The sequence below is a fragment of the Holtiella tumoricola genome (assembly GCF_027857615.1).
In the GTDB taxonomy this organism is placed as follows: Bacteria; Bacillota; Clostridia; order Lachnospirales; family Cellulosilyticaceae; genus Holtiella; species Holtiella tumoricola.
The window spans coordinates 1-56,570 of the sequence record NZ_JAQIFT010000037.1; the positions used below are offsets into that span (position 1 = coordinate 1).

At 34.7% G+C, this 56,570-nt stretch carries 54 protein-coding genes, 1 tRNA gene and 1 other annotated feature; of the genes, 16 read left to right on the top strand and 39 right to left on the bottom strand.

Going from position 1 to position 56,570, the window contains the following annotated elements; translation table 11 throughout:
* Positions 1-1,176, bottom strand: a complete 1,176-nt coding sequence (locus tag PBV87_RS08365; protein WP_271011873.1) for an ABC transporter substrate-binding protein — start codon at positions 1,174-1,176, stop codon at positions 1-3.
* A gap of 168 nt (positions 1,177-1,344) precedes the next feature.
* Between PBV87_RS08365 and PBV87_RS08370 the strand changes: the two genes are divergently transcribed.
* A complete protein-coding gene (locus tag PBV87_RS08370; RefSeq protein WP_271011874.1) occupies positions 1,345-1,923 on the top strand; it encodes an FUSC family protein in 579 nt (192 codons plus the stop codon).
* Here PBV87_RS08370 and PBV87_RS08375 read toward each other — a convergent pair.
* From PBV87_RS08375 to hisS, 3 genes are all read right to left on the bottom strand, one after another.
* Positions 1,909-3,819, bottom strand: a complete 1,911-nt coding sequence (locus PBV87_RS08375; RefSeq protein ID WP_271011875.1) for a glycosyltransferase family 2 protein — start codon at positions 3,817-3,819, stop codon at positions 1,909-1,911. The two genes, PBV87_RS08370 and PBV87_RS08375, sit on opposite strands and share 15 nt — an antisense overlap.
* Before the next feature lie 372 nt (positions 3,820-4,191).
* Positions 4,192-5,997, bottom strand: coding sequence for an aspartate--tRNA ligase (gene aspS / locus PBV87_RS08380; protein ID WP_271011876.1), 1,806 nt, complete (start codon positions 5,995-5,997; stop codon positions 4,192-4,194).
* A 65-nt stretch (positions 5,998-6,062) separates the two neighbouring features.
* A complete protein-coding gene (hisS, locus tag PBV87_RS08385) occupies positions 6,063-7,328 on the bottom strand; it encodes a histidine--tRNA ligase (protein WP_053986101.1) in 1,266 nt (421 codons plus the stop codon).
* 131 nt (positions 7,329-7,459) lie between these two features.
* Positions 7,460-7,669, bottom strand: a binding site (T-box leader).
* Between the two features lie 188 nt (positions 7,670-7,857).
* Between hisS and PBV87_RS08390 the strand changes: the two genes are divergently transcribed.
* Positions 7,858-8,358, top strand: coding sequence for a GNAT family N-acetyltransferase (locus tag PBV87_RS08390; protein WP_271011877.1), 501 nt, complete (start codon positions 7,858-7,860; stop codon positions 8,356-8,358).
* A 57-nt stretch (positions 8,359-8,415) separates the two neighbouring features.
* On the opposite strand, the gene hemZ is transcribed toward PBV87_RS08390, so the two are convergent.
* The 7 genes from hemZ to recJ all read right to left on the bottom strand — a co-directional run bounded on the left by hemZ (position 8,416) and on the right by recJ (position 16,699).
* Complete coding sequence (gene hemZ, locus PBV87_RS08395) at positions 8,416-9,846, bottom strand: coproporphyrinogen dehydrogenase HemZ (protein ID WP_053986103.1); 1,431 nt, start codon at positions 9,844-9,846, stop codon at positions 8,416-8,418.
* Between the two features lie 27 nt (positions 9,847-9,873).
* Positions 9,874-10,512, bottom strand: coding sequence for an MBL fold metallo-hydrolase (locus PBV87_RS08400; protein ID WP_271011878.1), 639 nt, complete (start codon positions 10,510-10,512; stop codon positions 9,874-9,876).
* Between the two features lie 49 nt (positions 10,513-10,561).
* Positions 10,562-10,969: a hypothetical protein gene (locus PBV87_RS08405; protein ID WP_053986105.1), complete on the bottom strand. Its 408-nt coding sequence runs from the start codon at positions 10,967-10,969 to the stop codon at positions 10,562-10,564.
* A gap of 58 nt (positions 10,970-11,027) precedes the next feature.
* On the bottom strand, positions 11,028-11,477 hold the full coding sequence (dtd, locus tag PBV87_RS08410) for a D-aminoacyl-tRNA deacylase (RefSeq protein ID WP_053986106.1): 450 nt from the start codon (positions 11,475-11,477) through the stop codon (positions 11,028-11,030).
* 9 nt (positions 11,478-11,486) lie between these two features.
* Entirely contained in the window at positions 11,487-13,724 is a 2,238-nt protein-coding gene (locus PBV87_RS08415) for a RelA/SpoT family protein (protein ID WP_053986107.1), read from the bottom strand.
* 132 nt (positions 13,725-13,856) lie between these two features.
* The gene (locus tag PBV87_RS08420) at positions 13,857-14,369 is read right to left on the bottom strand and encodes an adenine phosphoribosyltransferase (protein WP_053986108.1); all 513 of its coding nucleotides are present in this window, start codon (positions 14,367-14,369) and stop codon (positions 13,857-13,859) included.
* Between the two features lie 17 nt (positions 14,370-14,386).
* Positions 14,387-16,699, bottom strand: a complete 2,313-nt coding sequence (gene recJ, locus PBV87_RS08425) for a single-stranded-DNA-specific exonuclease RecJ (protein ID WP_271011879.1) — start codon at positions 16,697-16,699, stop codon at positions 14,387-14,389.
* A gap of 134 nt (positions 16,700-16,833) precedes the next feature.
* On the opposite strand from recJ, the gene PBV87_RS08430 reads away from it, so the two are divergent.
* On the top strand, positions 16,834-17,196 hold the full coding sequence (locus PBV87_RS08430) for a S1 RNA-binding domain-containing protein (RefSeq protein WP_053986110.1): 363 nt from the start codon (positions 16,834-16,836) through the stop codon (positions 17,194-17,196).
* Between the two features lie 314 nt (positions 17,197-17,510).
* Here the strand turns inward: PBV87_RS08430 and PBV87_RS22870 are convergent, their stop codons facing one another.
* Both PBV87_RS22870 and PBV87_RS08440 read right to left on the bottom strand, forming a co-directional pair.
* Complete coding sequence (locus tag PBV87_RS22870; RefSeq protein WP_271011880.1) at positions 17,511-19,328, bottom strand: methyl-accepting chemotaxis protein; 1,818 nt, start codon at positions 19,326-19,328, stop codon at positions 17,511-17,513.
* Positions 19,329-19,352: 24 nt separating this feature from the next.
* Positions 19,353-19,487: a hypothetical protein gene (locus tag PBV87_RS08440; protein ID WP_271011881.1), complete on the bottom strand. Its 135-nt coding sequence runs from the start codon at positions 19,485-19,487 to the stop codon at positions 19,353-19,355.
* Between the two features lie 217 nt (positions 19,488-19,704).
* On the opposite strand from PBV87_RS08440, the gene PBV87_RS08445 reads away from it, so the two are divergent.
* The gene (locus PBV87_RS08445) at positions 19,705-21,198 is read left to right on the top strand and encodes a methyl-accepting chemotaxis protein (RefSeq protein WP_271011882.1); all 1,494 of its coding nucleotides are present in this window, start codon (positions 19,705-19,707) and stop codon (positions 21,196-21,198) included.
* Between the two features lie 207 nt (positions 21,199-21,405).
* On the opposite strand, the gene PBV87_RS08450 is transcribed toward PBV87_RS08445, so the two are convergent.
* From PBV87_RS08450 to PBV87_RS08475, 6 genes are all read right to left on the bottom strand, one after another.
* Positions 21,406-21,478 (bottom strand) — tRNA-Lys (locus PBV87_RS08450).
* A 132-nt stretch (positions 21,479-21,610) separates the two neighbouring features.
* A complete protein-coding gene (gene secF / locus PBV87_RS08455) occupies positions 21,611-22,552 on the bottom strand; it encodes a protein translocase subunit SecF (protein ID WP_271011883.1) in 942 nt (313 codons plus the stop codon).
* A gap of 3 nt (positions 22,553-22,555) precedes the next feature.
* A complete protein-coding gene (gene secD, locus PBV87_RS08460) occupies positions 22,556-23,824 on the bottom strand; it encodes a protein translocase subunit SecD (RefSeq protein ID WP_271011884.1) in 1,269 nt (422 codons plus the stop codon).
* A gap of 81 nt (positions 23,825-23,905) precedes the next feature.
* On the bottom strand, positions 23,906-25,261 hold the full coding sequence (scfB, locus tag PBV87_RS08465; protein ID WP_271011885.1) for a thioether cross-link-forming SCIFF peptide maturase: 1,356 nt from the start codon (positions 25,259-25,261) through the stop codon (positions 23,906-23,908).
* A gap of 112 nt (positions 25,262-25,373) precedes the next feature.
* A complete protein-coding gene (scfA, locus tag PBV87_RS08470; RefSeq protein WP_053986115.1) occupies positions 25,374-25,511 on the bottom strand; it encodes a six-cysteine ranthipeptide SCIFF in 138 nt (45 codons plus the stop codon).
* A gap of 72 nt (positions 25,512-25,583) precedes the next feature.
* Positions 25,584-25,994, bottom strand: coding sequence for a TIGR04086 family membrane protein (locus PBV87_RS08475; protein WP_053986116.1), 411 nt, complete (start codon positions 25,992-25,994; stop codon positions 25,584-25,586).
* 97 nt (positions 25,995-26,091) lie between these two features.
* Between PBV87_RS08475 and PBV87_RS08480 the strand changes: the two genes are divergently transcribed.
* Positions 26,092-26,928: a PHP domain-containing protein gene (locus PBV87_RS08480; RefSeq protein WP_271011886.1), complete on the top strand. Its 837-nt coding sequence runs from the start codon at positions 26,092-26,094 to the stop codon at positions 26,926-26,928.
* 56 nt (positions 26,929-26,984) lie between these two features.
* Positions 26,985-27,473, top strand: a complete 489-nt coding sequence (locus tag PBV87_RS08485; RefSeq protein WP_271011887.1) for a hypothetical protein — start codon at positions 26,985-26,987, stop codon at positions 27,471-27,473.
* Positions 27,474-27,539: 66 nt separating this feature from the next.
* Here PBV87_RS08485 and PBV87_RS08490 read toward each other — a convergent pair whose 3' ends face one another.
* The 3 genes from PBV87_RS08490 to PBV87_RS08500 form a co-directional block, all read right to left on the bottom strand.
* Positions 27,540-28,172 carry a hypothetical protein gene (locus PBV87_RS08490; RefSeq protein WP_053986119.1) on the bottom strand — a complete coding sequence of 211 codons (633 nt, stop codon included), beginning with the start codon at positions 28,170-28,172 and terminating at the stop codon, positions 27,540-27,542.
* Between the two features lie 228 nt (positions 28,173-28,400).
* Positions 28,401-28,997 carry a carbohydrate-binding family 9-like protein gene (locus PBV87_RS08495; RefSeq protein WP_271011888.1) on the bottom strand — a complete coding sequence of 199 codons (597 nt, stop codon included), beginning with the start codon at positions 28,995-28,997 and terminating at the stop codon, positions 28,401-28,403.
* Positions 28,998-29,169: 172 nt separating this feature from the next.
* Positions 29,170-29,904, bottom strand: a complete 735-nt coding sequence (locus PBV87_RS08500) for a UTRA domain-containing protein (protein ID WP_271011889.1) — start codon at positions 29,902-29,904, stop codon at positions 29,170-29,172.
* Between the two features lie 177 nt (positions 29,905-30,081).
* On the opposite strand from PBV87_RS08500, the gene treP reads away from it, so the two are divergent.
* Complete coding sequence (treP, locus tag PBV87_RS08505; protein ID WP_271011890.1) at positions 30,082-31,503, top strand: PTS system trehalose-specific EIIBC component; 1,422 nt, start codon at positions 30,082-30,084, stop codon at positions 31,501-31,503.
* Entirely contained in the window at positions 31,496-33,127 is a 1,632-nt protein-coding gene (treC, locus tag PBV87_RS08510) for an alpha,alpha-phosphotrehalase (RefSeq protein ID WP_271011891.1), read from the top strand. Before treP ends, treC begins: the two co-directional genes overlap by 8 nt.
* Before the next feature lie 121 nt (positions 33,128-33,248).
* Here the strand turns inward: treC and PBV87_RS08515 are convergent, their stop codons facing one another.
* The 5 genes from PBV87_RS08515 to asrA form a co-directional block, all read right to left on the bottom strand.
* Positions 33,249-33,764, bottom strand: coding sequence for a GNAT family N-acetyltransferase (locus PBV87_RS08515; RefSeq protein WP_271011892.1), 516 nt, complete (start codon positions 33,762-33,764; stop codon positions 33,249-33,251).
* A gap of 114 nt (positions 33,765-33,878) precedes the next feature.
* Positions 33,879-34,484 (bottom strand): YdcF family protein, encoded by a 606-nt coding sequence (locus PBV87_RS08520; protein WP_271011893.1) that lies wholly within the window; start codon positions 34,482-34,484, stop codon positions 33,879-33,881.
* 189 nt (positions 34,485-34,673) lie between these two features.
* Positions 34,674-35,636, bottom strand: a complete 963-nt coding sequence (gene asrC, locus PBV87_RS08525; protein ID WP_053986126.1) for a sulfite reductase subunit C — start codon at positions 35,634-35,636, stop codon at positions 34,674-34,676.
* Positions 35,637-35,647: 11 nt separating this feature from the next.
* Positions 35,648-36,442, bottom strand: coding sequence for an anaerobic sulfite reductase subunit AsrB (gene asrB / locus PBV87_RS08530; protein ID WP_334305090.1), 795 nt, complete (start codon positions 36,440-36,442; stop codon positions 35,648-35,650).
* A complete protein-coding gene (gene asrA, locus PBV87_RS08535; RefSeq protein ID WP_271011895.1) occupies positions 36,439-37,449 on the bottom strand; it encodes an anaerobic sulfite reductase subunit AsrA in 1,011 nt (336 codons plus the stop codon). Before asrA ends, asrB begins: the two co-directional genes overlap by 4 nt.
* A gap of 203 nt (positions 37,450-37,652) precedes the next feature.
* On the opposite strand from asrA, the gene PBV87_RS08540 reads away from it, so the two are divergent.
* The 6 genes from PBV87_RS08540 (at position 37,653) to mobA (ending at position 44,030) form a co-directional block, all read left to right on the top strand.
* A complete protein-coding gene (locus PBV87_RS08540; RefSeq protein WP_271011896.1) occupies positions 37,653-38,345 on the top strand; it encodes a Crp/Fnr family transcriptional regulator in 693 nt (230 codons plus the stop codon).
* A 71-nt stretch (positions 38,346-38,416) separates the two neighbouring features.
* Positions 38,417-40,489, top strand: coding sequence for a molybdopterin oxidoreductase family protein (locus tag PBV87_RS08545; RefSeq protein ID WP_271011897.1), 2,073 nt, complete (start codon positions 38,417-38,419; stop codon positions 40,487-40,489).
* Positions 40,490-40,501: 12 nt separating this feature from the next.
* Entirely contained in the window at positions 40,502-40,906 is a 405-nt protein-coding gene (locus PBV87_RS08550; RefSeq protein ID WP_053986131.1) for a 4Fe-4S dicluster domain-containing protein, read from the top strand.
* Position 40,907: 1 nt separating this feature from the next.
* On the top strand, positions 40,908-42,146 hold the full coding sequence (locus PBV87_RS08555; protein ID WP_271011898.1) for an NAD(P)/FAD-dependent oxidoreductase: 1,239 nt from the start codon (positions 40,908-40,910) through the stop codon (positions 42,144-42,146).
* A 13-nt stretch (positions 42,147-42,159) separates the two neighbouring features.
* On the top strand, positions 42,160-43,122 hold the full coding sequence (locus PBV87_RS08560; protein WP_271011899.1) for a TDT family transporter: 963 nt from the start codon (positions 42,160-42,162) through the stop codon (positions 43,120-43,122).
* A gap of 317 nt (positions 43,123-43,439) precedes the next feature.
* Complete coding sequence (mobA, locus tag PBV87_RS08565; RefSeq protein ID WP_053986134.1) at positions 43,440-44,030, top strand: molybdenum cofactor guanylyltransferase; 591 nt, start codon at positions 43,440-43,442, stop codon at positions 44,028-44,030.
* Here the strand turns inward: mobA and PBV87_RS08570 are convergent.
* From PBV87_RS08570 to PBV87_RS08620, 11 genes are all read right to left on the bottom strand, one after another.
* Positions 44,013-45,050, bottom strand: a complete 1,038-nt coding sequence (locus PBV87_RS08570; protein ID WP_271011900.1) for a sulfate/molybdate ABC transporter ATP-binding protein — start codon at positions 45,048-45,050, stop codon at positions 44,013-44,015. The genes mobA and PBV87_RS08570 overlap by 18 nt on opposite strands.
* Positions 45,051-45,707 carry a molybdate ABC transporter permease subunit gene (gene modB / locus PBV87_RS08575; protein ID WP_271011901.1) on the bottom strand — a complete coding sequence of 219 codons (657 nt, stop codon included), beginning with the start codon at positions 45,705-45,707 and terminating at the stop codon, positions 45,051-45,053.
* A gap of 4 nt (positions 45,708-45,711) precedes the next feature.
* Positions 45,712-46,506 (bottom strand): molybdate ABC transporter substrate-binding protein, encoded by a 795-nt coding sequence (modA, locus tag PBV87_RS08580; RefSeq protein WP_271011902.1) that lies wholly within the window; start codon positions 46,504-46,506, stop codon positions 45,712-45,714.
* 24 nt (positions 46,507-46,530) lie between these two features.
* Positions 46,531-47,025 carry a MogA/MoaB family molybdenum cofactor biosynthesis protein gene (locus PBV87_RS08585; protein ID WP_271011903.1) on the bottom strand — a complete coding sequence of 165 codons (495 nt, stop codon included), beginning with the start codon at positions 47,023-47,025 and terminating at the stop codon, positions 46,531-46,533.
* On the bottom strand, positions 47,018-47,455 hold the full coding sequence (locus tag PBV87_RS08590) for an MOSC domain-containing protein (protein WP_053986139.1): 438 nt from the start codon (positions 47,453-47,455) through the stop codon (positions 47,018-47,020). The genes PBV87_RS08585 and PBV87_RS08590 overlap by 8 nt, the downstream gene beginning before the upstream one ends.
* Before the next feature lies 1 nt (position 47,456).
* The gene (gene moaA, locus PBV87_RS08595) at positions 47,457-48,440 is read right to left on the bottom strand and encodes a GTP 3',8-cyclase MoaA (RefSeq protein ID WP_053986140.1); all 984 of its coding nucleotides are present in this window, start codon (positions 48,438-48,440) and stop codon (positions 47,457-47,459) included.
* Positions 48,441-48,457: 17 nt separating this feature from the next.
* Entirely contained in the window at positions 48,458-48,955 is a 498-nt protein-coding gene (gene mobB / locus PBV87_RS08600; RefSeq protein ID WP_198524960.1) for a molybdopterin-guanine dinucleotide biosynthesis protein B, read from the bottom strand.
* Positions 48,927-49,412 (bottom strand): cyclic pyranopterin monophosphate synthase MoaC, encoded by a 486-nt coding sequence (gene moaC, locus PBV87_RS08605; protein ID WP_271011904.1) that lies wholly within the window; start codon positions 49,410-49,412, stop codon positions 48,927-48,929. The genes mobB and moaC overlap by 29 nt, the downstream gene beginning before the upstream one ends.
* Positions 49,413-49,416: 4 nt before the next feature.
* Complete coding sequence (locus PBV87_RS08610) at positions 49,417-50,634, bottom strand: molybdopterin molybdotransferase MoeA (protein ID WP_271011905.1); 1,218 nt, start codon at positions 50,632-50,634, stop codon at positions 49,417-49,419.
* A 2-nt stretch (positions 50,635-50,636) separates the two neighbouring features.
* A complete protein-coding gene (locus PBV87_RS08615) occupies positions 50,637-51,662 on the bottom strand; it encodes a molybdopterin-binding protein (protein WP_271011906.1) in 1,026 nt (341 codons plus the stop codon).
* Between the two features lie 272 nt (positions 51,663-51,934).
* Positions 51,935-52,966 carry a M42 family metallopeptidase gene (locus PBV87_RS08620; RefSeq protein WP_271011907.1) on the bottom strand — a complete coding sequence of 344 codons (1,032 nt, stop codon included), beginning with the start codon at positions 52,964-52,966 and terminating at the stop codon, positions 51,935-51,937.
* A gap of 228 nt (positions 52,967-53,194) precedes the next feature.
* On the opposite strand from PBV87_RS08620, the gene PBV87_RS08625 reads away from it, so the two are divergent.
* Positions 53,195-54,385, top strand: a complete 1,191-nt coding sequence (locus tag PBV87_RS08625) for a pyridoxal phosphate-dependent aminotransferase (RefSeq protein WP_271011908.1) — start codon at positions 53,195-53,197, stop codon at positions 54,383-54,385.
* 336 nt (positions 54,386-54,721) lie between these two features.
* The gene (locus PBV87_RS08630) at positions 54,722-55,459 is read left to right on the top strand and encodes a MerR family transcriptional regulator (protein WP_271011909.1); all 738 of its coding nucleotides are present in this window, start codon (positions 54,722-54,724) and stop codon (positions 55,457-55,459) included.
* Positions 55,460-56,194: 735 nt separating this feature from the next.
* On the opposite strand, the gene PBV87_RS08635 is transcribed toward PBV87_RS08630, so the two are convergent.
* Positions 56,195-56,413: a DUF4318 domain-containing protein gene (locus PBV87_RS08635; RefSeq protein WP_053986147.1), complete on the bottom strand. Its 219-nt coding sequence runs from the start codon at positions 56,411-56,413 to the stop codon at positions 56,195-56,197.
* Positions 56,414-56,570 lie beyond the last annotated feature (157 nt).

The following is a 56,570-nucleotide window of genomic DNA, read 5'->3' on the forward strand; positions in this document are numbered from 1 at the left end:
CTATTCCTTAATAACAACTGTGTCAGAGTAGACAAACTTACCATTCTCTACTTTTTTAATAATCGCCATATTCTTATCTGCATCGCCTTCTTCGTTAATGGTAATCATACCGGTTACCCCTTCAAAGTTTGCTGTTTTTGCAAGTTCGTCACGGATTGCTTTCGGGTCACTACTACCCGCACGTTCAATAGCATCTAAAATAAGAATATAAGCATCATAGCCTAATGCACTTACAGCTGGAACACTTTCTCTATCTGGGTACTCAGCTTTGTATGCTTCTACAAACTTTTTAGCTTCATCTGTAGCAGGTGCTGTATCATCGAAGAATGTAGAAAGAACAACCCCTTCAACTTCTTTTCCCCCTACTTCAATAAACTCATTGGTTTCCCAAGTATCTCCTCCTACAAAAGGAATGGTCATACCTAAGTTACGTGCCTGCTTAATAATAAGTGCTGACTCTGTAAAGTTACCTGGTGCAAAAACTACATCTGGATTCGCTTCTTTGATATTAGTTAAAATTCCAGAGAAATCTTGGTCGTTTGTATTGTAGTTACCCGTTGTAATAATACAATTAGGATCACCTGTTAGTTGTGTAAATGCATCTACGAAGAATTTTGCAAGGCCTACTGCATAGTCATTGGATACTTCTTGGATGATGGCAGCTTTTCTATAACCTTGTTGATAGCAATAGTTTGCCATAACTGTTCCTTGGAATGGGTCTAAGAAACATACACGGAAATAGTATGGATTATCCTTCGTTACAAGTGGATTGGTACAAGATGCACCTACTGCTGGCACTTGATTAGATTTGACAATATTTCCTGCTGCAATAGAAAAGCTAGATCCCCAAGAACCAATAATAGCTGATACTTTATCTTTTTCGATCAAACGTGCAGCTGCTGTTGTTGCTTCTGCTTTATCTGACTTATTATCCGCAATGACTAATTCTACTTTCTTCCCTAACACTTCTGGATAAAGTTTATTGGCAATCTTCATCCCTTCAACTTCTAATTCTCCACCTGCTGCATTAGCACCTGTTAATGGCTCAAACACCCCAATTTTAATAACATCCCCACTACTACTTGAGCTTCCCGTACCGCCTCCTGCACTATTGCAACCGGCTAACGATGTCATGAGCATCAGCCCACATACTATAAGACTCATCAATTTTTTCATAATTAAACTCCCCTTACTACACATTATTGTTCTATAAATATTCACATGTCCTGTTGAATATGCAATATCATACATCCTTTATGGCCATAAAAGTCATATAAATACAATTATTCTTGTTTACTTTCTAGAAAACTATATTATAATAATAGGCGAGAATAAGAATGAATTTTGATAGTTAGAGGTTTAGTAGAAATGAAATATCGTTTTAAAATCGGAATGCGTACTATAAAGACATTGCTCGCTGTTGCTATTTGTATTATCTCTTTAGCATTTATGGGCGTTCCAGATCCATTCTTTGCATGTATTGCAACAATCTTTGTTATCCAAGGGGATAAAGATGGATCCGTTCAAAATGCTAAAAATCGTGTTTGGGGAACTCTTTTTGGAAGTATTATTTCTAATATTGTCTTCCTTTGCTTAAGTTTTTTACCTTATAATGCTTATGTTCAAGCCCTTGCAGCTTGTTTAAGTATCTTTTTACTGATTCAAATTGCATTATACTTCAAAAAACCTGCTGCTATTTTCCCTGGATGTATTGTTATTTGTGCAATTCTTTGTACAACAACTAATATCCAAATGCCATTTATTTATGGTATCAAACGTACTGCATATACACTCTATGGAGCCATTGTTGGGCTTGTAGTTAACTTATATGTATACCCTCATCACCTTCACAAGCAAAGTATCATTTGTGATGACGAGGACGAATTAGAAAATGACAAAAGAGTAGATTCAAGTCCAACTTGAATCTACTCTTTTGTCTATATATTTCATCTCTTTTTCGACCTCATAAAAGGCCTTCATATGATCAGTATAAATTTTAATAATAGCACTCATCTGTTGAGGACTTAAATGTGTAAATTCTATACCAATATGCTTTTTATATTGTCTCGCTAGATACCCTTCAATTACAATGGTCTCTTCTTCATTTTTTAAGTAAACTTTTATAGATTGTCCAAGTTCAAATTCTGCTAAAGACATAAGTTCCATGCCTAGACCTTTTTCCGATATATCCTTTAGTTGCCCTTCATATGAATGCTTATCACATTCAATATTTATATTCATAGGCCTTTTAAGTTCTATACGCTCTACATTTCTATAGATTGGCTTTTGATAGGCTACATAAATACTAACTACTGCACCTATAAAATTATAAATACTCCATAACATATTAATACTATAAGCACCCATAGTGATTGTATTTGTTACAAGTGCATATGTTCCTATAATCCATGCTAACACAGATGCGCTTGCAATTATAATATGAGGTAAACTCCCTCTAAATTGAAAATAAGGCTTAGTACTTACCACCTCTTTAGGCGTTACATTAAATCTGATATTAAGACAGAACAATTCCTTTAATACAGACAAAGTAATATGTGGTGCCATAGCTACTTCATATACATGTGACCATCTCAATGTCCTAGTATTGGGAGAAAAGGCCTTAAAAATCAAGTATTGCCCTAGTAAATAAGGAAGGAAATACTTCAAAATCTCTTGAACAGAACTATCAATCATCAACACTCCAAATAGCAAATAGCATAAAGGTGCCATGATGAAAATCATCTTTTGAACACTACTAAACCAATAAAGTACCCCATCAAAATATGCTATTTTTTGCTTCCATTTCAATCCCTTCATCGTTAATGGATTAAAATGCTTAATCACTTGTAGATTCCCTCTACACCATCTATCTCTTTGCTGAATCAAGTCTGTATAAGTTGTTGCACTTAGTCCTAATACAAGTACTTCATTAATAAAAATGGTTTCATATCCTTGTGCTTGTAAGAGCATGCCCACTGCCATATCTTCTGTGATTGAACAAGTAGGATAGCCACCTAGTTCGCATACATATTGTTTTCTAAATACAGCATTTGTTCCTACATGTAGTACGGCACCTATAGCTGCTCTTGCTTCTTGTACATCCCTCATAAAAAAGTCTTGTTCATTTGGAATGCTCTTTCCTAAATTATATTGATACATATCTTGGTTGTAGTAAACTTGTGGTGTCTGAACAAAAGCTACTTCTTCTTTTTCAAAATACCCGATAGTCTTCTCTAAAAAGGCTTGGGTTGGGATCATATCTGCATCTAAAACTACAAAAAGATCTCCCTGTATATAATTTAGTGCATTATTAATATTACCTGCTTTTGCTCCCTCATTATCTATACGTGTTATATAACCTACGCCATACGCTTTACATAATTGCTCCAAAGTACTACGTTTGCCATCATCACACACATACACTTTCATCTTGTCTTTTGGATAACGGATATTTAAGCTAGCTGCAATCGTCTTTTCGACTAATTGAATAGGTTCATTATATGTACAAATTAATATATCTACAGTGGGGAGGGGCTGCTCCCTATAACTTTTTAAGTTTTTCTTTTCTATCTTATAGGTTTTGGAAAACATATACTCAAAAATCAAAAATTGAGAAATACCTATCATTTCTGCTCCAATCAATAAGCATCCTGCAATAAATGAACTTGGTGAATGGGTAGGAATAGCTGTAAATCTCCAAATAATGTAGATTAATAAAATTACTGTATTTACTTGAATAAATAAAGGTCTTAGCCTAGGTTTCCACTTCGTCAAAGCTAACGTTAATAAAAGTAGTATAATTGCAAAATAAAAGTACATGGTGTCATCCTCTCTAGTGCTCCTATTATACAATAACCTTTTTTGTTTAACAACTATTATGTCTACCATTCTAACTTGTATTTCATTCCTTAAAAACATAAACAGATGATTTCCGGGACTATGGAAATCATCTGTTTATGTTTCTAACTATAATACTAGAGGTAATTTAAATAATTATTATGTATGTCTTATCTGTGGTAAATTTATAATAACACAACTGAAAACAATTATCAATATAAAATTGATATTTATTTTCATTTAAATCCACTTTTCTTATTTTCGTATCCATAATTACCTCTTTAGGTAAATATTAAAGCCTCTAAGTAAATGGTTAAACCATCTACTTAGAGGCTATTAGTTATTTAAATGAAATTATGCTTGTGGTTCTTCTTCTTTTACAAGTTCTTGAATCATAAGTGCTAATTCATCTAATTGTTTTTGTTCTACTGCACCTGGTGCTTCTGTCATAAGACAGCTTGCATCTTTTACTTTAGGGAATGCGATTACGTCACGGATGTTATCACGTTTTGCCATAAGCATTACAAGTCTATCAAGACCAAATGCTAAACCGCCGTGTGGTGGTACACCGTATTTGAATGCATTAAGTAAGAAGCCGAAACGTTCGTAAGCTTCTTCTTTTGTAAAACCAAGAAGGTTAAACATTTTCTCTTGAACATCTCCTTGGTAAATACGGATACTACCGCCACCAAGTTCATAACCATTTAAGCAAAGGTCATAAGCTTTAGCGCGTACTTTACCTGGATCTGTTTCCATAAGTGCAATATCTTCATCTTTTGGCATTGTGAATGGGTGGTGCATTGCTACATATCTACCAGCTTCTTCATCATACTCAAGAAGTGGGAAGTCTGTTACCCATACAAATCTATATTCATCTTTGTTAATAAGGTCTAAACGTTTTGCTACTTCTTGACGGAGTGCGCCAAGTGCTGCATAAACTACAGATGGTTTGTCAGCTACAACTAAGATAAGGTCGTTATCTGTTGCGCCCATACGTTCTTTGATTGCTGCCACTGTTTCTGGTGTTAAGAACTTAGTGAATGAAGATTTTTCTTCTCCATCTGGCCTAACTTGAAGCCAAGCTACACCTTTTGCACCAAAGTCTTGACCTACTTTAACTAAGCTATCAATTTGTTTACGTCCAAGGTCACCCATACCTTTTGCATTGATTGCACGTACAGAACCACCATTTGCAAGCGCATTTTCAAATACAGCAAATCCACTGTCTGCTACTACATCTGAAAGGTCAGTAAGTTCTACACCAAAACGTAAGTCTGGTTTATCACTACCAAAGCGATCCATAGCTTCTTGGTATGTTAATCTTTGGATTGGAAGTTGTACTTCATGTCCTAATACTTCTTTGAATACGTGTTGGATAAGTCTTTCGTTAATACCCATTACATCTTCTTCGTCTACGAAGCTTAACTCCATATCGATTTGTGTGAATTCTGGCTGACGGTCAGCACGAAGGTCTTCATCACGGAAACATTTTACGATTTGGAAGTAACGGTCATAACCAGATACCATAAGAAGTTGTTTGAAGATTTGTGGTGATTGTGGTAATGCATAGAAGTTACCTGGATGTACACGAGATGGTACTAAGTAGTCACGTGCACCTTCTGGTGTTGATTTTGTAAGCATTGGTGTTTCTACTTCAAGGAATCCTTGTTCTTCTAAGAAGCGTCTTACAGCACCTGTAGTTTTGCTACGCATCATAATTGTATTTTGCATATCTGGGCGACGTAGGTCTAAGTAACGGTATTTAAGACGTAACTCTTCTCTTACATCACTATTTTCTACGATTTCGAATGGTGTTGTTTCAGCTTCTGCTAAAATACGAAGTTCTTGTACTTCGATTTCGATATCACCAGTTTTCATTGTTTTGTTAGCATCTTCACCACGTGAACGTACCACACCTGTTGCTGCAATAACGTATTCACTTCTAAGTGTTTCAGCTTTTTCAAATACTGCTTTGTCTGTTTCTTCACCAAAAGCTAATTGAAGTAAACCTGAACGGTCTCTTAATGTGATGAAAAGTAATTGACCTAAATTTCTTCTTCTTTGTACCCATCCCATTACTGTTACAGTTTCACCAACGTTAGCATGGCTAAGTTCTGTACAACGATGGGTTCTTTTTAAACCTTGCATTGATTCTGACATATGCGTTCCTCCTTAAAATGTCTCTATTTATGATATGACTTGATTCCATTAATAAAAAATAAGTTCTATTTTGCTAATTCTTCTTTCATTACACTTACAAGGTCCGCAAATGCAACTTCTTTTGTTTCGCCTGTTTCCATGTTTTTAAGATTAATAACTTGGTTTTCAAGTTCACTCTCACCAATAATTGCTGAGTATTTCGCACCAATTTTATTAGCAAACTTCATTTGAGCTTTTACGCTTCTTTGAAGATGATCACTTTCTGCACTAATACCTGCACTTCTAAGCTCTGTAATAAGCTTGTAAGCTGTAATTGTTGCTTCTTCCCCTCTGTAGCCTAAGAATAAATCTCTTGTAGCTGGTGGAAGGGTATTCCCTTGTTCTGCTTCTTTAGCTAAGATAAGACGTTCCATACCTGCTCCAAATCCTACTGCTGGAGTTGGTTTACCACCAATTTCTTGAATGAGGCCATTGTAGCGTCCACCACCACATACAGTACCTTGTGCACCAATATCACATGATACAAATTCAAATACTGTTTTTGTATAGTAGTCTAAACCACGAACGATTTTTGGATCTACTACAAATGGGATTCCCATAGCTGTTAAAAGTTCTTGAACTTTTTCAAAGTGAGCTTTACAACCTTCTCCTAAAGTATCTAATACTGTAGGTGCATCATGGAACATTTCTTGACATGCAGGGTTTTTACAATCAAGTACACGAAGTGGATTTTTCTCACGACGTTCATTACAAAGTGGACAAAGTCCATCTTTCTTAGTCTCAAGAAATGCTTTTAATGCTTCGTTATATTTCTTACGACACTCTGGATCTCCTAATGAGTTGATATGAAGTTCAACTTTGTTAATGCCCATGCGTTTTAAAAGTTCATAACCAATGCTGATGATTTCTGCATCTGCTGTTGGAGAATCTGAACCAAACATTTCAACACCAAATTGGTGGAATTGTCTTTGTCTACCTGCTTGAGGTTTTTCATATCTAAAAGTAGGTGACATATAGTAAACTTTAATTGGTTGTACATCTGCGCCCATATTGTGTTCAATATAGCTACGTGCAACCCCTGCAGTACTTTCTGGTTTTAAAGTAATTGCATTTTCCCCTTTATCAATAAAAGAGTACATTTCTTTTTGTACAACATCTGTTGTATCGCCTACGCTTCTTTGAAAAAGGTTTGTAAACTCAAACATTGGTGTACGAATTTGAGTAAATCCAAAGTCATCACATAAGCCTCTAATGGTTTCTTCCATCTCGAGCCATTTTCTCATCTCATCGCCAAAAATATCTTTGGTTCCTTTTAATGCACGGATTTCCATAAGCATCTCCTTTTCATCCTTTTATTCACAATTCAAAAGTTTATTTTTAAAAATTATGCACAATTTCAACATTTTCATGCACATCCTGTGGAAATAGGTTTTAAACAATAAAAAACGCCCCTAGCATAAATGCCAGGGACGATAATATCGCGTTGCCACCCTGGTTCAAAACCCAAATAAACTTAAGCTTTGCACCTTCATTAGCCGATAACGTAGCCACACGTCGTATCCTACTTGATTCAAATACACACTCCGAGATGTCTTCTGATCTGGTGAAGGCTTGCAGCCATAGGCCTTCTCTCTGAATGGTAGATCGTACTCTTTCTCATCATAGATTTATGTATTAAGTTAGTTGTTATTTTAAAGCTGATAGCACTTTTTGTCAAGGTTTATCTCTTTAAATTGTGACTTTACCTAGGTAATTGTTAACATAAAATTTTTATTGCATTTTAAAAATGTCATTGCTATAATACTGTCATCACTGACACAACTTACAAAAACATATATTTTTTACAGAAAGAGGGATTTAATGATTCGACGTGCTCAACTAAATGACCTACAACAATTACTAGATATTAAAGAATTAGTTATAGCTGATATGGCTAAGCACAATATTTTTCAGTGGGATCATACGTATCCTAATCAAGACATCTTAACTCAAGATATCGAAAATGGAGATTTATATGTGATAGAAGAAGATGGCGTTATCTGTGGCTTTGCTTGTATTGATACCAATCAAGCTCCGGAGTACCAAACACTTAACTTCAACGGTCCAGAAACTGCATATGTTATTCACAGACTTGCTATTCATCCAGGCTACGGTGGAAGAGGATATGCCTCACAGATTATTAAGTTCGCAGAAGAACTTGCACTTCAAGAAGGCGTACGTGACCTTCGTATTGATACTTTCTCACAAAATCACCGTGCACAAGGCTTATTTAAAAAACAAGGTTTTGACTATATAGGAAATGTATTTTTCCCACGCAAGCAAGAACCATTTTGCTGTTTCCACAAAACTATTAGCGCATAGAGTATATAAAATAAAAAAGGGAGGTACTTTATTTTTATTAAAGCATCTCCCTTTTTACTATCTATACTTTTCGAAACCTTCTCGCTTACGTTCAATCATTTCATCAATACGTCCAATGTAATCTTCAAGACTTTTTACATTAGCAATACGATCAATGCGTTCACCATTTTGGTAGACCATTTTAGTAATAGCTCCTGCTCCTGCTGCAATAATGCTTTCACTTTCTTCCATGATTTCAACATTATAGACGCATTCGTAACCTGGTTTTGCATAGCCTACGTTCTCAAAATTACCAAGCATATTTTTCTGGCGATACATATAGTAAGGCGCAAGCCCCATTGCTCTACATGCTCTTTGACTAATGTCTAACATTTGTTCAATCTTTGTTGCTTCTGCCAATTGATAGTCATCTTGTTGCTCTTTAAGACGTGACGCACGCTTGATTGCCATTGTATGAACTGTAATATTTTCTGGCCCTAACTTCTTAAGTTCTTCTAAAGTGTGACGTACTTCTACTACACCTTCGCCAGGAAGTCCTAAGATAATGTCCATATTAATATTATCATGGCCTAGCTCTCTTGCTATATTAAAAACTTCAATAATATCTTCCACTGTATGATGGCGTCCAATGGTATCTAATGTCTTTTGGTTCATTGACTGTGGGTTAATAGAAATACGACCTACATCCATAGCTTTCATAATCTCAAGTTTTTCTCTTGTGATCGTATCTGGTCTACCTGCTTCTATTGTATACTCACCAACATTTTCTAGATTGAAGCTTGCTTTAATATGTTTAAGCAAACGTTCTAATTGGGCTTCATTTAAACTAGTTGGTGTACCTCCACCAATGTATAAGCTACGTATTGGATGATCCTTTTTAGCTTCTGCAATAAAGGTAATTTCTTTGCAAAGAGCATCTAAATAACTCTCCACTTGATTTCTCTTTGCTTCTAATGAATAGGCTGTAAATGAACAGTATACACATCTTGTTGGGCAAAATGGAATCCCTATATAAAGGCTGATTTCATCTTTTTGATTCTTCTCTAAGATTTCTTCTTCTGCTTTTGCAACTTCCATCATTAAATCTATTTTTGCATCTGAAATACGATAGACGTCTTTAAGCCTTGCTCTAAGAACCTTATCACTCATACCTTGTTTTTGATAATCATGAACAATCTTCGTTGGACGAATCCCTGTGAGCATCCCCCAAGGCATTTGCTTACCTGTAAGTTGATAGAGTACATCATATACTGCTTCTTTTAACACTAGCTTACGATTTTTCTTGAGTTTAATCTCATTATCTGCTGGTTCTACTTGTCTTGTACATTCATATAAAACTACACCTACTTTGAGAAGCTTGGCACTTGCCTCATTCCCCTCTAAAGTACTTTGTAAATCGTATTCACCTTCCATATAAGGTTCAAAAAGGTGAATAATATTATTTATTTCAAATTCAGTATCATGACCGATACAAGTTAATTTTATCATTTTTATCTTCCAATCTATTTCATCCTATTATTCGAACATGTTGAAGTAAGGGTTATGAAGTATTTCATCTCCTACTGTTGTTGCTGGTCCATGTCCTGGGTAAAGTACTACTTCTTTATCCAATGTGAAGATTTGTTCTCTGATGCTTTTAATAAGGTCTACACTATTGCCACCTAAGAAGTCTGTACGTCCTATAGAACCTCTAAAAATAATGTCACCTACAAAAGCAACTTTATATTTTTCACTATAGAAAGCCACACCATCTTTTGTATGCCCCGGTGCATGGAGTACTTTAAAGCTAATATCTGTTCCGTCTAATGTAATGATATCTCCATGTTGTACATATTCATCTGCTTGTAAAGTTAAAGCACCACCGAGCATTGTAGATAAGTTATAAGCTACATCTTCTAAGTAGCGTTTACCTTCTTCATGGATCACGACTTTACATCCTGTATGATGTCTTACTTCTTCTACCGCACCAATATGATCAAAATGTCCGTGTGTTAAAATAATTTTCTCTACTTTTAATTCTTCTTGATCTATTTTCTGATTAATAATTGCTGCATCATCGCCTGGGTCTACAATAAATGCTTTTTTTGTTGCTTCATCAATAATAAAATATGTCTGTTCTGCTAATGCCCCAACTGATAAAACTTCTATTTTCATGCTGCACCTCTTCATGTTTAAATTCTATCTATAACTTCTGATAATCTTTCTACTCAACTTCTTCAACTTTTAAAACGCGTAATAATTCGCTTAATGCTTCTTTTTTAACACATCTTGTTGGTATCCACACTTCTTTATTATTTTCTTTCACAATAATAATATAATATGTTTTAGCTTCCACTTTCTTTATATCATCTATCTTTATTGTATGCTTAATGAAAAACCAAGTGTACCAATTAATTCCCTCATTTGTAAGTTCTATATACTTCATTTTTGAAGTATATAAAAACACACTTCCAACGCCAATTCCAATAAGCGTAACAACTAAATCAAGCATATTAACACTACCAAATATGCGATATAAGTCTATATTATTCTTAATAAGGAACACAGCTAAAAGGATACTCAAAAAAGATACTAACTTATCTGTTGCAGTATTTCTTCTATAAATTATCATGCCTTTCCTCCCTTTAGTCAATTCGAAAAAGAGGGACTGTTACGCCAGTCCCTTCTTTCTAAAATGTTTTATCACTTTCAAGTAATATTGTAACAGGCCCATCATTTACAAGTGCAACCTGCATATCTGCTTGGAACACACCCGCTTCAACTGGAACTTGGCCCATACGTAATTTATCCATAAACGTTTCAAACTTGCCTCTTGCAACTTCTACATCACCTGATGCAATAAAACTAGGACGCATACCTTTTACTGCACTTCCGTAGAGTGTAAAGTTGGGAACGATTAAAATTTTCCCATCTATATCCCCTACTGACAAGTTCATTTTACCAGCTTCATCTTCAAAAATGCGGAGTCCACTGATTTTATTAATAATATAATCCATATCTTTCACTGTATCTTCTGCTTTGATCCCTACTAAGACAAGTAGCCCATGCTCTATAGCACCTACTACTTCTCCATCTATCGTAACAGAAGCACTACTTACTCTTTGTACGACTGCTCTCATAATAACTCCTTATGATGAGACACGTTGAATCTCTACTACATCTTGAATCTGCATCACTTTGCGCGTAAGCTCATCAAGTTGATAAGTATGATTAATTTCAATACGAATATTGAAAATAGCCTCATGATTTTTGGTTGTTCTTGCATTAAGTGATTTAACAGGTACTTTCATATCTGTTAGAATCTTAGAAATATCTAAGATAATACCCATACGGTCACTACCTGTAATTTGAATCTCTGTAATGTATGTTCTACTAATCTCTTCTTCGTTGAACCATTGTGCTTCAATGAGACGTTCTTTCTCTTCTTCACACATATGGATAATATTTGTACAGTCTTGCCTATGAATAGATACACCACGTCCTCGTGTAATATATCCTACGATTTCATCACCTGGAAGTGGACGACAACATTTGGAGAAACGTACAGCCACATCACCTACACCGCGAACAACAATACCACTTTTACTTTTCTTAGGTTGTTTTTCTTCTTCATAATTAAAGTTTTCTTTAGGTGCATGATTATCTAAGAACTGTTGTGGTGTAATTGGTATTTTCTTAACCTTAATATTTTCATCAATTAAACGTTGGATAATCTGTTTTTCTTTAATGCTACCATAACCAATAGCTGCACATACTGCATCCCAATTTCTAAGGCCATAGCGTTTGCATACATTCTCTATGCATTTTGAATCTGAAAGTGCTGAAAGAACATAACCTTTTTGTCTTGCACAAGTTTCAAGTAGCTCTTTCCCACGAATAATGTCTTCTTGTTTAAATTGCTTTCTAAACCATTGATTAATCTTAGTTCTAGCTTGTGTACTCTTGACAATGTTAAGCCAGTCACGACTTGGTCCCTTTGAGTTAGGGGATGTTAAGATTTCTACGCGATCACCATTTTTAATCACATAATCTACTTTTACAATCTTACCATTAACTTTTGCACCTACCATTTTGTTCCCGATATCACTATGAATAGAATAAGCATAGTCAATAGGAGTAGAGCCTTTTGGTAATGTAATGAGCTCACCTTTTGGTGTAAAGATATACACTTGGTCTGTATAAATATCTAAGTCTAGCTTTAAAGCATTCATGAACTCTGTATTGTCGTCCATATCTCTTTGCCATTCTAGAATTTGTTTGAGCCAAACTAATTTTTCTTCTGACTTATCTGGCATGGAACCAGACATATCGCCATCTTTATATTTCCAGTGAGCAGCGATACCATACTCTGCAGTACGGTGCATATCTTCTGTACGAATTTGAATTTCAAAAGGTGTCCCTTCACTTCCCATTAAAGTGGTATGAAGTGATTGGTACATATTAGACTTAGGCATTGCAATATAGTCTTTAAAACGTCCTGGAATAGGCGTATAAAGTTCATGGATAATTCCAAGTACACCATAGCAATCCTTTACATTCTTCACAATGGCACGCACAGCAAATAAATCATATATTTGATCTAGAGTTTTATTTTTATTAACGATCTTTTTATAGATACTAAAGAAGTGTTTTGGTCTACCTTCTACGGTACACTCAATATTTGCTTCATCTAGTTTTTCCCTAATTTGTTTTACAATTTGTTCAATATATTCTAGACGTTCACTACGCTTTTTAGAAATCTTTTGTGCCAAATCATAATATATTTCTGGCTCAATATAACGTAAAGATAAATCTTCAAGCTCAGCTTTGATTTTACAAATACCTAATCTATGTGCGATTGGGGCATAGATAGTAAGGGTCTCCTCTGCAATACGTTTTTGCTTATGTGGTGGCATAAACTTTAATGTTTGCATATTGTGAAGCCTATCTGCAAGCTTAATAAGAACCACTCTGATATCTTGTGCCATGGCCAAGAACATCTTCCTATAGTTCTCTGCTTGAATCTCTTCTTTTTGTAATTCTACGTTACTAGATGCATACTTGATCACACCTAGCTTAGTAACACCATCTACAAGTAATGCTACTTCCTTATTAAACAAACGCTCAATATCTTCTAACGTATAATCAGTATCTTCTACAACATCATGTAAAATCCCTGCTGTAATAGATTCGATATCAAGTTCTAGATCTGCTAATATATATGCCACTTGAAGAGGGTGGATAATATATGGCTCACCAGACTTTCTAAGTTGCCCCTCATGGGCTTCTTTAGCAAGCTTGTAAGCTTTCTCTACCATACTAAGATCATCCGATGGATGGTAAGAGCGTATTCTATTAATTAGCTTTTCATAAATTGCTTCAGGCATCGTCTACCCCCTTTTTTCGTCACTTGCATATATTTATTATATCTATTATAGTCATGTTAGAATAAAAATTCAATGCTATTATACATAAAAAGACACGTAGTGGATGGCTACGTGTCTTTTTATTTGTCATAATTAGTATTTGAGTAAGGAAACGATATTTTGTCCTTTAAGGATTTCTCTACCGTTTAACCCTTCAAGTTCAATGAGATAAACTATTTTTACAACTTCACCACCGAGTTTTTCGATGAGGTCAACGATTGCTTTTGTTGTACCACCTGTTGCAAGAAGATCATCTACAATGATTACTTTTTGGCCTGGCTTGATTGCGTCAATGTGCATTTCAATTGTATTGCTACCATATTCTAAATCGTAGCTTTGGCCGATTGTTTTATAAGGTAATTTGCCCGGTTTTCTAACTGGAACAAAGCCTTTTTGAAGTTTGTAAGCTAAAGGTACACCAAAGATGAAACCTCTTGATTCTGGTCCAATAACGATATCAAAGTCTACATCTTGTACTTCTTCTGCCATTTTATCGATAGATTCTTGTAATCCTTTAGCGTCTAGTAAAAGTGGAGTAATATCTTTAAATAAGATACCTTCTTTTGGGAAGTTTTCCACATCTCTAATTAATGAGTTTAAGTCCATTTTATACGTCCTCCTGTTTACCTCTTTTTCATACTTTGTGCAAATTCTTGCAACCTCATATAACGTCTTGAGTGTTCGAGTTTTGTCTTGTTGCCTTTTAATAAGGTATAGATAACTTTCTCCTCTTCAATGCTGTAAGCAATAAGCTCAAGCTCTGTAAAGATATCTAGTATCTGTAACAGTTTATATTCTGTCATGTCATAACTCATAAACATTTCCACTATTTTGTGTAAATAGACACTGCCTTGTTGATGCTTTAAGTACTTATAGACTGACTTGCAGTCTGTGTAACTTGGTACCATTTTAGATATTTGCAAAGTATGTTGTTCCAAAGAGGTATTCAAACACCTATAGGTCCCTTCACTTGTAAAGTCCCATTCATAACATTGGCTATTATCTTGATGAGCTTTATGGGGCATCACAAAAATCGCGGGTGCCTCTTTTAAAGACCAAAAATCATTATAACATATTTTAGGTAAGATAGTAACTTTTTTTTCTTGTTTACTCATCAATGTAAATATTTCCATTAAGCTATGCTCTGTAAATACCGCAAAGCTAGTATTCCCATGACTTTCATCTTTAATTAATTCTACTCTAGATGGTACCTTTGGCTCTTTGCAAGCTTCATAAAGGGCTCTATAATACCTACTTTTTAAAATAGCTTGTTCAGATGACATAATATCTTTAATACGTAGTTGAACAGAAACCTTACCATTCCAAACATTTTTTGTAATTTCGCAAGCTATAATAACTTCTTCACCTTCACTTAAACAATCTGCAAGCTCACCTTTATCAAATCCAATGGCATGCAATACAGTATGATGACTCTGAATAGCAAGTTTTAAATGTTTGTCGCCTCCTATTTTCTGAGCATATTGAACCAAACCGCGTACTGCAAATGTAGGCGTAGGATTACATACTCCAAAAGGCTCTAACCTTTCAAGCTCTTCACATATCCCTATAGAAATTTCTTCTGGGCGTAGTTCTAAATCAATATCAAGTGCTGGTGTTAGGAGTTCTTCATTTAATACAGTCTTTGCATAGGCATTTAAATCTCTACAAAAGGCTTCTAGCTTATCTTCCTCTAGTGACAGACCTGCAGCCATCTCATGTCCTCCGAAACGTGTTAAATGCTCCTTAACATGGGTTAATGCTTCAAAGATATTAAAGCCTTCTACACTACGTGCTGACCCGGAATAGATACCATCTTCTAATGTCAACACAATTGTAGGCTTATAGTATTTATTTAAAATACGAGAAGCTACTATTCCAATAACACCATGATGCCATTCCTTACCTGCTACGATAATCATATCTTCATTTTTAGTATCAACATGTGCCTCTATATAAGCTTCTGCTTCCTTTAATATAGACTGTTCCATTTCTTGACGTTTTTTATTCTCTAAATCTAGTTCTACTGCAATAATTTTTGCACGTTCTTCGTCTTTAGTTGTTAAGAGTTCTACACCTATCTTGGCATCACTAATTCGACCTGCTGCATTAATACGTGGTCCAAGCTGATACCCAATTACATTAGATGTAATTTTTTGATCTCCATTTTGTACGATATCTAAAAGTGCTCTAAGTCCTAAATGCTCAGTTTCTTTCATTTGTTTAAAGCCTAAATAGGCAATGACACGATTTTCTTTCTCTAATGGTACCACATCGGCAATTGTCCCTAATGCAACAATATCAATATACTTCCATATTTTATCTACTACATCTTCTTTAATTGCAATAGCATGGATAAGTTTAAAAGTTACTCCTACTCCTGCTAGGCAATCAAAAGGATATGTAGTATCGTGCCGTTTGGGATTAATAACACAAAAGGCTTTAGGTAAGATTTCTTGGCATTCGTGATGATCTGTAATAATCATATCAAGGCCTAATTCATTTGCAAAAGCTACCTCTTCTGTTGCTGCTATTCCCGTATCTACTGTAATCACTAAGCTTGCATATTGATTAATCTTTTCAATGGCTCCTTTATTTAGTCCATAACCTTCTTCTGTACGATTAGGTATATAGTAAGACACACTATAACCTTGTTCAGTTAAAAACATAAATAAAATAGAGGTGCTTGTCACACCATCTACATCGTAGTCCCCGTAAATCACAATATGTTCTCCATTATTTTTTGCACGTTGAATACGTTCTACTGCCTTATCCATATCATTAAGCAAATAAGGAGAACTTAGCTGTTCTTTTGAGGGTGTTAAAAAGCTTTCGATTTCTGCTTTATCTTGTATACCACGTCTATATAAAATTTTATTAACAATATTACCTTGCTTTGGTTCTTCTTCGCTATGCCATTTGTATTTATTTGGTAACAATCTTTTTCACCCTCTCTGCTTGGTACTGCTATTATAACATATTTTTCTCTTTCTTTATTTATTTTTATATCTATACAATAGATTTATTCTTATGATATAATTTATACGTTATTTACTATAATAGGAGTGTTATCATGACTGAAAAATTTCAAGTAGGACAAATTATCGAGGGTACAGTAACTGGTGTTAAAGCATTTGGCGCATTCGTTTCATTAGATGAAACAACTCAAGGGCTCGTTCACATTTCTCATATCACTCATGGCTTTCTAGAAAATATAGCTGACGCTGTTAAAGTGGGAGATACTGTAAAAGTAAAGATCTTATCTATCGATCCTGCAACAGGAAAAATATCTCTTTCTATGAAAAATGCAAAACCAGCTCCACAAAGAGCCCCTAAAAAAGAAGTTCCTGTGGCAGACTTTGAATCTTTAATGAAAGGTTTCCTTAAAGATTCTACTGATCGTCAAACTGACATTAACAAAAGACTTAATCGCTAAGGGTTTATGAAGAGAACAAGTATATAGACTTGTTCTCTTTTTTCTTTGCTATTCGTAAATTTTTGTTAGTTAATTTAAGCTGATTTTATATTTTTTATATTGCAGTTATATTATATTTTTGACCAAATCGCAAACTTATTGTACGATTTGTGAACTATTATGAACTTTTATCTAAAGCCATTGTTTTATCTCTTTTAAGGTGCTATTATTAACTCATCCGAAAGAGCTAATGAACTTTAGTTTATTCATCTCCCCTTTATTTTTTGTATATAGAAAAACCACCTTAGTTTCATGATCTAAGGTGGTTTTTTATTTTAAGAGAAATGATTAACTTCTTCTTCTAATGTTTGTGTTACTTTATAAAGTTTATCAATGCGTTTTTGCATATCTGCAATATAGTGTAATTGTTCTTGTGTTGTTGCTGAGACTTCCTCCGCAACAGCTGATGAATCTTGTCCCTCAGCAGCTACACTACCTACTCGTTTATATACATCATCTTTTTGCTCATTAATAATCTCACTACTTGCAGCAATCGCTTGTATTTTTTCTAACATCTCTATAATGGCTGTATTAACCTTTTCAAAGCTTGTTTCTGTTTGTTGTACCGCACTATATTGTTTTTGTAATACATCTTTACTATCTTTAGCTATAGCAACTGTGGCCTTAGATTGGCCCTGTACCTTACTAATAAGGCTTACTATTTCTTCTGTAGCAACTTGACACTGATCTGCTAATTTACGTACTTCATTTGCAACAACTGCAAAGCCTTTTCCATTCTCACCAGCCCTTGCTGCCTCAATACTTGCATTAAGAGATAATAAATTAGTTTGCTGAGCAATACTACTTATCGTTTCAATAATCATTGTAATCTGTGAAACACTTTCATTTACTTGATCGATAGATTCAAAGATTGTCTCAGATATGCTATTATTTTTAACATTTGCTTCTTGTAAAATCTTTACAAACTCTAGTCCATCCATGGCAATTTCTTTCGTTGTATCTGACACTCTACTAATATTAGAGATATTTTCTGCTATGGTTTGAATTTCATCACCTAACATACGTACACTAACTACTGTACTTTCTAATTCTTCGGCTTGATGCGATGTATTTTGCGCAATTTCATTAGTAGCTTGTGCTACTTGATTGGTTGATTCTTTTACATTTTCTGATGCTTCTGAGAGGATTCTAGATGACTTATTGACACTCATTGAAGTATCTTTAATTTTTCCTATCATCCTACTAAGGTGTGTAATCATTTCATTAAAGTCTCTAGCTATGTCTCCTAACTCATCTTGCTTCTTTAGAATATTCCCTTCTAAATAGGCATGACTGAGTTCCCCTCTTGCTGCGGTATTAAGCTTCTGCGATATCAATTTAATAGGATTTGTTAAGGCTCTTACTAATAATATAGCAATAAATGCTGCTACAATAACAATTAGAACTGCAATTAATATTAGGTTAACAATCATTTGATTGAGTTCAGTATAAGCTACTCTTTCATCATTTTCTGCTACAATACCCCAATCAATTTCTTGCAATGGGCTAAAGCTTGCTAAGATATTCTTGCCTTCTTTCTTATACTTAATCGTTCCCATTTCTTCATTAATCACCTTTTGTACAGGTTCATAATCTAAATAGCTTATAATTTCCTCCTCAACCTTTACATCAGGATGAGCAATTAAATTCCCTTTATCATCTACGATATATGTATTAACACCTGTTTTTTCCTGCTCCATCTTAAGCATATCAATGAACTTTGAAATGTCTATGTTCACTGCACATACCCCTGCTGCTTGCCCATATTTCATCACTGGAGTATAGTACATGACTATAACGTTATTATTCTTTTGTGAAATCATAACATCTGTAAAACCCTCTTGTCCCTTCATTCCATTGATGAAATATTCACGGTCTGCTCTATTAACTAATTTATCTTTTCCTTTAGAATTATAAATTTGGTCCCCTTTAGGATTTAGTACATATACGTCTGTAATGACTTCATTTAACTGGATTGCTTGCCTTGCACGTTCTCCAATAGCCTCATATGTCATTTCTTCTAATATCCCAATATCATTAGCAAGCAACTTTATAAGTGTTTTCGCTTCTTTTAATGGTTGCTCTATACTCACACTTATAAGGTTTCTATTATTTTCCTATACCCAATAAACTTCTTTGACCTTATCTACATACACCTTTGTTCCCATATAGATACTTACAATGGCCGTTGGAAGAATTGCAATACATAATATTAGCACCATTATCTTTGCCTTAATACTTTTGAAATTCATAGTTTCCCCCTGTTATAATAGTTAATTAACTTACGTCATTTGAAATGCCAAATTTTTAGTTTTTCTTTTTTTATATCTTTTATTGTCAATTGTAATATTTTCTTACATATTCTATCACGACTTGTGTTTATTTTCAATCTAGTATATAGTTATTCTTACTTAATATTTAGACTTAAACTCCTTAAATATACTATTATAAAATAAAATAGGAGACATTATGACAGAATCAAATATAAAAATACTCACAAACAAAAATTTCTTACTTTTAAATTGGATCTTAGCCATTGTTTATTCATTGGGCATTTGCTTTTCTTATTATCGTGGCTCTATTGATCTTATCCCTACGATATTAGTTATTACCTTTATTTTAGTTCCTGTTTGCATAAGTACACTTGTTTATCGTTCTAATCCAACATGTCACTTTATTCATCGTATCTGTGCGGCCCCCTTTGGAATAGGTTATTTGATTGGTATTTTATCTTATCGTTCACTTGTATCACCTATGCTCGTTATACCTATGCTTATAAATGCTAGCTTCTACCTAGATCTTGGTCTACTGAAACGTGTTTTTGTAGCAGTTATTGGTATGAATCTTATTTGGTGCACGCGCTTTTATGATGCTACAACCTCTACAGTTATTCTCATGCAATTTTTCATTTTAATCGTTGTATTTGTATCTATCTATATCGTTACAAGATTTAATAAAATGGTCAGAACTTCTGTTCTAGAAGAAGGTAAAAAGGTCAGTCTTGCTCATCAACAACAACTAGAAACTATTGAAAAGCTTACTCAAGCTATTAATCTTTTGACACAAAACACTTCTAACTTATCCTTTACTATTGATGCTGTTGAAGGTGGGTCACAAGCTATTTATGAATCTATTAAAGTCATTAATACAGGTTGTGAAAATACTACAACCAATATTATGCAACAAACGACTGCAACCAATAATATTCAGGAGCAAATTAAGGAAACATCCGAACTATCAACTAAAATCAACAAATCCTCTGAAGAAGGATTCCTTGTCTTTAAAGAAGTTCTAGATACAATTCAAGCATTATCAACTACTTCTACTAAAATTGATCAAAAAAATACAACTTTGTATACTGTCTGTGAACGTTTAATTCAAAAAACGAAAGAAGTTCAAGGTATTATTTCTATGATTACAAGCATTTCTGAACAGACTAATCTTCTTTCGTTAAATGCTTCTATTGAGGCAGCTCGTGCAGGCGAAAGTGGACGTGGCTTTGCTGTTGTTGCAAATGAAGTTAAGACACTGGCTGAGCAAAGTAAAACTTCTGCTAGTGCAGTAGGCACTATCCTCTGGGATTTACAAGTAGAAGTCGAAAGTGTATTTGAAGAAGTTTCTTCTCTTACACATATTAATTCAGAAGCTATCAACCTTATTTCAACTACAGATACTCAAATTAACACCTTAAATCATTTATTAGTAACTTTAAATCAATCACTAAGTATTATTAATCAAAAGATACTTGATACACTTGATTCCAATGAATCTATTGAATCAAGTATTAGACAGGTAAATGCAATCTCACAAGAAACACTCTCTCACACTCAAGAAGCTTTTGCTCATATTGAAGAATACTTATCTGAGACTGAACACGCTAAAGCCTTTATTCAAGACCTTACACAGCTTACGAAGGACCTAGAGTCTCTTGTATCTCGTACTGATGCTCAAAATATCAGCTAGATTGATTGTATTAATATTTCTTCTTTTTATAACAAATAGAGGACTATTACACTTAAATGTAATAGTCCTCTATTTGTTGTTCAGAAACTTCTCAGCTATGGTCCTAAGAGCTTAAAATATAAATGATCTATCTGCTTAAAATCGCGTCTTAGATGATCTCCCAAAAACAAAAGCACGTATAGATAATCTATACGTGCTTTAAAATAGTGAACCGTCTGGGACTCGAACCCAGGACCCTCAGATTAAGAGTCTGATGCTCTACCAACTAAGCTAACGATCCATTTGTTGTAAATTTGTTTACTTGATTATTATATACCTACTTGTACAGAAAGTAAAGTATTTTTTAGATAAAAGCGTCTGAAAAACTTATTTTTCAGACGCTTTTGATATTGTATAAATTATAGTGCATTTATTATTTCTTTTTACCTTTAGACTCTGCTACTTTATTCTTATTACGATTTCTTTGGAACTTTCTCATTTCATACCATAATGGGCTGGCAATGAAGATTGATGAGTAAGTACCTGCAACAATACCTATTACAAGTGGGAAAGCAAATTCCTTAACAGAAGATACTCCAAGAATGTAAAGAAGAACAACCATTACTAATGTTGTAATAGATGTATTGATAGAACGTGTTATAGTTTGTCCTACACTCATATCAATAATTTCTTCATCACTTCCTTTGATTCTTCCTTTATTCTCACGAATACGGTCAAAGATAATGATTGTATCATTAATAGAGTACCCAATAATAGTAAGCATAGCTGCAATAAATGTATTATTAAGTGGAATTCTAAATAATGCATATACCCCTAACATAATAAGTACGTTATGAAGCAGGGCAAGTACAGCACTTGCACCAAATTTAAAGTCTTTGAATCTAAATGAAATGTAGATAAGCATTAAGATTGCCCCAAGTGCAACTGCTTGTAAAGCTTTCATTTTGAATTCTGGACTAATTGTTGGAGAGAAGTTATCGTCTTTTAAAAGAATGTCACCTTTTTCTCCTGTTAAATTATATTTTTCAACTAATGCATCATAAAGCTTTGTTCTTTCTTCTGATGTAGTTGGGTGCATTGTAATAATAATTTGAGTTGTACCAGTTACCTTTTGAATACGAGGTGCTACGTCTGGTAAGAGCTCATTAATAAGTGGCATAATATCTGTTTGTGGATCAATATCTGTGCCTAGATCCACTTGCATAACGGAACCACCTTTAAACTCAATATCATAGTTTAAGATGCCTTGTCCACGTGCTGCATTAAATGGCATTGCGAGGAGCCCGATAAGAATGAGGACTGAGGAAAGAATGAAGAAAATCTTTCTTCTTTCGATAACTTTTAAATTATTCATCGCTTATGCCCTCCCCTCTTCAGTCTTTTGTTTCACGCCATATAAAACTGGCTTATCAATACCCATACCCACTAAAAGCTTAAGTAAGAATCTTGTTACAACAAGTGCTGTAAACATAGATACTACAATACCTACTGCAAGTGTTGTTGCGAAGCTCTTAATAACCCCTGTACCTAATGTATAAAGTACAGCTGCTGCAATAAGTGTTGTTACGTTACCATCTAAAATACCGCTGAAGGCTTTGTTGAAACCTGCATCGATTGATGAACGTACACTTTTTCCAGCTTTAAGCTCTTCTTTGATACGTGTAAAGATAATAACGTTAGCATCTACTGCCATACCGATTGAGAGGATAATACCTGCAATACCTGGTAATGTAAGTGTTGAACCCATTAAGCTTAATGCAATCATAAGAAGTCCTACATAAATAATAAGTGCAAGGTCTGCTGCCATACCACTTAATCTATAAAGCACAACCATGAATACTAAAATAAAGATAAATCCAATTAAACCTGCTTTAATACTTGTCTCAAGCGCACCCATACCAAGTTTTGCACCTACACCATTTGAAGAAATATCAGTAAGTGCGAAAGGTAATGCCCCTGCATTAATACGTTCAGCTAATTGCTTAGCTGAGTCTGTTGTAAAGTTACCTGAGATCATACCATTTCCATCTGTGATTGCATCTTTGATGTTGGCAGAACTAATGACTTGTTCATCAAGTGTAATATAAATACCTTTGCCTATATTGTTTTTTGTAAACTCAGCAAAGAGTTTTGTTCCTTCATCATCCATTTTGATTGAAACAACTGGTTCTTGAGCACCCATATTATTTGTAACAATTTGAGCGGTTGCTTCTTTAATATTCTTACCTGTTACAACTTCGTTACCATCTTGATCGTAGAATTTAAGCATAGCTGCTGCACCGATACTTTTGATGGCTGCTTGTGCATCGTCTACCCCTGGAATATCTACACGAATACGATTATTTCCCTCTTGAGAAACATCTGCTTCTGTGTACCCCTCTTTGTCTAACCTTGTACGAATCATTTGTACTGCTGCTGCCATATCGGATTCTGTTGGATTCTCGATAGCTGCTTCATAAACGATGTTTACCCCACCTTGGAGGTCAAGTCCCAGTTTGATATTTTCAATACCAAATGTGTTCTTTTCCCCAAGCCCAAAGTAAGCAAGATATGAAAGACCGGCTGCAACAACAAGCATAAGTACAAACAAACCAATACTTTTTAGCTTTTGATTGCCTTGTTTCATTCCTTTTTCCTCCTTCGTGCCTTTAAACTCACTAAATTAATTATATAATTTTTACTGTTTTTAGTCAAATTATCCTAATGTTTATTCACTTAATTCCGCTTTTAAGCCAATCGCACATTCAAGACGTTTCTTTTGCATTTCACAGCCAACTTCATAAGTTGAGTTAATGTCCCCATTAAAGTTATAAGAGTTTGCTGCACAACCACCACTACAGAAGAATTTTGCCCAACATTCTGTACATTCATGCTTGCTGTATACATTACATTTCTCGAATTTTTTACGTTGTTCGATGTTTTCTACACCTTTCCAAACATCACCCATTTTAAACTCTGGCATACCTACAAATTGGTGACATGGATAAAGTTCACCTGTTGGTGTTGCTGCAAGGTATTCTGAACCTGAACCACAACCTGCAAGACGTTTATGTACACATGGACCACCTGTTAAATCAACCATGAAGTGGAAGAAGTTAAAGCATTTGCCTTCTTCTTTGTGACGACGAAGCATTTCTTTTGCAAGACGCTCATATTCGCTACAAATTGTTGCCATATCTCCTGCTTGAAGTGCATAATCCATTTCTGCTGGTGCAACTACTGGTTCCACAGATACTTCATCAAATCCTTGATCTGCCATGTGAAGTACATCACTTGCAAAGTCTGTATTATGATGTGTGAATGTTCCACGGATGTAGTATTGTTTACCACCACGTTTTTCTACAAGCTTTTTGAACTTAGGCATAATCACGTCGTAGCTGCCTTTTCCATTACATGTTGGGCGCATATGATCATTTACTTCTGGGCGTCCATCAAGACTAAGTACAACATTGTACATATTTTCATTTAAATAATCGATGATTTCATCATTAAGAAGAACACCATTTGTTGTCATTGTAAATCTAAAATTTTTGCCTGTTTCAGCTTCAATACTTCTTGCATATTCTACTACACCTTTAACCACTTCAAAGTTCATAAGTGGTTCTCCACCAAAGAAGTCTACTTCGATATTTTTACGGTGTCCTGAGTTTTTAGCTAAGAAGTCAATAGCTGCTTTACCTACTTCAAGAGTCATCATCCCACGGTCACCATGGTATTCTCCCTCACCTGCAAAACAATATTTACATTTTAAGTTACAGTCATGTGCTACATGTAAGCAAAGTGCTTTGACAACTGGTTCTCTATCTAAGAACGCTGGTACAAGATCTTTATATGTATCCTCAGTATCAAGCATACCTTCTTCTTGTAAAGTTTTAAGCTCATCAATTGCTTCTGCTAACTCTTCTTTGTTATATTTATTTTCATATTTTGTTACAACTTCCTCTTTTGACATAGCAAGTACATCTTCTACGATGTCATAAGCTACATCATCAATAATATGGATTGCACCACTATGGATATCCATTAAAATATTTGAGTCCTCAAATCTAAATTTATGTATCATCTTTTTTTCCTTTCTATGTCGTAAGGCATCTATTATAACTGGATTTTGGTTTAAAGGGGCCTAGCATGAATTAAGCTTTCAACCTAAGTTGAAAGCTTAATAAAAGTCAAACTTATTTTTCGCAAGCTTGATTCCCTACAGTACAAGATGTTTTACATGCTGATTGGCATGATGTTTGGCATTCACCACAACCACCTTTAGCGGCACTGTTTTTTAAGTTTTTAGTGTTAAGTGTTTTAACGTGTTTCATTGCATTTCCCTCCTCGCTATAAACCTTGAATATTATACCATATCCTGTGATATTTGAAAACATGGCTAAAAATTATTTTTGGTTTACAACAGAGAACATACCAGCAATAGCGCTACTAATGAGTACAAGAACAGCCACGATTAACATGTAAGAAATATTAAGTCCTTTAGCTCCTCCTGTTAAAGCACCAATAAGTATAAAGATGATTAAGTAACTCATTCCGCCAATCAAGCCCCACTTGTAGCCCTCTTTCCCCTGTGGCTTAGCTGTGTCATACCCTACTAATGCTGCTGACGCAATTGTACCAATAATAATGATCCATTTTTCAAAATTTGGGCCAAGATTGGTATATGTAATAAGTAATGCTGCAAAGATAATAAAGATAGCTGTTAATGCATATGCCACAAGATTAGATTTAAAAAGTGTAACTGCAAGATCGCCTACATTGATGCTAGATTTTTTCTTACTCTTATGTTTGCTCATTTTCTCCCCTCCTTATTTAATGGCATTCTTATACATTTTACGTTCGAGGAGGCAGAAGTATGCTAAAATAGAAGTAATTTATTAAAGGAGGTTATTTATGAAACGTATTGATTTACATGTTCATTCAAATAAATCAGATGGTACCCTAAGCCCAAGTGAAGTAGCTGAACTTGCACATGCACAAAGCTTATGTGCTATCGCACTTACAGATCATGACACTATTGCTGGTATCAAAGAATGCCAAGAAACTGGGAGGGAATTGGGCTTAGAAGTTATTCCAGGTATTGAACTTTCTGCTGATTATCATGGAAAAGAAATTCATATTCTAGGTCTTTATTTAGATCTATCTAACCCTATTCTCCATGAAACATTAAAAGCCTTTGTAGAAGCGCGTGAAAAGCGTAATCAAGAAATGCTTGCAAAATTCCAAGCCTTAGGTTTTGACATTACTGAAGAGGATCTAGGACCACGTGACCAACTCTCTATTATTGCCCGTCCTCATTTTGCACGTGCTATGATGAATAAAGGCTATGCTAACTCTATGGAGGAAGTCTTTGAAAAATATATTACACCAGGTAAACCTGCTTATGTACAAAAAGCAGCACCTACTTTCAAAACGTGCATCGATTTAATCCATCAAGTAGGTGGTAAGGCTATTCTAGCTCATCCCTATATTTATAAATTTGTTAATCAAAACCCTCTTCCAATGTTGGACGAGCTACGTTATAACGGCTTAGATGGTGTAGAAGTTATCTATCCAAAGCACTACGAACCAGAAACGCATCGCCTCACTCAATACTGCAAGAGCCATAATCTTATTATTACAGGTGGTAGCGACTTCCATGGTGATAATAAACCTAATCTTCAAATTGGTTGTGGCTATGGAAAAACAGAAGTGCCTTATGAGTTATTAGAGCAATTTGTTAAAGCGTAAAAATAAGCTTCATTCTCCCCTTTATGACATATATTAATATTAAGGGGGGTGTTACATTGAAACGAAACATAACTTTTATTCTTTTCCTCTTAGGCATTGTTGTAATTTTTTTAGTTTATAGACGTTATCCCTTAGATTCTAATCCTAGAACAATTCAACAGGTAGCAAAGAAAACTTTTAATTGCCCTGACGCACAAATTGTTCAACTGAGCCAGGATTCTGCAAAAAGCACTCAAGTTCTCTCTGACCGTTATGATACTTACTTCACACCTCAAGCTTTAGAAACTTTTTTAAAGCAACGATACAGTGATAAATATCATTTTCTTGCAAGGGAGTCCAATAGACAGATTATCTTTGAGAAGATGACAATAAAAAGGGACTTAAATAGTCCTATCACTTATTACTTTGATATAACACTTAAAGTTAAATCTACCACTTCATCTACCCATACACTAAAGGTAACTGGAAATGCACAATTTATAAATAATAAAATAATTTCTATTGATTTTGAAGACCAGGACTTAGTAGCACTTCTGGCACCATAATGATTAGAAATACTATAAAAGGGTATTGCACAATTGGTTGCGCAATACCCTTTTAATTTTAACGTTCTATTTAGCTTCTTCTACTTCAATTTTTTCTGAGTACTCAAAGTGTCTTACTTGACCTGTTATAAGACTTACTGTTACAAGTACATCATCTTCATTATTATATTGGAATCTAAGCCCTTTATATTGTTTGTTTGTCATTGCTTTTTCGATTCCAGTGTATACAAGCTTACTTGGGTCTTCAACAATCTTCTTCTCAGTTAAAAACTGTCTTGCAATTTCTTCTAGGTGTGATTCTTCATATTTTAAAGGTTCTTTATCTGAAGCCTCTACTACAATTGCTCCTGTTACAGCATTTGTATTAGGATCTACACTTACACCATAAGAATAAAGTTGATTTGGAACTGGATCACCTTCTACCATTCCCCTAATCATATTATTTCTGTGTAAGTAAGTAGCTGATGGTAAATCTACAAGCACATAGTTTTTACTTGCTTCCACTTTACGTTCTACACCATCTTCAATATTCACGTCAAAATAAGTTGTAATAGCATCTTTTGCTATATCATAAAGTTCTTGTACAGCTGCCTCATCTGTAATAGGCTCTGTTTTTGTCGCTTCTGGCCCCATGCTACATCCTGTTAAAAAGGCACCTAACATTGTCATAATTCCTATTGTAAATAAAAACTTTTTCATAATTTCCTCCTACATGCTTTTTTATGTTGATTATATAAGGTCTATTTAAGACATTATAGGAGTATACTCCCGAAATATGTATAAAAAATAAACAAATGGATATTTCCTGGGCAATTTTATACCTTCATAGGGATAAAGGAATCAAGAAGTGCCTCTGTATATTCATATCTTCAATTACCATTCTCTCAAAATCATTTAATGTCATGCTGCTCCCCCTAAACTTGTTTCTTACTTAATAATTAATTCACCAAAGAATTCTGGTTTATGAAATGCTGGGAATGGATTAGCAATTGGATTCCAACTTCCATAATGTGGCGTATGTGTATCATCACCACATTTATAGAAATTACCTTTAATCTTATCAGCAATGATCTCTTGGCCATATACCGCTTTAATAAATGTATCTGGAATCATAAGTTCTACTTCCCAATAACCTTCTCCTTTTGTAGCTACTGGTGTTGGTACATCAAACCCTTTATCTTTTAAGTAGAAACGGTCTCCTGGTTGACCATACTCACAAAGTACTGCTCCGTTGCTATTCATTTCAAAGTTAACATAGCCTGTACCTTCTACTTCTGGATAGTAGTTTGCGAAAAATTCCATACAACTATCTTTATAGACTGGATCATTTGCTTCGGTATATACCGCCCTAGGATTTTCTTCCTCACATCTCATTTTAAGACAAAATCCTTGTCCTTCAATACGATATAACCATGCAGTTGTTGTAGGCATATAATCTGTACCCCATGGATAACTTGCAATACTTATTGGTTCAATCTCTTTCCAATCTACTTTTTCTGGTTTTACTTGAATTGTATAACTCATAACATCCTCCCATAATTCGCTCTTATTTTCTTTAATTCAGCTAATACTCTACTAAATTTTACCTGTAGTTTCATTATGAACTATTCTTCATTATCTTGCAATATTTCTAAGACCATCTCAGCATATCCTACTTTATGTTTTCCAAATAGTTTTCTGCGATTCCCCTGCTTCTCTATACTAAATATGGACGTGTTCTTTGGGCAAATTGATGGAATTCAAAATGTTTAGGACTATGTCTAGACTGAGTAAATTCAAACATAACACCGTCATCATTATACGTGTAGTTACTTACTACAGCTACACAATTTAATCCATCTAATTGTAGGTACTCCTCGTCTATTTGAGTAATAGGTTCAACCGTGACAATACGTTTAGCCGTCGTAATGTGGATATCTAAAGTATTTTCTAGATAGTTATAAATAGATTCCTCTGCAATTTCAGCTGTAAGATGTGAAACGACTTTGGTTAAAAAATAATTATGGTCAATAATAAGCGGCACATTCTCTAGAAAGCGTACCCTTTGCATATAATAAATTTCTTCCCCTACAGGGAATGACGTTCTTTTATGGATTTTTTCATCAACTATAAGTTTTACAAACAGAATGACTTTTGTTGAATAAATCGTCTGATTTCTTTGTGTTGATTCATATAAAGATTCTATTCCGCTTAGAGAGTACTGAGAAGTTCTATGAGGTTGGTAAATTACCCTAACCCCTTTTCCTTGTAATGACTGTACATAGCCTTCATTGGCAAGACTTACCAATGCACGTCTAATGGTATTTCTTGAACTGTTAAATTCTGTAACAAATGTATTTTCTGAAGGAAGTAATTGTTGGTACTCATATTCATTAGCTTCTATACGTTCTTTAATGATTTGATATATTTTTTCATATTTTGCTTTCGGCATTATAAGGCTCCTTAGTATAGCTTATAAACAAGATTTCTTATGGTGAGTATATGATGATTAAATAAATTTTTCAAGTCAAAGATTGACACACTTGTTTAAACAAGTTATGATAAAGATACTCAACAACTTGTTTAAACAAGTACATAAAAATAATATACTAATTAGGAGAATAATAACATGGGAAAATTCGAAAAAGACTCTCAAGCATTATTAGAATTAGTTGGTGGAAAAGAAAATATTGCAGCACTTTCTCATTGTATGACTCGATTACGTTTTGCACTGGTTGATCCAAAAAAGGCTAATGTTGCTGGAATTGAAAAGCTTTCTTCTGTCAAAGGATGCTTCACACAATCTGGTCAATTCCAAGTTATCATAGGAAATGAAGTTTCGCAATTTTACAATGAGTTTACAGCCTATTCAGGTGTAGATGGTAGTTCAAAAGAATCTGTTAAAGAAGTTTCAAAAAATAATCAAACCTCTCTTCAAAGAATCATGACAAATATAGCTGAAATCTTTGCACCACTTATTCCAGCTATTATTACAGGTGGTTTAATTTTAGGATTCCGTAATATTATTGGAGAACTTCTCCTTTTCAATAACGGTACACAAACACTTACAGATATCTCTCAATTCTGGGCTGGAATTAATAGCTTCTTATGGCTTATTGGTGAAGCGATCTTCCACTTCTTACCTGTAGGTATTACTTGGTCTATTACTAAGAAAATGAATACTTCTCAAATACTAGGTATCGTTCTTGGTATTACCTTAGTATCACCTCAATTACTTAATGCATACGCTGTGGCAGGTACGCCAGTAGGTGAAATTCCTGTTTGGGACTTTGGTTTTGCACAAGTTCAAATGATTGGTTACCAAGCTCAAGTTTTACCAGCTATTTTAGCCGGATTTACACTTGTATACTTAGAACGTTTCTTTAGAAAGATTTGTCCATCTGTGATTTCTATGATTGTTGTACCTTTCTGTTCATTAATACTTTCTGTAGTTATTGCACATATGGTTTTAGGTCCAATCGGTTGGGCAATTGGTTCATTTATTTCAAGTATCGTTTATGCAGGATTAAATAGCTCTTTCAAAGTAGTCTTTGCAGCTTTATTTGGTTTCCTTTACTCACCTCTTGTTATTACAGGATTACATCATATGTCAAATGCTATCGACTTACAGCTTATCGCTGATTTTGGTGGCACAAGCCTCTGGCCTATGATTGCACTTTCAAATATTGCTCAAGGGTCAGCTGTTCTTGGCTATATGTTCTTAAAACGTAAAGACCAAGCACTTAAAGAAATTACAGTTCCTGCTGCTATTTCATGTTACCTAGGCGTTACAGAGCCTGCTATGTTTGGTGTTAACTTAAAATATGTCTTCCCATTCTTCTGTGCAATGGTAGGTTCTGGGATTGCAGCTGTAGTATCTGTTGGATTCGGCGTAATGGCTAATTCAATCGGAGTTGGTGGACTCCCTGGTATTTTATCTATTCAACCACAATCAATGCCAATCTTTGCTCTATGCATGTTAATCGCTATCGTCGTACCTTTTACACTTACTTATATGGTTGGCAAAAGAAAGGGAATTTGTAATGAATAAATTTGAAGAAGCCGTTGTTTATCAAATCTACCCAAAATCTTTCTTTGATACAACTGGAAATGGCTTAGGAGATATTAAAGGCGTTATAACAAAATTAGATTATCTTAAAAATCTAGGTGTTGATTACATCTGGTTGACACCTTTTTTTGTATCGCCTCAAAGAGATAATGGCTATGATGTAGCTAATTATGTAGAGATTGATAAAATGTATGGCACAATGAGTGATGTCGATGCACTCATTCATGAAGCCGATCAAAGAGGTATAGGGATCATGCTAGACATGGTCTTTAACCATACTTCAACAGAACATGTTTGGTTTCAAAAAGCATTAGCTGGTGACCCAGAGTATATGGATTATTATATCTTTAAAGATGAGCCAACCAATTGGCAATCTAAGTTTGGTGGAAGTGCATGGGAATATGTAGAGCATTTAAACAAATGGTATCTTCACTTATTCGATGTGACACAAGCTGATCTAAATTGGAATAATCCTAACGTACGTGAAGAACTAAAAAATGTTATTCGTTTTTGGAAAGCAAAAGGAATAAAAGGATTTAGATTTGACGTTGTTAATCTTATTTCAAAACCTGAACTTTTCGAAGATGATCATGAAGGCGATGGACGTAGATTCTATACTGACGGTCCTCATGTTCATGAATACCTGAAAGAACTTGTTCAAGATACAGGTATCGAAGATATGATTACTGTTGGAGAAATGTCTTCTACTTCTATTGAACAATGCATGCGCTATGCCAATCCACAAGAAAAAGAGTTGGCTATGTGCTTTAACTTCCATCATCTCAAAGTGGATTACAAAAATAATCAAAAATGGGTCTTACAAGATTGTGACTACGATTTATTAAAGTCACTCTTCGATGAGTGGCAAACACGCTTACAAGAAGTAGATTCTTCTTGTGCAGTCTTTTTAAACAACCATGATCAGCCAAGAAGTGTTTCTCGCTTTGGGGATGATACATGCAACTGGGACATCTCTGCTAAAATGCTAGCAACTATGATTCACTTTTTAAAGGGAACACCTTATATCTATCAAGGTGAAGAAATTGGTATGACCAATGCCCACTATAAAGAAATTGATCAATATAGAGATGTAGAATCTCTTAATTACTACCATATCCTCATAGATGAAGGTAAGCCTCAAGAAGAAGTCATGCATATCTTAGGTGAACGTTCAAGAGATAACTCAAGAACACCTATGCAATGGGATACTTCACTTAATGCTGGATTTACTAGTGGCACACCTTGGCTTGGAGTTAATACAAACTATACTCAAATTAATGTAGAAAACCAACTTGATGATCCTAACTCTATTTTTAGTTATTACAAACAACTTATAAAGCTTAGAAAACAATATAAAGTGATTGCACACGGTCATTATGTACCTTATGAGACTTCAACTCCAAGTCTCTACATCTACCAAAGAGTGTATCAAAACGAAAAATGCTTGGTACTCTTAAACCTTAACAAGGAAAATAAGACAGTGTCATTAGATAACTTAGGAGATTTCAAAGCTTTAATTCATAACTATGAAGATCTTATAATTACTGATCAAACAGTAGAATTAAGACCTTTTGAGGCTATTGTACTTCTTAGTACACCAGCTTAAATGAATATTTGTTAATCAAATTAAAAAAGGTAAGAGGCAACACTTTTATGAGATGTTGCCTCTTATCTTTTTATATAAAATTATATTTTACTTAAAAGAATAACTATTTTATTAATTAAATTTAAAATATCACTTCATACTTGTAGTCTTTCATAGTAATATCTGTTCCTCTTTTCTTATAAGTGCTTTCACTTACAATTTCCCCTCCACATTTCTGTGCGACACGGTTAGAAGCAATATTTTCCTGACTTACAAAAATAGTTACTTTCTTTGCACCCTGACTGCGGGCATAGGCAATCATTCCTTGAGCAATTTCAGTTGCATAACCTTTATTCCAGAAATCTTTATGTACACAGTAAGCAATATCATATATCTCCTTGTCCTCACTCATAATAAAACTACATGTTCCCACTGGTTCCAGAGAATCCTTTAAGACTGGAATTAAATAGCAACATTCATCATCTTCACCCAAGCTCTCTAACTGTTTCACATATTCATAGTCTATTTCTTCTTTTCCCTCATCTGGTAAATATTTACCCATTTCTTTATCATTCCAAATACTGTATGCCCACAAGGCATCATCTTTTGTAAACCCCCTTAACAAAAGTCTTGAAGTTTCAATATTTTTTATCTTCATTTCAAATCTCCCTTATACTGATGTTATATTATCCTTACAAATTCTAATTCATCAATTTATAAAATATCTATTGATTTGGTACACCTCTATCTAATAAACTATCTCTTGAGCTTATTACTTGATTACCAGTTCTTTTATATAACTACTAAAATACTTACCACACTTTTCAACCTCACCAAGAACTCTCTTAATTCCATATTCACTCTCAAACCAATTATCCTTAGTAATTCCTTGTGTAATTACAGGGCAAACATAAAACTCTATATTAGGAAATACTACACTATATGTCATCAGGGCTCGTCTAGCATGGAATGCCTGACATACTAAAATTGCTTTATTTACTTCTAAATGATTCTCTTCTAATATTTTTTTAGAAAACAATGCATTTTCATATGTATTCATTGACTCTTCTTCTTTGAGAATTGCCTCACATGGTACACCATTTTTTATAAGTACTTCTTTGCAAAATCCCCAATCTGTTTCATAAAAACCTTCATAGTTAGTACCTTTAACATTTTTAATAGCAAATGTATTATTTTTACTACTGTACTTGCCTGCTGGGATTACTAACTTTGATAGTCCTTGTTTATACAACTCTGCCGCTAATTCTGGTAATTGATATTTTGACGAACCCGGTATAAAAATAATATCGACCTCCTCAATTGTAGATATATCACTTTCTACAAATATAAATTCCGTTATATCCTTTAATATTTTCATTATGAAAATCCCCTTCACCTTTTAATATATCAACTAAACACTTATCTATTGGTTTATCTTATTTTAAACTCTATCTTATAAGTTAAAATACTTCAACAATTAATACATCTAAACAACAAAAAGGGAGTGGTTCTCAACACTCCCTTTATTTTATCTCTATTCAATTCCAACCTAGTTCACTCTATGCTCTTAATAGTGAATGCCACTCCAGTATACATTGTTAATCACAATAGCTTCTTCTGGAAGGTTCACATCTTTAAGTGCCCATTTTTTGAACTCCATAAAGCCTGTACGGTCAACAATATATCCTATATGTTCTTTTCCGCCTGGAGCGCCTCTATCAATATACTCATTTACATAGTCATACGTGTTTAAGATGATTTTGATAATACTTGCTTCATCTGCCCATACAATGAAGTCTTCTGCAAGTCTTGGGTTTTTCTTACCTGTTCTACCCATAATAGCAAGTCTGTAGTATTTTTCTTTACTTCTTGTCCATGCACCTGTTGGACATGCATTAATACAAACACCACATCCTACGCATTTATCTGCTTGACGTTCTACACGGTAGTTCTTAGCGGATAAGCAACCTACTGAGCGCGTTTTACATCCTTTTACACAAGCACCACAAGATACACAACGATTAGGATCATATTGTGGCATTGTCATTCCAATAATACCAAAGTCTTGCATCCTTGCTTTAATACAGTCATTTTGGCAGCCTGTTAAACCTACTTTGAAGTGAAGGTCATTTGGGAAAATAGCTTTTTCAATCTCTTTAGCAAAGTTTGTTGTATTGTAATTCGCAAACGGACATACTTTATTACCAATACATGCTGAGATATTACGTGTACCTGCTGATGTATAACCTTTTCCTGGTACTTCTTGATTAATTTCAAGCCCTTCAATAAGAGGTTGAAGCATTTCATTGACTTTATCTATATCTTCAAATTTGATACCTAAAATTTCAAATCCTTGACGAATAGTAATGTGTACTTGACCATTTCCATAGCGCTCTGCAATCTCTTGAATTTTACCAAGGTATTCTGCTTTAATAAGACCACCTGGAACACGTACTCTTGATGCTGTAATACCTCTTACTTTAGTTACCCTAAAAGCATTCTTTTTAAGTTTCTTTGTATTAATATCCATCGCTATTCCTCCTAGTCTCTTAATAACTTACCTTGAGTATAATTAAATACAGGTCCTTCTAAGCAAATGTAAGTGTCACCAATCTTACAATGTCCACATTTTCCAATTCCACAGCACATTTTACGTTCTTGAGAAATCCAGATATTTTCTTCTTTGATTCCACGTTTTAAGAATTCTTGTACTGTAAATTTCATCATAATAGGTGGCCCAACAACGACTACTTGTACATCTTCTAAATCTTCAATTGGAAGTTCAGGAATATATTTTGTAACAAGTCCTACTGGCCCTGTGTAGCCTTCTGGTGCCTGATCTACAGTAACTGTAATATCAGCGGTTTCACTCCATACTTTTAAATCATCTTTAAATAATACATCTTCTGGTGATTTAAATCCTGTGATAAGTGTAAGCTTCTTGCATTCTTCTGGGTGTTTCGCAAAGTGATCAACAATACCTCTTACTGGTGAAAGCCCTGTTCCCCCTGCTACAACAACTATTTCATGATTTCTATAATCATTTAAGTCAAATCCATTACCATATGGACCTCTTAAAAAGAGTTTGTCTCCTACATATTTTTCAAAGATTTCATTGGTTACTTTTCCTACTTTACGGATAGTAAGGTCAATAGTACCTTCACCAATACCACTTACTGAAATAGGTGCTTCACCGTATTTAGGAAGAGATACTTCAAAGAATTGTCCTGGCTTTACTTCACCTGTAAATGCCATACGGAACGTATACTCTATCTCTGTATGTTTAATAACTTCTTTAATTTCTGATATAAAAGGGATATATTCGTTTTTCATTATTTTTGAATCTCCTTCATGCCATCTGATAATTTATTAATACATGCTGAAAATGAAATATACTCTGGACAGATATCGTCACAACGTCCACAACCTACGCACATATGATGACCAAAGCGTTTTTTGTAGTCATGTACTTTGTGTAATACTTTAAAGCGCATACGTTGTCCTTTATCCCCTCTAAAGCTATGTCCACCTGCCATCTCTGTAAATCCATCAACTTGACAAGATGCCCACACACGGCGACGTTCGCCTGCTTTTTTGCCATCTGAACCTTCATAAAATACGTCTTGCATCGTAAAGCATGTACATGTTGGACATACAAAGTTACAGCGTCCACATGCAATACAACGTTCGTTATATTCATTCCACATTGTACTATCCATAATATCTGATGAAAGATTCTCTGGAATATTTACTTTTGTTTGATTCTCTTTTACATAGTCTGGTTTTACACTCACTTCTTCTACTTCTTCAAGTCGTGCTAGAAGTGCCTCAAAGTTTCCATCAATGAAAGCTTGATCCCCTTCTACCTTGATATAAGCATCATAATTTGTAGTAATATTTGTACCCATATCTACGCAAAAACAACTATCAAATGAGCTTGTACATCCCATTAAAATAAATTTTGTTTTTTCTCTAATTCTTTTATAGTAAGCATCTTCAAAACCATTTCTAAGATAGATGTCGTCCATACGTTTTACAGCGTGTAAGTCACAACTACGTAAAAAGATAATGGCACCTTTTTTAGGTGCGTCTGATTCTTTGATCTCTTCTTCTGTAAAATAAAAGAGTGTCTCTGAAATAGGTGTTAACACTTCTTTATAAGAGAACTCTGACTTGTGTTCAAAATTAATTTCTCCTAAAGACTCTACTGTCCCATATCTTACACGATCAGTATCAGAATAAGTACCTTCTCCTAAAAAAGTCTTTGGTGCATAAATGCTGTATTCTTTTGATAGTTCTCTTAAAATGCTATCTAAGTGTGCTGTACTTGTTTTATATCCCATTTTTTACACTCCATTCTTTTATTTTCCATACTCGTTAATTCGTTAACACGATTTGCTGTTGCTAGTATATTAGATATCCAAATAAAAGACTGTGATGTTTATCACGTTTAACCTTACTTTTTGTTTACCATTTTATTTTTCTTGATTTATACATATAATAGGGATAGAAAATATATAAAATAAAATATAAAAGGGAATAATTTATGGCACCTATTACAAATGATATATTAGAACAACTCAGTTTATTTGAAGGACTCCACCCCTCCACTTATGCCCATTTAACACGTATCGGGAGAGTGGAGTCTTATAAAAGTGGCGCACATCTTTTCTTAGAAAAAGATCTACTCCATTGTTTTTACATTGTATTATCAGGTACAGTCTCTATGTATAAAACAAACTCTAATGGACAACTTAAGACAATTTTTATATTTGGCAAAGATACCTTACTTAATGAAACTATTTTTGATAATATGCCTGTATCCATTAGCTGTAAAGTTCATGACGACTGTACAGTCCTTACTTTTTATCGCTCGGACCTGCTTCCTCTATTTCAGCAAGACTTTAGACTTACTGAGAACTTTGTCAATCATTTAAGCAAGCGTATCAGACGTCTTTATAGACAGATGAAAAATTCTACTTCTATTATCAAAATGGAAAAGAAGCTTGCTGCTAAACTTTGGAAATTGTCTCAAGATTATGGCACACCACAAGATGATGGCATTATGATTGACTTTCCCATTACCATTACTTCCCTTGCTGAATTATTAGGATCTTACCGTGAAACCATTTCACGTGCACTTAAAATTTTGGTGAAAAAAAATCTTATTGTTTACGAACATAAGTATATTTTTGTCCCTGATCCTAATGCCCTTTCTACATTTTTTAAGGCACCGTGAGATTAGTCACGGTGTCTTTTTTAATAAACTAGTATACTTATGTTAATTAATTATCAAAAGGGAGGTTCTCCATGAAAAAAGTACAATCTACTTGTAATGTATGTTCCTTAGCTTGTAATCTTGATTTCTATGTAGAGAATGAACAGATCGTAAAAGTGTTACCTACCAAAACTTATCCTGTTAATAAGGGATTCTCTTGTATTAAAGGTATCTCACTGGATAAACAAAATACTAAATTTAAACCTTCACCTTTCCCAAAAATTCGTAATGCACAAGGTGAACTCCAAGAAGTTTCTTGGGATGAGGCTTACAAATATGTAGCGGACAAGCTTCTTTCAATTAAAGAAACTTACGGTGGAGATAGCATTGCTGCTATTAGTACTGGTCAATTACCTCTAGAAGAAATGGCTCTCTTCTCTCACGTTATGCGTAACTTTTTAAGAGGTCATGTTGATGGAAATACAAGACTTTGTATGGCAACTTCTGTTGTTGCACACAAACAAAGCTTTGGATTTGATGCACCACCTTATACATTAAATGATTTCGAGTTATCCGATACCATTTTCTTAATTGGAGCAAACCCTATTGTGACACATCCTATTATTTGGGATCGTATTCGTCGCAATCCAAACAAAAAAGTTATCGTTATCGACCCTCGTCGTTCTGAAACAGCTCAAAAATCTGATTACTTCTATCCTATAAATGGTAAATCAGATATTTACCTTTTCTATGGTCTTGCAAATATTCTTATTGAAAAAGATTATCTTGACCATGACTACATTGAAGCACACACTGAAAACTTTGATGGTTTCAAAGCACTTGTAAGTAAATACACACCTGATGTAGTAGCTGAACAAACTGGTCTTAGTGTAGATGCTTTATATGAAATGGCTGAACTTATTCATACAGGTAAAAATGTATCTCTTTGGTGGACAATGGGTGTTAACCAAGGTTATGAAGCTGTAAGAACAGCTCAAGCTATTATCAATATCGCACTTATGACAGGTAATATCGGTCGTCCTGGTACTGGCGCAAACTCTATTACAGGACAATGTAATGCTATGGGATCACGTGTATTTAGTAATACTGCTGGACTCTATGGCGGTGGTGATTATGATAATGCTGTAAGACGTGAAGCTGTATGCAATGCCCTTCAGATTACAGATGAACAACTTATCAATAAACCAACCCTTCCTTACAATGCAATTATCGAAAAAATTCATAGTGGTGAAATTAAAGCACTTTGGATTGTATCTACAAATCCTCGTCACTCTTGGACTAACAACGCAACATTTGCAGAAGCTATCAAAAAGCTTGACCTCTTTATTGTTCAAGATATTTATGACGATACACATACTTCTAAAGATGCTGGTGTATTCTTCCCTGTAGTTTCTGGACTTAAGAAAGTTGGGACTTATATCAATACGGAAAGACGTCTTTCTGCAATGCGCCCCGTCTTAGCAAAAGAAGATAATGAAAAAACAGACTTTGAAGTATTCTACGAAGTAGGTCAAGCCCTTGGTATGGGATCATTACTTGGCTTATGGAAAACACCACAAGATACTTTTGAGCTTATGAAAAAGTGTTCTAAAGGTATGCCATGTGATATTACTGGTGTAACTTATGAAGCACTTGATGGAACACATGGTATTCAATGGCCATTTAGAGAAGGAGATGTCTTAACTGATGATGAACGTCGCCTCTTTGAAGATGGAAATTACTATACACCTTCTAAAAAAGCTAAATTTGTATTTGATGAAATTATGGAAAACCCATTACCTACAACTACCGAATTCCCTTACATCTTAAATACAGGTCGTGACACTGTAGGTCAATGGCATACTCAAGTACGTTCTAGAGAAATTGGTGTTGCTTCAAAAACTTATGCTGATCAAGCTTATATCTATATTCATCCTACTCTTGCAAAAGAAAAAGGTATTGAACAAAATGAAATCTTTGAAGTCGCATCAATCAACGGTCAAAGTGCTCGTTTTGCTGCTAGAATCACAGAAAATGTATCTGAGAATCAACTGTATGCACCTATGCATTACATTGAAACCAACAAACTTACACCTTCTCTTTATGATCCATTTTCAAAAGAGCCATCATACAAAACAACACCAATCAACATTTATAAAATATAGGAGAATATGCTGATGAAAAGAATTAAAATTGATCGTTCTAAATGCGTAGGCTGCCTTACTTGTGTCACAGCTTGTATGGTTAGTAATGATAGTTTAGACCCTCGTAATCGTGTTGTAAGCGATAGTGAAAATAAATATGCACCTATATTTTGTCGTCATTGTGAAGAGCCTGAGTGCGTCTTCACATGTATGACAGGAGCTATGCGTAAAAACCCTGAGTCTGGCCATGTAGAATATAATAAAGATCAATGTGCAAGTTGTTACATGTGTATTATGGCATGTCCATATGGCGTACTTAAAAGTGACGCTCTCAAACAAAAAGAAATTATGAAATGTAATATGTGTGAACATCGTGAAAATGGGGCTATGTGTGTTGAAAAATGCCCAATGCATGCTATTACATTAGAGGAGGTCTAAAATGAAATATGTTGTAATCGGTGCTTCTGCTGCTGGAATTAGTGGTGCAAAACGCCTTCGTGAACTAGACCTACAAGCTGAAATAACTCTTATTTCAAAAGATGAACATATTTATTCAAGATGTATTATGCATCACTATATTGAAGGTATTCGTGATCTTAATCGCCTTCAATTTGTACCTTCTAACTTTATTGATACCTATAACATTAACTGGATTAAAGGTGAATGTGTCACTCAAGTTGATACTATAGCTCAATCTGTAACAACTGACAAAGGCACAGTTGTTAACTTTGATAAACTTCTTATTGCTACAGGCTCACATGTATTCTTCCCACCTATCCCTGGTCTAAAAGAAGCTAAAAATGCTATTGGCTTCCATGACCTAGATGAATGTGAAGCCATCATGGAACAAGTAAAAACAGCAAATCATATTGTTGTAATGGGGGCTGGACTTGTTGGTATTGATGCAGTTTCAGGCTTACTTCACTACAATAAACCGATTAGTATTGTGGAAATGCGTGACCGTATGCTAGGACTTCAACTTGACCCTGTTGCTGCTTCTACTTATGAAAAAGCCTTTGATAAAAAAGGTGTAAAACAATTCTATAACTTAGGTGTCAAAGAACTTCACTTAAATGATCAAAATGAGATTACAAGTATTACATTAAGTAATGATGAGGAACTTCCTTGTGACTTACTCATTGTAGCTTCTGGGGTACGCTCTAATGTAGAATTTTTAGAAGGAAGTGACATTGAAACAGATAGATTTGGTCTTATTATCGATGCACTTGGCCAAACTTCTAACCCTAATGTTTATGGTGCTGGAGATGTGACAGGTCGCAATCCAATTTGGCCTGTAGCTGTTAAAGAAGGAATTGTTGCTGCTAGTAATATGACAGGCCTCGCAAAAGAAATGACTGATTTCTTTGCAAGTAAATCTACTATGAATTTCTTAGATATTCCAACCTTGTCATTAGGCCTTACCCATCCTGAGAATCCTGATGACTACATCATTGAAACTGAACAAGATGATCAAGGCAACTATAAAAAGATTGTCCATAAAGATGGCAAAATTTACGGTGCAATCCTACAAGGCAACCTTGACTACTCTGGCGTTTTAACTCAGCTTATTCGTTACCAAATTGATGTATCTAAAGTTAAGAAGCCACTCTTTGAAATAGACTACTCAGACTTCTTCAATGTTACTGAGAACTTTGAATTCACTTACGAAAACCAATAATAAGGAGACTGTTATGCCTCAAAAATCACTTAAAAATCATATTTCACTACTTCCTGTAGCTATTTTACCAACTATGGTAGGTGCTGCGACATTATCAAATATGTGGTCACCACTTGGATTTACTTGGATCCGTCACATAACAATGTGGGCGTCTGCTCTTGTTTTGCTTTGCTACATTGCCAAAATAGCACTTCACTTTGGTACTTTTAAAAAAGAATATATGGCAACTGTACCAGCTAGTTTATATGCTGGTGGTACAATGATCACAATGATCTTAGGAAACTATATTTTCGAATTCAGCCCTGTAATTGGTAAAGCTCTCTGGGCAATTGGTCTTGGATTACACACAATCCATTTACTATTCTTTATCTATAACAATGTTATTAAAAACTTTGATAAAAATACTTTCATTCCAAGTTGGTTTGTAACCTTCAATGGAATCATGGTTTCAACAGTTGTCGGTGTTCCAATGAACGAGCCTACAATTGGTAAAATTGTTGTTTATTACGGACTTATTGTATTTGCTATTTTACTTCCTTGTATGGTTGTAAGACTTATTAAAAATCCTATTACAACAGGTCCACTCTTCATGACAAAAGCAATCATTCTTGCTCCATCTAGCCTTTGTCTTGTAAGCTACTTAAACTTTATTACTGAACCAAATGTATTCATCGTATATGCTTTATATGCTATTGTGTTTGTATCACTTATTTATGTTATCATCAATTTACCAAAATTCTTCTCATTCTCTTTCCATCCAGGTTTTGCAGGGCTTACTTTCCCAATGGCTATTGGTATTGTAGCATCTAACAAAATGTCTGCTTTCCTTGTTGGACAAGGCTACGAAGCTTTCGGTGAAGTAATTAAACAAATTACAGGTTTCCAACTTTATATTACAACTGTCATTATCGGCTTTGTATTATTTAACTTTGTTAGATTACTTGTTAATAGCTTTAAAACAAAGGATGCAGCCTAATACATAAACTGTATCAAACAAATAAAAGGGGGATGCTGTTCTATACAGCTCCCCTTTTTTATGCCTCTAAACCTATTGCTAAATTCAATTTATCTTATAAAAATACTCAATTTCATCCGCTATAAAATATTTATTCTCTTTCCTTGTTAAATGAACCTATAGCAAGTATACTTAAATACACTATGTACAAACCGCTGAAAATGAAAAGCATGCCTTAGCCTTTTGGGGTAGACTAAGACATGCAAACCATTTATAAAGGATGAGGGTTACCTTAGTAGTATACCCATTTTATTTTAAAATATAGAAAGGATTTGATTATGCAACATTTACCTAATTTAGCAACACTCATCTTAATGGGTGGCCAAAATAAACGTATGAACGGAGAACATAAAGCTTTTCTTTCATTACACGAAAAGACTTTTTTAGAACATATTATTGAAAACTTAAATCCATATGCACCTACCTATTTATCTGTAAACACTCAATCTCTCTATGAACATCTTAATTATCCCCTTATAGAAGATAAGTACAAAGATATTGGTCCTATAGGTGGTATTTATACTGCTCTTTCTAGTATTCCTGAAGAATATGTATTTATTACAGCTTGTGACATGCCTTTTGTGAATGGAGAGCTTATCACATTCTTATATAATCAACTTGACTTAGACACCTCTTGTGTCGTTATGAGTGATAAAGATGGCCGTTTTTATCCTTTAGGTGGTATCTATCACAAAAGTATGCTCCCTCTTATAGAAGCTCAAATTGCTGAAGGTAACTATCGTTTAGGTGCATTATTAAAACGTACCCATGCCAAAATCATTCCGCTTAGCCAAGCCCCATTTGAAGAAAAACTCCTCTGGAATATTAATACACCAGAAGAGTATAAAAGTTTATTGCAAGAAAAGTAATTTAGTTTGATCGATTAATACTTTAACCTTACCTGATTTTATGATAGATTCTACTTCTTGGTATTCTCTTTTACTACATGTATAAATCAGCTTAGAATCTTTAAGATGAAGTATAACCTCTATCTGTTCAGGCATAATGACTTGTTCTCCTACTTGTGCAAGTAGACCTTCTTCATTATCAGTAGATACTAGCTTTAAATCCGACTGACGTATACCAGCCCATTTTGCTTCTTCTACATTTTTATTTAATTCAAGATCCCAAGACTCTACAATAGCATGACTATCTGATACTTTATAAAGGGGTGCCACATTACGGCACCCTGTAAGCCTTGCTCCCGCTACTGAATGACACTTATCAAATATATCTTCCTTATTATCATACTCTACAATACATCCATCTGACATAATGGCAATTTGGTCACAATACTTGTAAATCTCCTGCCTATTATGTGATATGTAAAGTACACTTCCCTTAAACATTTCTAATGCACGCTTAAAGTCTTCTGCTATGGTCCACTGCAAGTGGCTATCTAAAGCTGAAAAGGGTTCATCTAGCATCAATAAATCTGGTTCTTGAGCAAGTATCCTGGCCAGGGCTACTCTTTGCTTTTGCCCACCTGATAACTTATTAGGTTTTTTATGGCCTAATGTCTCTAGTTCTAGCATTTTAAGCAGCTCGTTAATCTTCTCTTTTTTACCTTCTTTAGGGCCTTTCATGCCAATAGCAATGTTATCATATACACTCATATGGTTAAACAATGCATAGCTTTGGAACATAAGCCCAATATTTCTTTCACGAGGCTTAAGGTTAATCTTGCGATTTGAGTCAAATAAAACTTTATCATTCAAGATAATTGTTCCACGATCTGGTGTTACAATACCTGCTATCATTTTAAGTGTCATCGTCTTTCCTGAGCCTGAATAGCCTAAAATGCCCGTTATACCATCCTCAATTTCTAAATCCACTTTAAGCGAAAACATCTCTAACTTCTTTTCAACATGCATCTTTAGACTCATCATTTAGTTCCTCCTGTTATAACGGTTCATTAAACTTAGCATCACACAAGAAATCACGGTTATAATAACCGTCCAAAATGCTGCTAATTCTATTTTCCCATTAGAGGTTGCAAAATAGATAGCAAGAGGTATGGTCTGAGTCACTTTAGGAATATTACCTGCTACCATTAAAGTAGCTCCAAATTCACCTAATGCCCTTGCAAAAGCTAAGATTAACCCAGACATAATCCCTGGGAAAGCTTCTGGGATTAAAATCTTAATAAAGATTTTAAATTCGGATAACCCCAATGTTCTAGCTGCCCAAATAATCTCTTCATCAACTTGCTCAAATGCACCTTTAGTTGCTCGGTACATGAGAGGAAAGGACACAACAACTGCTGCAAGTACCGCTGCTGTTGGTGTAAAAATAATATTAATATTCAGCTTCCCTAGTAAACTGCCTAGCCAACTATTTTTACCACATATCACTAGAAGGACAAATCCTATAACTGTTGGAGGAAGTACTAAGGGCAGTGTAAAAATAACATCTGCAATCCAACGCCATCGCCCCTTTATATCTAACGTTAACCTTGCAATGATAATTCCAAGTACAAAAACAATCAAAATCGCAGTAAAAGAAATTTTGAGTGATAGAATTAATGGACTTATTTCTATCTCCATTATACTACTCGGCTTTCTCTGCAGGTGTAAAACCATATGATGCAAAAATTTCTCTAGCTTCTTCTGTCCCTAAGAACTCAGTAAAAAGCTTTGTTTCTTCTAAGTGTGTTGTATCTTTGATAATTCCCATCGCATACATAACAGGCTTATGCCAACTTTCATCAGCTACATCACTTATTACAACTTTATCACTAATCATTGCATCTGTTTCATACACAACACCTGCATCTGCATTTCCTGATTCTACCCAAGATAGTACTTCACGTACGTCTTTTGCAAAAACTAATTTTTCTTCTACCTCGTCATAAATTTCTAATGTATCTAATACTTCTTTTGTATATTGTCCAACTGGTACACTTTCAAATTCACCTACTGCAAGCTTTGAAAAGGTACCTTCCCCTAATCCTTTAAAAGTCAGTATTTCTCCATTTTGAGGTGTAATCAGTACCAAACGATTACGTAATAAGTTCTCATTGGTTCCTGCTTCTAAAAGTCCTGCTTCTTCTAACGCATTAACTTGTTTCGTTCCTGCAGATATAAATAAGTCAACGGGAGCACCTTGCTCAATTTGTTGTTGTAGCGCCCCTGATGCACCAAAGTTCATTTTAAGTGTGATATTAGGATACTGTTCTTTAAAAGCTTCCTCAAGAGTTGCCATACAATCTGTCAAGCTTGCTGCTACAGATAAAGTGAGCTCTGTTGGTATATCAGCTTTTGCTGTACCTTGTCCACTACATCCAACCAACATCATTAAACTTAATCCCAATACCATTCCTATAAGCTTTTTCACTTTTCTCATCTCTTTTTCTCCCCTACTTTCTTTTTATTCAGGTCTGGCACATTCACTACTACTTCCTTGTAGTATGCCAATTCCATGTTCAAGGCTACCTATAATACTCTCCAAATTCTCACGTACAGCCTTTGGACTACCTGGTAGATTCACAATAAGGGTATCTTTTCTTATCCCAGCTACACTACGGCTAAGCATGGCTCTCGGTGTAATCTGTAAGCTGTAATATCTCATAGCCTCTGGTATACCTGGAACTTGTTTTTCAACAATATCAAGTGTTGCCTCTGGTGTACAGTCTCTTTTAGAAAAGCCTGTCCCCCCAGTTGTTAAAATAAGGTCCACCTTATAACTATCACACCATTCTTGCATCTTCCCGCTAAGCTCATGTCTTTCATCAGGTAAAACAATATAGTCTGTAACTTCCCAACCTTGTTGTGCTACAATCTCACGAATAACTTCTCCGCTTCTATCTTCTCTTTCACCTTTTGAGCCTTTATCACTAGCTGTAATAATACCTACTCTAATCATTTGTGATCATCCTCATCTCATCACCAACTTTAATCTCTCCACCTTGGATAACACGTGCAAATACACCTTCTCTTGGCATAATACAATCACCTACTTGATAGTAGATTTGGCAATGATGATGACATTGTTTGCCTATTTGTGTCATTTCTAAAATAACGTCATTACACTGGAATCTTGTACCTACTGGCAGATGTTTAAAATCAAAACCTTGTACAATAAGATTTTCACCAAATGCACCTGGTTCTACCTGTGCACCTCTTTGTTTAAAGGCTTCAATTTGCTCATAATCAATTAAACTTACTTGTCTATGCCAATCACCTGCATGAGCATCATTTTCTATTCCAAAGTTTTCGATAAACTTACCTTCTTTAATATTGATCTTTTGTGTACCACGTTTTTCACTGATACATAACGCCATAACCTTTCCCATCTTAGCCTCCTATTTGTGCCATCATTTTATCTTCTTGCTCATCTATCGCTTCTACTACTTCTTCAAAATAATGCTTATCTGGTTTTACATGAATAGCTTCTGCTATTGTAAGCATCAAGTCCTCATCACTTATTCCATTACGTAAAAGTGCCTTTAAATCAACACCTGCTTTAGAATGTAAACAAAGCTTTAAAAAGCCTTCTGCTGTAAGACGTACTCTATTACATGCATCACAAAAACAATCGCTTACTGCACTAATAAAACCTATCTTTCCTTTAAAGCCTTCTATCTCCCAGTACTTAGCTGGCCCATTGCCTAGTTGCTTTTCATAAGGTATAAGCGTGCCAAATTCTGCTTCTAGTATTTCTAGTACTTCTTCTTTACTTATACGCTCAAATTGCTTCCCAAGTCCTATTGGCATAAGCTCTATAAAACGTACATTGATTCGGTCATGCTCTGCGAGTCTCGCTAGATGGCAAATCTGCTCTTCATTTAAGTGTTTAGCAACTAAAGCATTCACCTTCACACTTTTTAAAGAGCTATTAGCAGCTTTTCTTATGGCTCTTAACACTTTATCAAAACCATCTACCTTTGTAATGTTTTTAAAGTGCTCAGCCTCTAACGTATCTAAGCTTACATTAATTGCAGTAATTCCAGCCTCAATGAGATCATCTAACTTTTCTTCTAAAAGTAAACCATTGGTAGTCAGTGTGATTTCTTCAATTCCTTCTATAGCTTTAATTTGCCTTACTAGATTTACAAAATCTTTTCTTACTAAAGGTTCACCACCTGTTAGTTTGATCTTTTTGATTCCAAGCTTAGCTGCACTTGTACAAACTCTTGTGATCTCCTCAAAAGTAAGTAATTCTTTTTTGTCTAAACAAGCTATTCCTTCTTCTGGCATACAATAGACGCATCTTAAATTACAGCGGTCTATTACAGATATTCTTAAATAATCAATAGACCTGTTTTTTCTGTCTTTCATCTATTCTTTCTCCAGTCTTATTTATTTAAAATAATCTTCAAAACACTATCTATATCATTTAAACCTATAACAGGTATATTTGCCTCTTTTAATGGTACATCTGTGACAATAGCCATCAATGTACTTGGGTCACAGACACTAGTCTTGGAAACTGCACTACGGATGATCTCTATTTTAGGAAGGCTCGAGTACTTCATCCCTTCAACAATGACAATATCCATATCTTGCTGATATTGAAGCATATCTAAAATGTCCGGTTTCTCATAATCCTTTATCAACATCATCTTTGAATTTGAGTACACAATCACACTCTTCGCACCAGCAGCCTTGTGTCTATAACTATCTGTTCCTTCATGATCTGCAACAAATTCATGACCATCGTGTTTAATGACACCTACTTTGTAACCTAAAGCTGTCAGTCTTGTTACAAGCTTTTCTACTAAAGTAGTTTTGCCTGAGTTTTTAATCCCACTTACAGCAAATACCTTAGGCTTCTTCTCTTTTGTAATGTCCACTTTTACCACCTTGCTTTTCCATAAGACAGATATTTGTAATTTCCATATTTTTATCCATTGCTTTACACATATCATAAATAGTTAATAAAGCAATATTTACACCTGTTAAAGCTTCCATTTCAACACCTGTTTGACCATTTACTTTTACTGTACAAGTTGCCTCAACACTTAATGTATCTGGTTGTAATTCAAAGTCTACCGTACATTTAGAAATCATAAGTGGATGGCACATTGGAATAAGGTCTGATGTTCTCTTTGTTCCCATAATACCTGCAATTCTTGCTACACCGAGGACATCACCTTTTTTTGCTGTTCCATTACAAATCGCATTATAAACTGCTTGATTTACTTTGATTGTACCTTTTGCTGTAGCAACTCGTGTTGTCACGTTCTTCTCTGATACATCTACCATTACTGCATTACCCGCTGTATCAAAATGTGTTAATTGTTCTTTCATCTTCTCACCCTCTTGTATCTACTAAAATAACTTTTACTTCTTCTCCTATATCTAGCCCTGTAGAGCCTGCTGGTATATCAATAAGCGCATTACACAAACTCATGGTATAGAGTGCCCCTGACGCATGGTTATTGTGATTAAGCTTCACCTTACCATCCTCAAAGTAAGCTCTAATGAAACGTCTTTTAATACTTTTCTTTTTAAATTCATTTTCCATAATACCTGTTGTATGAATAGGCTTAAGCATTTCATCTTGAGTAAGATATGCTACAACTGGTCTAATAATAAGTTCAAAATTAGCTAAAGCCGCAAAAGGATTACCTGATAATCCAATTAACAACTTTTCTTTATAGCATGCAGCTAAAACAGGTGTTCCTGGCTGGATTGCAATTCTCCAAAAGAGACGTTTTGCACCTAGTAGGTTAATCACATCATGCATGATATCTTTTTTACCTACAGAGACACCACCTGTTGTCACCATTAAGTCTATTTCATCCCAATGTTCTTCTAAACATTTAGCTACTGCTTCTGGTGTATCTTGTTGCATCTTGAGTACTTGTATCTGGATGCCTAACTCCATTGCCTTTGTTTGTATCATCACTTCATTGGCATTATAGATTTTACCTAGTTTTAGGTCTTCTCCTATAGGTGTTAACTCATCTCCTGTACACAATAGTCCCATCCTAAGTGGTTGTCTTACTTCTACTTCTTGGAATCCCATACTTGCAAGAATGCCTAACTTAACTGGTGATAACTTCTCTCCTGCTTTTAAAAGTAGATGACCTTCTTTAATATCTTCTCCCTTAAAGCAGTAATTATCAAAAGGTTTAAGTGCTTTATAGATTTGAACTTCTACTTCACCTTCATCTGTATCCTCTTGTCTAAGTACACAATCACATCCTTTAGGAATCGGTGCACCTGTCATAATTCTTACTGCTTCTTGATTGTTAACTTCTGCCTCATAGTACTCACCAGCATATACAACACCTTTTACTTTTAAAGTAACTGGTCTGTCCATACTTGCACCACTACTATCTTCCGCCTTAAAAGCGTATCCATCTAAGGGTGAACGATCAAAGGGTGGATTAGAAATCGGTGCATAATAATCTTTAGCTAATATACGTCCATTTGCCGCGTGGAGTAATAATTTTTCTACCTTAATATCTATCCTACTAGCCTGTTCTAATAAGTCAAGTGCTTCTTCTAAACTTATGCCAACCATCTTTATTCTCCTTTTCCAAAGGAACAATGAGGATAAACACATGGTTTACATCCTGTACATAAACCACCATGTCCTAATTTCACTAAATCACGTTTTACTAACTTCTCACCTGCCATCAAACGTGGCAATACTAAGTCAAATACTGTTGCCCCTGCATACATAACGCATCCAGGTAAGCCCATAATAGGAATATCCTTTTCATAATATGCAAGCAAGAACATCGCCCCTGGTAATACAGGTGCTCCATAAGATACAATGTGTGCGCCAACTTCTTTAATAGCTGTTGGTGTCACATCATCAGGGTCTACACTCATTCCCCCTGTACATACAATCATATCTGCCCCTTCTTCTAAGAAAGATTTGATTGCATCTGTAATCATCTCTATTTTATCATCTACAATACGTTGTCCAAGCACTTCTGCTCCAAACGGCTCTAGCTTTTTACGTATTACAGGTCCAAAAGCATCTTTGATACGACCTTTAAAGACTTCATTTCCCGTTGTAACAATACCAACTTTTTTATGAAGATAAGGCATAATCTTTAAGAGTGGTGTATCCCCTCCTACTCGTTTTACTTCTTCCATTACTTCTTTTTCAATTAAAAGTGGTATGACACGAGTACCTGCTAGCTTATCTCCTGCATGTACCATTGTATTAGTATGACGTGTCGCAATCATCACTTGATCAATACTATTCACATCCATTAAGCGTTCTGTATCTACTTTCAATAATCCATCACAAGTAGCAATAGCTTCTATCTTTCCTTCTTTTACTTCCGATGGAGAAATATATTCATTATCACAAAGGCTATATAAGATTTCTGCTGCCTCATTTTCATGAAGCATCTTCTCATCTTTTTCCCATATATATAAATGCTCTTTACCAATGGAGAGTAAAACAGGAATATCTTCTTCTGTTACAACATGGCCTTTCTTAAAAGCTACACCTTTTTTAACATCTTTAATGATTTGTGTTATATCATGACACAGTACATGACCTACTGCATCCTCTGTACGAATTTGTTTCACCTTATTTACCTCCTCTAATAACTGTTATTAGTTAAGAATATTAAGATTATTGTTAAAAAATCTACAATCCCTATTTTAACCCATGTTCACATTTTTTTCCGTAACAAATATCACACTTTTTATTGGTTATCTTTCTTCTATATAAAATAATCTATGCAATACTTGTCCTTTCTATCATACAGGATTTTATATTTATAGCAAATAAGAAATAGGGCATATCCCCTATTCACTAGGAAATATGCCCCATATCTTATATCTTATATCTTATATCTTTATTGTGTAATATAGTAATAAAGTAATTTAATTGTATTCTCTAATCCATCATAATGAGTGCGTTCCATACCATGAGATGCATGTACCCCTGGTCCAATAAGTGCACCACGAATATTATTTCCACCTCTTAATGCTGCACCTACATCCGATCCATACATTGGATATACATCTATAGCAAAACGCAAACCATTTACTTTAGCTAATTCTATAAGCTTTGATGTCATTTGGTAATCATATGGTCCGCCTGAGTCTTTTGCGCAGATTGATACATCTTGTTCTGTACAACTTAAGTCTTGACCAATACATCCCATATCCACTGCGATCATCTCTGTAATGTCTGCTGGGATATAGCTTGACCCATGACCTACTTCTTCATAAACAGAGATAAAGATTTTAAGTGTATACGTTGGGATAATTTGTTCACGACTAAGCATTTCTAGTAAGCTCATAAGTGCTGCAACACTTGCTTTATCATCAATAAAACGTGATTTAATATAACCACTTTCTGTGATTGTTGTTTTTGGTTCAATGAAAATATAATCCCCATTTGCGATACCTAAAGCTTCTACATCAGCTTTTGACTTTACAACTTCATCAATACGTACTTCCATATTTTTTGCATCTCTTACTTTAGAAGTTGCATCTTCATAAACATGAGAAGATGGGCTCTTGCTTAAGAATGTCCCTGTATAGACTTTACCTTCACGTGTACGGATTTTGCAGTATTCTCCATCAAGTGTTGGTAAAATTGGGCCACCTACTACTGTAAAGTTAAGTGTCCCGTCCCCTGTAATACTTCTTACCATTGCCCCTAATGTATCAACATGTGCTGAAAGCCCTATAACCTTACCTTCTTCTTTACCTGGTACTGTAATAATGCCGCAACCTTTTTGTGTTGTTTCAAAGGCATATCCAAAAGATTTAGCATAACCTGCTATCTCTTCCATAATTTCAAAACAAAATCCACTTGGACTGTGATGTTCTAATAATTTTTTAGCTGTATCTAATACAAACTGTTTATTAATTTCCATTTTAAAACCTCCTCTATTAAGCGCTCTTCTTTTGTCATACTCTAAATAAATATACTTTTTGAATTAAGCTATTCACTAAATGATTAATATAAGTATATACCTTATAGCCTATTTCTATTATGACCTATACAGTAAATAGTTTCAACTCTTTCACAATTTTTGTTTTATTATAAAAAATATTGTATTATAATTAATTATACTTTAATACTTTATCAGAGGAGTGATGAAATGATTTCAGATAAAATGAAAAACCTCGTTGCAAATAGCTCAACGATTCGTGCAATGTTCGAAGAAGGCAAACGCCTTGCTGCTATCCATGGTGAGGAGAATGTTTTTGACTTCAGCCTTGGAAATCCTAATGTGGTTCCACCAGATTCTGTTAAAGAAGCCATATTAGAAATTGTTAATGAAGAAAATCCTAATGTCCTTCATGGGTATATGAACAATTCAGGCTATGAAGATGTTAGAAATACAATCGCTACTTTCCTTAATGAGAAACACCAACTCGACCTTAACGCAAATAATATTGTTATGACTTGTGGTGCTGCTGGTGGCTTAAATATCATCTTAAAGACGATCTTAAATCCCGAAGACGAAGTGATTGTTTTTGCACCATTCTTTGGTGAATACCGTAACTATGTGAGTAACTTTGATGGTAAAATTGTCGTTGTGCCACCTGATACAACAACTTTCCAACCTAATATGGAGGCCTTAAAAGCTGCCCTCACTTCTCGCACAAAAGCAGTGATCATCAATTCACCTAATAACCCAACAGGTGTTATTTACTCAGATAGCACCCTGAAACAACTTGCTTCTATTTTAGAAGAAGCACAAGGTACATTTGGTACTTCTATTTATCTTATTTCAGATGAACCTTACCGTGAGATTGCTTACGATAATGCTACTGTACCTTATGCACTTCATTACTACAACAATACATTCATCGGTTACTCTTATAGCAAATCACTTTCTCTTCCTGGAGAACGTATCGGTTATATTGTTGTTCCAAATGAAATGGCTGATTTTGATGATGTAATGTCTGCACTCAATGTAGCTAATCGTATCTTAGGCTTTGTTAATGCACCATCTCTCTTCCAAAAAGTTATTGGTAAATGTATTGAAAGTGAAGTTGATGTATGTATTTACGAGCGTAACCGTGATCTACTCTACAATCATTTGACAAGCATAGGTTTTGAATGTATTAAGCCTGAAGGTGCTTTCTATCTCTTCCCTAAAACACTTATTGAAGATGATAAAGCATTTTGTGAAACTGCTAAACAATTTAACTTACTTCTTGTACCTGGATCAGCATTTGGTTGCCCTGGTTATACACGTTTAGCATATTGCATCAGTTACGAACAAATTGAACGTTCTCTACCAGCATTCACAAAACTTGCTGAGTACTACAAAAATAACTAATCAAAGACCTTAGTTTGTGCCAAAAGCTGCAAAAACCTTTAAAATGCCTACTAAATGTATACATAATCCTAACTACTTGGATCAATAAATAATTTGAAAACCTTATTTCTTAAAATGATTCTAAAGTAAATATATTTTTAAATATAAAGCGTTAACTTTATTTATATAGAAGAGCTATAAAACTAATGAAATTCTTAGTTTTACAGCTCTTCTATTTTTATGGCTTCATAAATATTCATTTTATCTATGTGTTGACTCTTACGTTACGTCATACACTATACTACAAATGAGCAAAAAAATAATCTATTTTACTCATACCAGGAAAGAAGGTGTAACATGGAACTCAAAATCAAGGAAGTTGCTAAGCTTACAGGTGTAACTGTACGTACACTTCATTATTATGATGAGATTGGTTTGCTTCATCCAAGTCATATTACAGACGTCGGTTATCGCCTTTATGATGATGAAGCACTTGCTCGGTTACAACAAATTTTATTTTTTAAAGAACTAGAATTTCCGCTTAGTCAAATCAAAGAGATTATGGCAAATCCACACTTTGATACTACAGATGCACTTCTTCATCACAAAGCACTTCTTATCAAAAAGCGAGACCGCCTGAGTAATCTTATTGACTTGGTAAATACCACTTTAGAAGGAGAACATGAAATGAATTTTGATGCATTCGATATGACTGAAATAGAAAAATGTAAAGAACAATATGTCGAAGAAGCTGCCAAACGCTGGGGAGATAGTGATGCCTATAAAGAAAGTGTAGCTAAGACAGCTTCCTATGGCAAAAAGGAGTGGAATCAAGTGAATGAACTCGCAAATGAAATTATGAAAGCATTTGCTGACAATATGGATAAAGAGCCAAGTGACCCTGTGGTTCAATCTCTCGTTAAACAATGGCAAGATCATATTACAAAGAATTTCTATCACTGTACAAACGAAATCTTAGCAGGACTTGGACTAATGTATATAGGCGATGAACGCTTCACTAAAAATATAGATACACACAAAGAAGGACTTGCTCAGTTTATAAGTGATGCTATTGCAGTTTACTGCACAGAATAAATATTTGTTTAAGTGAGGGGGGAGTTATATTTAGTCTACTTACGTGAGTTGGCTAGTTGGATTCTCCTTCACCTGCTTCACTTCGCTTTCAGAGAAATGTAACTCATTCAAAAATAATAACGGTGTGAACTCACTTCGTTCAGACAGCACACCTAAAACCACTATTTTTTCATTTCGAACATTTCTTATCTGAAAGCTACGTAGGCAGGTTCCGGAGAACACACCTATCCCGCTCACTGAGCCAAGTCTACTAAATATGTACGCCCTCACTTTGTGGGCTGCGCCTGCGAAGAGATTACTAAACTGCATGTAGCTTATATTCTAAGTCCATCCTCGAAAAAAGCTCCATGGAGGTCACCCACGCATCACCGCCCTTTTCTACTCAGAAAGTTAAGTTTTCACTCCCAGTGACACGCCGTGGTGAAGAGATAGGAGTAAATGTTTCTTCTTCGGAAGGAGCTATTATGTGATGGGCTGTAAGGTAAGTTATTGTATGGAAACTTCCTCCGCAGACTTTTTAGAGAGGCTTAGTGAATGGAATCAAACTGGTTTTAGGGAAATGTTTGAAGAAAAGTGAACTTCTTTTCTGAGTTTTGACCGTTAGTTTGATGAAATGAACTTAGCCTCTCTTAAAAGTTGGAATGCAATAAGCTTGCCTACATGCCCTCACACTTAACCAAATATTTAATTGCTGAGTTAATCTAACCGTCTTATTCACATCAATCTACTTCCAATCTAAATTTGTACACAATGAATAATATATCCACCTCTAGCCATATCCACTTGAGCTTCGTAAAGATCTTTCCCTAAATAAAAAGTAACAGGTTTTTCTTTGCTTACAAATTCTAAAGGTTCTTTATCTCCTTGACTATATTTCTCTATATAATTACAAATATCTTCTGTAGTGGGATAAGTAAGTGACTCTTCTAAATCAATTAGGAAACCTTTTTTCATATTAAACCCCTCTTTTCTTTTTCATTTTATTAAGTACTATATTCCTACTATAAACCTTCCACAAGCTAGAATGTCAATAATTTTCCACAAAATTATTTTTTTAACGCAAAAAAATCCACAGAATAAACAGGTTATCCGTGGATTAAAACAAAAAAAG

Coding starts and splice junctions, on each gene's coding strand:
- PBV87_RS08375 (WP_271011875.1), bottom strand. CDS start 3,819: ATGTACTTTTATTTTGCAATTATACTACTTTTATTAACGTTAGCTTTG.
- hisS (WP_053986101.1), bottom strand. CDS start 7,328: ATGGAAATCCGTGCATTAAAAGGAACCAAAGATATTTTTGGCGATGAG.
- PBV87_RS08430 (WP_053986110.1), top strand. CDS start 16,834: ATGACTGAAAAATTTCAAGTAGGACAAATTATCGAGGGTACAGTAACT.
- modB (WP_271011901.1), bottom strand. CDS start 45,707: ATGGAGATAGAAATAAGTCCATTAATTCTATCACTCAAAATTTCTTTT.
- PBV87_RS08440 (WP_271011881.1), bottom strand. CDS start 19,487: ATGAATTTCAAAAGTATTAAGGCAAAGATAATGGTGCTAATATTATGT.
- scfA (WP_053986115.1), bottom strand. CDS start 25,511: ATGAAACACGTTAAAACACTTAACACTAAAAACTTAAAAAACAGTGCC.
- PBV87_RS08545 (WP_271011897.1), top strand. CDS start 38,417: ATGAAAAAAGTACAATCTACTTGTAATGTATGTTCCTTAGCTTGTAAT.
- modA (WP_271011902.1), bottom strand. CDS start 46,506: ATGAGAAAAGTGAAAAAGCTTATAGGAATGGTATTGGGATTAAGTTTA.
- treP (WP_271011890.1), top strand. CDS start 30,082: ATGGGAAAATTCGAAAAAGACTCTCAAGCATTATTAGAATTAGTTGGT.
- PBV87_RS08570 (WP_271011900.1), bottom strand. CDS start 45,050: ATGATGAGTCTAAAGATGCATGTTGAAAAGAAGTTAGAGATGTTTTCG.
- hemZ (WP_053986103.1), bottom strand. CDS start 9,846: ATGATAAAATTAACTTGTATCGGTCATGATACTGAATTTGAAATAAAT.
- PBV87_RS08365 (WP_271011873.1), bottom strand. CDS start 1,176: ATGAAAAAATTGATGAGTCTTATAGTATGTGGGCTGATGCTCATGACA.
- PBV87_RS08560 (WP_271011899.1), top strand. CDS start 42,160: ATGCCTCAAAAATCACTTAAAAATCATATTTCACTACTTCCTGTAGCT.
- PBV87_RS08635 (WP_053986147.1), bottom strand. CDS start 56,413: ATGAAAAAAGGTTTCCTAATTGATTTAGAAGAGTCACTTACTTATCCC.
- PBV87_RS08620 (WP_271011907.1), bottom strand. CDS start 52,966: ATGGAAATTAATAAACAGTTTGTATTAGATACAGCTAAAAAATTATTA.
- PBV87_RS08475 (WP_053986116.1), bottom strand. CDS start 25,994: ATGAGCAAACATAAGAGTAAGAAAAAATCTAGCATCAATGTAGGCGAT.
- moaA (WP_053986140.1), bottom strand. CDS start 48,440: ATGAAAGACAGAAAAAACAGGTCTATTGATTATTTAAGAATATCTGTA.
- PBV87_RS08630 (WP_271011909.1), top strand. CDS start 54,722: ATGGAACTCAAAATCAAGGAAGTTGCTAAGCTTACAGGTGTAACTGTA.
- PBV87_RS08585 (WP_271011903.1), bottom strand. CDS start 47,025: ATGATTAGAGTAGGTATTATTACAGCTAGTGATAAAGGCTCAAAAGGT.
- PBV87_RS08500 (WP_271011889.1), bottom strand. CDS start 29,904: ATGCCGAAAGCAAAATATGAAAAAATATATCAAATCATTAAAGAACGT.
- PBV87_RS08520 (WP_271011893.1), bottom strand. CDS start 34,484: ATGAAAATATTAAAGGATATAACGGAATTTATATTTGTAGAAAGTGAT.
- PBV87_RS08610 (WP_271011905.1), bottom strand. CDS start 50,634: ATGGTTGGCATAAGTTTAGAAGAAGCACTTGACTTATTAGAACAGGCT.
- dtd (WP_053986106.1), bottom strand. CDS start 11,477: ATGAGAGCAGTCGTACAAAGAGTAAGTAGTGCTTCTGTTACGATAGAT.
- PBV87_RS08550 (WP_053986131.1), top strand. CDS start 40,502: ATGAAAAGAATTAAAATTGATCGTTCTAAATGCGTAGGCTGCCTTACT.
- PBV87_RS08390 (WP_271011877.1), top strand. CDS start 7,858: ATGATTCGACGTGCTCAACTAAATGACCTACAACAATTACTAGATATT.
- aspS (WP_271011876.1), bottom strand. CDS start 5,997: ATGTCAGAATCAATGCAAGGTTTAAAAAGAACCCATCGTTGTACAGAA.
- PBV87_RS08420 (WP_053986108.1), bottom strand. CDS start 14,369: ATGGACTTAAACTCATTAATTAGAGATGTGGAAAACTTCCCAAAAGAA.
- PBV87_RS08490 (WP_053986119.1), bottom strand. CDS start 28,172: ATGAAAAAGTTTTTATTTACAATAGGAATTATGACAATGTTAGGTGCC.
- PBV87_RS08415 (WP_053986107.1), bottom strand. CDS start 13,724: ATGCCTGAAGCAATTTATGAAAAGCTAATTAATAGAATACGCTCTTAC.
- PBV87_RS08625 (WP_271011908.1), top strand. CDS start 53,195: ATGATTTCAGATAAAATGAAAAACCTCGTTGCAAATAGCTCAACGATT.
- PBV87_RS08405 (WP_053986105.1), bottom strand. CDS start 10,969: ATGATAATTTATAGAAGAAATACTGCAACAGATAAGTTAGTATCTTTT.
- secD (WP_271011884.1), bottom strand. CDS start 23,824: ATGAAACAAGGCAATCAAAAGCTAAAAAGTATTGGTTTGTTTGTACTT.
- PBV87_RS08400 (WP_271011878.1), bottom strand. CDS start 10,512: ATGAAAATAGAAGTTTTATCAGTTGGGGCATTAGCAGAACAGACATAT.
- asrA (WP_271011895.1), bottom strand. CDS start 37,449: ATGGGATATAAAACAAGTACAGCACACTTAGATAGCATTTTAAGAGAA.
- scfB (WP_271011885.1), bottom strand. CDS start 25,261: ATGATACATAAATTTAGATTTGAGGACTCAAATATTTTAATGGATATC.
- PBV87_RS08555 (WP_271011898.1), top strand. CDS start 40,908: ATGAAATATGTTGTAATCGGTGCTTCTGCTGCTGGAATTAGTGGTGCA.
- treC (WP_271011891.1), top strand. CDS start 31,496: ATGAATAAATTTGAAGAAGCCGTTGTTTATCAAATCTACCCAAAATCT.
- moaC (WP_271011904.1), bottom strand. CDS start 49,412: ATGAAAGAACAATTAACACATTTTGATACAGCGGGTAATGCAGTAATG.
- PBV87_RS08445 (WP_271011882.1), top strand. CDS start 19,705: ATGACAGAATCAAATATAAAAATACTCACAAACAAAAATTTCTTACTT.
- mobA (WP_053986134.1), top strand. CDS start 43,440: ATGCAACATTTACCTAATTTAGCAACACTCATCTTAATGGGTGGCCAA.
- asrC (WP_053986126.1), bottom strand. CDS start 35,636: ATGGATATTAATACAAAGAAACTTAAAAAGAATGCTTTTAGGGTAACT.
- secF (WP_271011883.1), bottom strand. CDS start 22,552: ATGAATAATTTAAAAGTTATCGAAAGAAGAAAGATTTTCTTCATTCTT.
- PBV87_RS08495 (WP_271011888.1), bottom strand. CDS start 28,997: ATGAGTTATACAATTCAAGTAAAACCAGAAAAAGTAGATTGGAAAGAG.
- PBV87_RS08540 (WP_271011896.1), top strand. CDS start 37,653: ATGGCACCTATTACAAATGATATATTAGAACAACTCAGTTTATTTGAA.
- PBV87_RS08515 (WP_271011892.1), bottom strand. CDS start 33,764: ATGAAGATAAAAAATATTGAAACTTCAAGACTTTTGTTAAGGGGGTTT.
- PBV87_RS08590 (WP_053986139.1), bottom strand. CDS start 47,455: ATGGGAAAGGTTATGGCGTTATGTATCAGTGAAAAACGTGGTACACAA.
- PBV87_RS08480 (WP_271011886.1), top strand. CDS start 26,092: ATGAAACGTATTGATTTACATGTTCATTCAAATAAATCAGATGGTACC.